The organism is Lachnospiraceae bacterium JLR.KK008 (assembly GCA_037015955.1).
In the GTDB taxonomy this organism is placed as follows: Bacteria; Bacillota; Clostridia; order Lachnospirales; family Lachnospiraceae; genus VSOB01.
The window spans coordinates 1,533,323-1,588,262 of sequence record CP143548.1; the positions used below are offsets into that span (position 1 = coordinate 1,533,323).

The window sequence follows — 54,940 nt, forward strand, 5'->3', positions numbered from 1 at the left end:
CCGCCATTACCGTACATCGCCCTTAAATGCGGAGGTGTAGGAAGAACCTCATTCCCGGTGGGTGATGGAGAAGGCAGGAGAGTTTACCAGTCGAAAACAACCTGGGAGGTCAACCTATTTACCAAAGGTCAGCCCATAACAGTTGGAGAAGGCGTTACTGGAAATTACGCCAACACAGCCGTATCTGATTTGTCTGAGTTCGCAAATTATCTGGACTCGGAAGAAATCGTTGACATCATAGCCGGATACGGCATGGACATAATGCTCATGCCTCCGGTGAGGGATTTGACGAATTTACAGAATGACAGTAAGTACCGCTACCGGGCGATGGCAGAGTTTACAGTCTCATTCGTCCAGGAAGCAGACGGTCCTTATGGAATGGGAGGTATGCCGCTTGTGCCGAACAGCAGCGGAGGCGGCACGAAGGAGATGGCGGAAGCGGAGACTGAAACCATCGAAGAAGTAGAAATCACAGAAGGAGGATATGACGATGAATAATAACCCATTGGACGATATTGTGAAATGCAATGTCGAGATTTCCAATCCGGCATCCAACGATGCCACATTTGACAGTATCCTGCTGGTGGTAAAAGGTCCGGAGGCTTCCGGCGAAAAGACCATGAGCAAGACCACTGCAATATCCCAGGCGGATGAATTGCTGGACTATGGATTTACAACGGAGGATGCGGCATACGTTGCAGCTACCGTTGCTTTTTCCCAGAACCCGGCACCGAGCAGCATTTATATCTGCATCCGCAAGGAGACTTCCGCAGAAAGTGCTGAAACCGTAACCTATGAGGACATCAAGAATACGCTTGCGAGAGCTAAAGGCGAGGTTTCATTCTATGGCATCCACATCACAGAGTTTGGTGATGATGCAGACATCCAGGGAGCGATTTCGTGGACGGAGGCAAATGAGAAGATTTTTAGCTTCGAGTATAGTGACATCACCAAATGCCCGGTAAAGAATTTTTCGTTCTACCGTAGCTTCGGATTGTTTTCCGGAAAAGCAGACGGGTATGATGCGGACGAACAGCCGATTGAGAATGAATATGCTGCCCTGGCATGGATGGCTAAATGCTTTGGGTATGATCCCGGAACGGAAACCTGGAACATGAAGGAACTGGCAACCATCGTTCCGTCTGCTCTCAGTACGGATGAAAAGAAGTCACTGGAGGAAAGCAACATCAATTCTTTCCGCAGGTATGCCGGAAGCAATATCACCTTCGGCGGCAAGATGCTCTCCGGAGAATGGATTGATGTCATCCGCTTCAGAGATTGGCTCAAAGCAGAAATGCAGACCAATGTGTTCAACGCATTGAAGACCAATCGCAAGGTTCCGTTCACTGATGGAGGCATCGGGCTGATTGAAGGGCAGATGGAAGCCACCCTCTCCAAAGGACAGACAGTTGGCGGCATCGCTCCTACGGAGTATGACTCGGATGACAATGAAATCCCTGGCTATACCGTAACGGTTCCGCTGGCATCTGATTTGACGGAAGCGGAGAGGAAGTCTCGTAAGCTGACCGGATGCAGATACACAGCCCGGCTTGCAGGAGCTATCCATATCGTAGAAATTCATGGAAATCTCACGTTTTAAGGAAGGAGGAAATAGAAGATGGCGATGAAGACGTACAATCCCAAGAAAGTTACCTGCTCTCTCGGCAGACACATCGTTGTAGGGTACGCTGAAGACAGCATGATTACCATTGATTTTGCCAGTGACGGCACAAGCTATGTGGTAGGTGCTGACGGCGAAGTCGTAAGAAGCATTGATCCTGCTGAAATCTACACATTGAAGCTGTCAGTCCAGCAGACATCCGCAACCAATGCGTTTTTGCAGAAGATGTTCGACAAGGACCGCAAGGACGGCTCCGGTACGTTCCCGGTGAATATCAATGATATTCTCGGAAAAGAGAAGTTTTCCGGTGAAGTGGCGTGGGTAACGAAGCCTGCTTCGTTCGTGAGAGGCAAGACTCAGAATGATCGTGAGTGGGAGATTGCAGTAAACAAAGGACAGTTCAAATAGGAGGTAAACAGACATGGCACTTAAACAGGTAGAGCCGACAATGGAAACTGTTGGCGAAAATAAGTTTTATATCACACCGTTTGCGGCTTTTAAGGCTGCGAACCTCACCGGGGAGTTAGCTTCAGTGCTGGCTCCCCTTTTGGGTGTACTCGCACCCCTGGTAAATGACGGAAGCCTCATGGATGTGGATGCAGGCAAGGCAGCTGAAGCAATGGCAAACTGCACAGCGATTGACGGCGATAAGCTGGAGAAGCTGATGAAGAAATTGCTCCTCGGCGGTCATATCACAGTTGAATTTACCAATGAAGACGGAGAACCAGAAGGGGAAAGGCTGAATGAGGATTTGGCGAATGAGATTTTCTGCGGTGATGTGCAGGATATGTTCGTCTTATGCTTCCATGTCATCAAGCTGAATTTCAACGGTTTTTTCAAGAAGTTCGCCGCCCTATCTGGGAAGGCAGGGTTGGCAGAGGTCAAGACGCCGAGAGCAGTCTTGTAAAATATGGCAAGTTCGACTACTCACAATTTAGCGAGTTGGAACTCCGCTGCTACATTCTGATTAAGGCTAGGATGGCTTCGATGTACGAACTCCAGGAGGTTTATACCCTGGATGAAGCATTGAAGCTGTACGCCTTGTATGAAATGGAATTGGATGTAGAAAAGGGGAGAGCTGACGAACTGGAAAGGAGGACTTAAAGTTTGACGATACGAGACATAGCGGTGGCATTTGGGTTCGAGGTTGACAGAAACAGCGAGAAGCAGGCGGAAAACAGTATCAAAGGCATCAAAAATCTCGCCACAAAGCTGCTCGGTGTTATCGGAATTGGCTTTTCCATCGCTGGTCTCAGTGAATTGGCAGAAACTGCCGCAGAAGCAGAGGCTTTGAAGTCTCAGTTCACGCAGGTATTCGGTGAAATGGAAACCGATGCCGCAAGCAAGTTGGATGCAATAGCGGACGAAACCGGTGTTGCAGTAAACCGGATGAAGGGCAGCTTCACACAGATAGCCGCCTTCTCTAAGACAACCGGACTGGATCAAGCCCAGTCTCTTGAAATTGCTGACAGAGCAATGAAAGCCGTAACGGACTCGGCGGCGTTTTACGACCGGTCCATCGAAGATGTAACGGAGTCAATGCGGTCCTTCTTGAAAGGAAACTTTGAGCAGGACGCAGCTCTTGGTCTGTCAGCAACGGAAACAACACGAAACGCTGCCGCAAATGAACTGTACGGTAAGTCGTTCAAAGATTTATCTGAAGCAGAGAAACAGTTCACTTTGCTGTCGATGGTAGAGGAAGCAAATAAGGCATCCGGCGCTTTAGGGCAGGCTGCAAGGGAGTCCGACACATGGACGAACCAGTTAGGAAACTTGAAGCAGTCTGTTACGGACCTTAAAGCTGCCGCCGGAAGTGCGTTCCTCAAACCGGCAGTGCAGGTGCTGAAGATATTAAACGGATTGGTGCAAAGGGCAACCGCAGCCATACAAGAAATGACCGGGGAGACTGGATTTCTCACACGTTCTTTCGAGAGGTTCCATGCCCTTGTCAAACGACTGCAACCGGCGATAGACAGAATGAGCCAGACACTATCCAGAGGAATATCAAAGGGCATTGATGTTGCGAAAGGCATTGTGGATAAGCTCGGTGGCTTGGAGAATGTACTGAAGATAGCCGCAATAGCCGCCGGAGCCTTCATTGCCGTAATGAGCGTTGCAAAGATTGTGAGCATGATAAAGGCTGTCGGAGGATTGGCTGGAATAGTCAGCAAGCTGGCAAAGATATTCAGCCTTGCAAATCTGAAGATACTGGCAATCATTGCTGTTGTGGTGATCCTGGCACTGATAATTGAGGACTTCATCAATTTTATGATGGGGAATGACTCGGTTATCGGAACTCTTTTTGAGAAAGCCGGTATCAGCGCAGAAGATGCCCGGCAGATGATTGTCAATGCCTGGAACAAAGTTAAAGAATTTCTGCTCGGCGTATGGGATTTCATCAAGCAGGCAGCCCTAATGTGGGTGGATGCCATCAAAGGATTTTTTGAACGGCATGGTGAGAGCATCCGGCAGAATTTTGAAAGAGCATGGGGAATAATCAAGACGTTCCTCAAAGGAGTGTGGACCTTCATCTCGCAGTTGGCATCTACGCTGTTCGGAGACACAGAGAACAGTATTGATGGTTCCACGACTAGCACGAAAGATAAACTTCTCGAAGTATGGGGAGCGATTTTGGATGCACTGTCGGCTATATGGGATGCACTGTATGAAGTCGGAAGTGCTGTTTTTAATGCCATTGCCACAGTGATAGAAACCGTATTTGGCTGGATACAGACATTTTGGAACAACTGGGGCGAAAGAATTTTGTCATGGTTCAAAGTGTTGTGGGATAGCTTGGGCGGTATTCTGAACGGCTTCCTGGAAATCATCAAAGGAGTGGCGAATTTCATTTCATCGGTATTCACCGGTGATTGGCAAGGAGCCTGGGAAGCTATCAAGCAGGTGTTCGTTGGTATATGGGATGTCATCGTGAATTTCATAACCGCAGTATGGGATACCATAAAAATGCTGTTTGAGATGGCATTGGGAGCAATTAAGGCGATATGGGAAGCTATATGGGGAGCAATCAGCAGTTTCTTCCAGGGAATATGGAATGGAATTGTGTCGTTTGTGACCGGAGTATGGAATACCATCACCAGTACAATATCGAACGCAATCAACACCGCATACAATACGGTGGTTTCTGTATTGCAGGCGATATACAATTTTTTCAGCAACATTTTCAGCAGTATAGCCAATTTCGTAAGCAGCACGTTTTCCAATATACTGAACGGCATCATCACCACAGTCACCAGTATTAAGGATGCCATAGTCAACGGCTTCAATGCTGCCATAGACTTTATCAAAGGTCTGCCAGGGCAAGCGATACAATGGGGCAAGGATTTCATAGGCGGACTGAAGGACGGTATCATGTCTGGAGTACAAGGAATTGTTGATGCGGTAAAAGGCATCGGAGATAAGATAAGGTCATTCCTGCACTTCTCCGTTCCGGACGAAGGACCATTGACAGATTATGAGTCGTGGATGCCGGACTTTATGAGCGGTCTCGCAGAAGGCATCTCCAACAACGAAAATACAGTCCTGGATAAAGTGAAGGGGCTGGCGAGCGGAATAGCAACATTAACGCAGGCAGCGGTAGCACAGCCTGCAACTGCAACAACAAGCACTGTAAACAATAAGACATCCAACGTCACGCAGAATGTGAATATTGATAACACATACAGCGGCGGATCAGCGGATGCACAGAAAGCAGTGTCCAGGACCATGAAGAAGTCTGCAACCGATGCGACAACTCAGATGGCTAGGGCATTGGCATATTCAAGGGGGTAGGCAGACATGGCGAGAAAGAAGTTAAAACCAGTGAGTATATGGGGCATTGAGTTCGATGCTCTGATTGACGAGACGAAAAACCTGTCTGCCACAATCCCGACATATCCGGTTGAAAAAGGATTTCCAGTGTCAGATACGATTATCCTGGAACCAATCAGCGTACAGATGACTCTGTATATCAGCAATACGCCGGTTACATGGCTGTACCGGCATGGAAGTTCCACTGACCGGGTAAATAAGATATGCGATCTGCTGGAGCAGAAATGGCTCAAAAAGCAGCTTGCAAAGATTGTAACTACCGAAGCTATCTACAAGGATATGGGAATTACCAGCATCAGCATTAAGAAGTCGCATGACATCGGGTATGCAAGGGAGGTATCCATATCTGCACAGAAGGTTCGGATAACCAAAAGGAAGACGGTCAAGATACCGTCTTATGTACTGAAAAGTGGAGAGACAAAAGCCAATGCCGGAACTGCTTCGACATCAACATCGTCAAGCAAATCCAGTACCGGTTCCGGAAACGGAGGTTCCGGCGGCGGAGGCGGTTCGTCAAGCAGTAAAGGCAGTGGAAGTTCCGGAAGCTCTAATGCAAAGAAAGGACAGTCTATCCTCTATGGTGCAGCCAGTGGACTCGGATTGATATAGGAGGTGGAGAATTTGCTTTACATCAAAGTGCCGGACATGAATGATAGTATGTCAACGCTGTCGATTGATGGTGTGGAGTATCTGCTCCGCTTCACATATAACGAGAAGTATGATTACTGGAGTTTTGGACTGTATACGGCAGAGGAAGAACCTATTGTCGCAATGACAAGGATTGTTCCGAACTTCCCGATCATGCACTATTACACATACTCAGATATTCCGGATGGCATCTTCGGATGCCTTTCGGATACTGATACAGTTGGGAGGCAGGCGTTCAATAATCAGACGGCAGAGTTTGTTTACATTCCAAATGTAGAATTGGAGGAATGATATGGCGAATGAGAATTTTTTGAGAACGTACACCATGAAGTGCGGAAAGATGAAGTCGAAAGGCTTTATGATAGGGAATATCCATAATGCAACCGAAACTACGTTGCACGTTTCGTTCAGTGTTGAGAAGTGCGATGTGGAAAGCCCCAATACAGCGAAGGTCCAGGTATGGAATTTGTCTGATGAAAATTTGAAGATACTGGATGGCAAGGACTGCATAGTCGAACTGAAGGCAGGATATGGAAACAACAACGCCCTCATTCTTGTCGGCAATGTCACATCGGTAATCACAACTCCGGAAAACGCAGACCAGATGACGGAGATTGAGGTGATGGATGGCAGAGTGGAATTAAGGGATACCACAATCAGCATCTCAATAAATGGTTCCGTAAATTGCAAAGATGTCTATAAGAAAATCGCAAGCAAGATGGGGCTTCCCATCACATTTGCTGGCGATTTGTCATTTAAGAAGATGCCAAACGGCTTCAGCTATACCGGAAAGGCAAAGAACGCATTGCAGAAGATAGCCAAGTATTGCGGACACAGATGGACCATTCAGAACCAAACGATACAGATTACATGGCCTGGACGGGCGATAAGTGCAAGGGGGTTCCTGCTGAACTCCGATACCGGACTGATAAGCATACCGAAGCGAATAACGATTGGCTCCACATCAGATAAAGAGGAGTCACAGACCGGATGGGAAGTTGAGTATTTCCTCAACGGAGCAATCGGTGTCAACGATGTTGTGAAGATACAAAGCTCAACGGCGAATGGCTATTTCCGGGTGTATAAAGTTACCATTGACGGAGACAACATGGAAGGGGATTGGGTATGCACCGCTCAGTTGCTGGAGATTAAGGCACAGCCGAAGCTGGATAAGAAGGCGGACAATGCCAAAAAGTCCAGCACCACTCCGGAAAAAGGCGGAGACATCAAGAAAGGCGATAAGGTCAAAGTGATCCGGACGTTCAAACAAGGCACTAAGACCAAAGGATACCAGTATGCAGGCGGCACGTTTGTATGCTGGTATTCTGTATATGATGTCATCCAGGTTAAGGGTGACAGGGTAGTAATTGGAATTGGTAGCACAGTAACGGCTGCCGTAAACATGAAGGACCTGGCAAAAGCATAGGGAGGTGATTGAGCATGATGCAGGAACTCACGCAGCAGATTGAGGAAACCGCAAGAGCGGTGACAGATGAAATCCACACAGCGATGCCCGGAACCATTGTTGCATTTGATCCCGGAAGCGGAACTGCAACGGTAAAGCCAAGCGGCAAGTATGTGACAGCAGATGGAAAGAGCCTTGACTATCCGCAGATAACGGATGTTCCAGTCACCTTCCCATTCTGCCAGACGGCAGGAGTCGGGATTGCCTTCCCGGTAGGGAAAGGAGATAGCTGTCTGATAGTCATATCGGAAGTTGAGCTTGACGAATGGCGGACCGGTGCCGAGTCTGAAGGCTCGCTTCGGTTTGATTTGACAAGTGCAATGTGCATACCCGGTCTGCTTGAAGGCGGAGGAGACATCATCTCCAAAGCCTGCCAGAATAACGCAGTAATTGTCGGAGCCGGAGACGTTGAAGTCATGGTGTCCGATGCTGGTGCGGTGATTACGTCCGGAGGCACGAAGATGACCGTCTCAGACGATGGTGTAGCCATCAGCGGCGATTTGAAAGTAGATGGCAATATTTCTTCCACTGGAACGATAACGCCTTAAAATGAAGCCATCAGAAGCTAAAAAAGGCATCATCGGTATTTGACCGAAAAAGCCGAAGCAGGAGGTGCTTATGGATATATTGCTTGACAGAAGCGGAGACCTTCTCGTCACTAAGGCAGGAGACATCCTGCTGGAGAACTCAGTCGCACAGAAGATACGGATACGGCTGTTGTGGTTTGAAGGCGAATGGCGGTGGAATACCGATGAAGGTATGCCGTACATGACAAATCTGCTTGTTAAGAACCCGGATACAGACTACTTCGAGAGCATTGTCCGGGAGAAGATTTTTGAAGTAGATGAAGTAGTAGATGTAAGAGATGTGCGGATTGTGTATGATGCCAGGACAAGGGAGGCTGCCATACATTATGTCGCATTGACAGATTACGAGACCATAAAGGAGGAGGTGAAGATAAGATGTCGGACTATGGAGTGACAAATCAAGGCTTCGTTCTGAAACGCATGGATACCATTCTGGAGGAGATACATTCCGATTTGACGGAAGGATTTGGAGTTGATACCCGGCTGTCCGGAACTTCATTCCTGGATACGCTGGTTACGACATTCGCCGGGCAGATTGCAGACTTGTGGGAGACAGCCCAGGACAGTTACTATGCGAAATATCCGGCAACGGCAACTGGAGTCAACCTGGATCATGCAGTCCAGTACGGCGGCATACGCAGGATGCCGAACAAACGGACCTGCTATCCTCTGCATTGTACCGGCGATGACGGTGCATACATTCGTGAGGAGGCGATAGTTGCCACGAATACGATGCCGGAGGTTAGATTGTATTCTGCCGATGAATTTCAGATTACCAGGGATAACTTCAATGCCGTCTGCATCAAGGTTGCGGTTGTTGAGAATGAAGCGGTGTATACGGTGACGATCAACGGCAATCATTACAGCTATTCAAATTCTGATGGCTCTGAAGGAGACATCCTGGAAGGATTGAAAGCGGTGATTACCAACGCTGAGTATGTGGTGGAGTTCAATGCCTCTGATAACATTCTGAAAATTACGGATACGGTGAAGTCGAGAGGAAATGCCCTGGTGCTGTCGGATAACCTCACAACGAGCAGTGTCACAACGATTGCCAATTTCTTTACGCAGGAGTACGGACACATCACGCTTCCTTATGGGATTGTGACAAAGATGGTGAACAATATCACCGGATTTACAGAAGTGACAAATCAACTGGAGCCTACCTATGGCAGATTGCAGGAGTCAGACATTGAATTGCGGCAATCGTACATTGCCAAGTCAGCGCTTCGCTCCAACACGATGATAGACAGCATTGTTGCTGAATTACTGAATAATGTTGCTGATGTGGAGTCCGCATCCGGTTATGAGAATGACACAGACTATACGGATGAAAGGGGGCTGCCGCCGCATAGCGTAGAAATCATCGTTGAAGGCGGAGATAATAACAAGATTGCTGAAGCTATCCTCCGGAGAAAAGCCGGAGGTATTCAGACACATGGAAGTGTTACGGTCAATGTTCCCGGAAAGTATGGCGATACAATACCGGTGCATTTCAACAGACCGGAATATCTGTATACCTGGCTGAAAGTCGTGCTTCATGGAAACAGTGGAAAGTTGCCTACGAACTATGCGGCGCTCACCACAGCCTCGATATGCGAGGATGGAAGCCAGATGGTTGCCGGGAACAATCTGCTCACACAGTTGCTTAACGAAGGCATCTACAATGCAGTTGCCGGAATAACCTATGTCGAAATCAAGACGGCGTATTCGACCGACAAGGCATACATTCCGAAGGAAGGAGATTATAAGGCAGAGAATATCATCGTCACATCAAGGCAGAAGGTGCTGATAGATGAACGGAGAATTGAGGTGACGTTCGATGCAGATAGCTGATATTTGGCTCCGGGATTTGCCGCAGCAGTTCCAAAGCAAACACAATATCGAGGTTTTGATAAAAGCATTTTCTAAGCAGATGCAGGAGCTGGATAAGGTATTCCAGGACCTCAACACCATGACAGATATTGATGATGCTGTCGGGCAGAACCTGGACTATGTAGGAACAATCATACCGCTCACAAGGAAAGAGGCTGGCGAGTTAGCTGGCATTGGAGTTACCGATCCGGTAATCTCTGATGACCGTTACCGCCAGTTTTTGCGTTATCAGAATTTGGTGAATACGAATGAGTGTACCTACTATGACCTCATGGAAGGACTGGCATTGCTATGGGATGTCTCCCCGATTTATTACATCGAGGACCCGGATATGCCGGCAACAATCATTCTGACAATGCCGTTTCTGAAGCCGGGAGGAGAAGTGGTTCGTCTCGGCGAAGTTCCGATGGTAAAGCCTGCCGGTGTCCGGATTGAGTTTGAGTATCTGATACGGTATGCGGTTGAAACGCTTGTGCGTTGGGTGTATTCGGTGTACGGAGTGCCGCTCTGCAATCAGTTACTATGCGGCCAGCATCCACGCCCCGGCTCCCTGGGAGAAATCCTGTTATTGCAGACGGAAGTGGAACTGGAGGAGATAAGGAAAATCTTCGAGCAGACGAAGACCGGAACAATCCGGGTAGGAGGAAAGCTGTACGACTCCACCAAAGGAGAGATAATCACCGATGATGTGGAGATTGAAATAAATGCAGATTACCAGATTGAGGAGCTGATCCTCGCCGGGCAGGTGGTGTCCGGAACGCACCCGATACAGTCCGTCAATGGATTTGTTATGGGAACCACCGTAGAAGCCGCCGGGAGCAGCACCACTGCATCGGCGGATTTGCCGTTATCCGGCACATTCCCTATCCAGTCCGTAGAGGGCGTAATGATAGGCAGTAGTGTAGAAGCTGATAGAATTGTCAGCAATTCCAAAGTAAACGCTCCTCTGACCGGTACGCTTGTCACAAGCGGTACTACGGAGGAGAAAACGCTGTTCGTATCAACGGAGACGGTCAGCGTGGAACCAGTAGTCCATATTGCGGCGGTGAAGCCCAGGAGGTGTGGAACCGGCGTTTGTGGAAATAAATCATAAGGAGGTAGAAAACAGATGTCTTTTTGGTCCACAGATTTTATGAATGACCGAAGGAAGCAATGGCTGGCGGCACTGGTGAAGTTCCAGTTCCGGGTAGGCTCAACCTGGCACGATGCGGTAATCAACACGAAGCGTATCGTTGGAAACCGGGTGGAGATTATCGTCAGCTTCCCTCGGACATCATCCGGCAGTCAGACGATTACGGCAGTCCGTATCATTGATGTGACCGGAAAGCAGTGCGGCTTCCAGGAAACGGAGGTTGTGAGGGCATCCAGCCAGGGAGTTCTGACTAAGTTCGAGTTCCCTATCTACGAGAAAGAAGGTGAAGAAGCATGAATGGCAGAGAGCAGCCGTACATCAGAGGAAACGGAACCGGAACATACGAGCCTACGCAGTGGCTTGACGATGTTCCTGGCATCCAGGAAGGTACGCCGCAGGATGAACAGCACTTCAACAACATGGAGACCGGTATCAATGGCTCCAATCTGTTAGGAGAGTTTCTTGCGGAGGTTGTATCGAAACAGCAGAAACGCCTGGATGACATTGACGGCGAGGTGATTGCAGTCACGCTCACCAATACGCAGGACTATTACGCCAACAATTCCACGAAGACGGTGGCGTTGTCAGTCCGCAGAGATACCCTGGACTACATCGTGGATGCAGAAATCCAGGGAGATACCGTCAATGTCGGAGACATTGTTGTCTATGACAAGCAGGTCAATGGCTTCAAGGTAAAGTTCACCGGAAGTGCAGCTTCGGTGGCTTTGAAACTTTATGTGCATGGAGGTAATGCGGCGTGAGTGTAGGTGTGATTATCAGAAGTGACGAGAGAGTTCGTCAGCAGAATGAGGCATTAAGGGAGTATGGCATCAACCCAGACAGAGCAACAGCGCACCAGCGAGACATGGCAGACTGTATCGCTCAGAAGACCAACGAGGCTTACGATGAAGCCCGAAGAAAAGGAGGAAGCAGACGATGAATGTAATCGAAGTAAATGAAGGAACGAAAATTCCGTATTCTGTCAGCAAGACGAAGATCACGTTCGATGACGAGCTTATGCTGAATGTGCAGAAGTTGGAGCGTGATTTTGATGTCTGCATTGACATCTGCATCGACAAGTATGGCATGGTGACTACCGGACTTGGAGTGAAGTATGCGGCTCAGATTGAAATTCCTGCCAGGGAATATACCGAGCATACCGAGGAGAACCCCGACTATGATCCGGAAGATGAAACGAGCCGGGAGACCATCACCACGAAGGAGCCGGTTCCGTTCAATATGGCAAATGTTACTTTGAAACTGTATGCGATTTAAGGAGGTAAAGATATTATGGCAAATTACGATCAGTTTGCAGCGGCAGTAAAGGAGATTTCCGGGGGAAAGAATGTCGTCCTGCTGGATGACCTCGGCATCCCTTCTGTGTATGTACCCATCAATAAGCTGAAGAACAGCGAACTTGTGTCCGGATTGAGTGAGAACATTCATCCGGCGTTCAGCGTTGCGGTCAACGGCGCACAGGTAGAGAAGGATTGCTTCTACTACTCTAAGTACCAGAATGTAATCATCAACGGAAGGGCGTATTCGCTGGCTCACAGAGACCCGAAGGTGTATGTGAACTGGGACCAGGCAAGGGAGGCTTGCGAGGCAAAGGGAGCCGGCTTCCACCTGGGAACTATGGCAGAATGGGCGGCGATTGCTCTCTGGACCAGGAAGAACGGCACGATGCCGCATGGCAATAACAACTACGGCAGAGATGTCAGCTTCACGCATGAGAAAGGGCAGGAGTCCTCGCATGAAGGGGAAGGAGCTTCCCGGAAAACGGACAGAACATTCACCGGTTCCGGTCCTGCAACATGGGGGCATGATCACACCATTTTCGGCATCCAGGATTTGAATGGAAACGTATGGGAATGGGTAGGCGGTATGCGTTTGAAGGAAGGAGAAATTCAGATTATTCCTTACAACAACGCTGCCCTCGGAGCCGAGTGCGACCAGTCCGTAAGCTCAACTCTCTGGAAGGCAATCAAGAACGATGGCTCCATTGTCACTCCTGGAACCGCTGCAACGCTGAAGTACGATTGGGTATCCAGCAAAATTCAGCTGACTACCGGCATTACGACAGCCGCCGATACCGGACGTTATTGCGAATACAAGGACATGACACTGGCAAGCGGCTTAACGGCTCCGGAGTTGGCGAAGGTGCTGCTGATTTATCCGGACACTCCGAATGGGGATTATGCCGGGGACGGTCATTGGATGAACAACTCCGGAGAGCGTTTGCCGCTCTGTGGGGGCCACTGGGGCCATGGCGCCGGTGCTGGCGTGTTCTACGTGGGTTTGAGCAACCCTCGCTCGTACTCGCACAGCAACGTCGGCTTCCGCTCCGCTTATGTAGAACTGTAAACTGTCGGCTGTATTCTGTGAGGCGAACGGTAGTGAGCCTTTAGACCTATGCGTCCTATGGAGAGTCCAGGGAAAGTCCGAGGACTGTCCGGCGGACGCATTTTTTGGGAGGTAATCATGGCGAAGAAAGATGAAGACAAAAAGGACCCTACGCTGCTGAAAATCCAGGATATGATCGAGTACGCATTTCCGCAGATAGACAAATTTCCGAGACCGGAGAAAAGCTATGAGGGAATGGCAACCCGGCTGAAAGGCATCATGGCACGAATGGCGGAGAACTGCATGGATACGAAGAAGTGCTACTATGCGAAGTCTCTGCTGAAGCAGCTGGACGAACTTGACCGGGAGATTATGCACTGCAAATTTTGGGTGAAGGTGGCGTACCAGACGAAGCTGTTTTCGTTCAAGAATTTTGAAGTCATCAATGACTACCTCGAACAGATAGGCAAGATGACCGGGAGCTGGATGAATACGGTGAGAGAGGCAGAGAAGAAAGAAAATTACGGCAAGAAATAATGTGATTTGTACTTTGGGAATGGACTACTGCGTTTGCCGATCTGTGGGGGCAACTGGAACAATGGCGCCAATGCTGGCGTGTTCAACGTGAATTTGAACAACCCTCGCTCGAACTCGAACAGCAACATCGGCTTCCGCTCCGCTCTACCCTCATATGCCGGATCAGCAGGATTTCTAAGGATGTTCTGCCAGTGCGAGGGGATAAAGGAGTCCATTTCCGCTCCGGACCGTATGGTAGGAGAAAAATAGGCATCGTTCGTGGTTGGGCGGTGCTGCCCTTTGAGGAGACCAACAAATCTTAGGGCAACCTGGGAAGCTGCAAGTAGCTTTGGCGAAAGCTGTGACACTAGAGAGGATGATGCAATGAAGATAAAGAATGTGTTCGACCTCATCTTCTCAATGGAGAACCTATACGGTGCTTTGGAAGATGCTTCCAGGGGAAGGAGATACCAGTCCGATGTACTGGATTTCAACTCCGATGCCTGGGATAATCTGAAAGACCTGCGAGAAGAAGTAATCAGCGGTTCGTACTGGATTGAGAAGTATTACATTTTCTATATTCACGAACCGAAGCTGAGAATGATTATGTCGATTGCCTTCAAGCATCGCATCGTCCAATGGGCTATATACCGGGTGGTAAACCCGGTACTTGTGCCGGGGTACATCGAGGACAGTTACGGATGTATTCCCGGCAGAGGTAGCCTAAGTGCAATGAAGAAGCTGAAATACTGGCTGGAGTTCGTGAGCCGCAAAGAGGGTGAAAGTTGGTTTTATCTGAAGCTCGACATCAGCAAATATTTCTATCGGGTATCGCACCGGATATTGAAGAAGGTGCTGGCGAAGAAGATTAAAGACGAGAGGCTGCTGGAACTTCTGTATGGCATTATTGATTGCAAACATACGCCGTTCGGTCTTCCTCCCGGAAAGAAACCGGAAGAAGTACCGCTGGAGGAAAGACTGTTTGATGTCGGTATGCCTATCGGCAATCTGCTTAGTCAGATGTTTGCTAATATCTACCTGGATATGCTGGATCAGTTCTGTAAAAGAGTTCTCTGCATCCGGTATTACATCCGGTACATGGATGACGTTATCATTCTTAGTTGCGATAAAGTCCAGCTTCGGGAATGGAAGGACCGCATCGGTGAGTTCCTGGATACAGAACTGGAACTGAATTTGAATAATAAGACTTGTATCCGTCCTATCGGACAGGGTATTGAGTTTGTAGGATACAGAGTTTGGGCGGATCGTGTTGTTCTGAGAAAAAGCACCACGCTCCGGATAAAGCGGAGTCTGAGTGGTGTCCGCCGGCTATATGAGAGCGGAAGGATACCGCTGGAGAAGGTTACGGAAATATTCACTTGCTACATAGGTATGCTGAAGCACACCGACAGCCAGGCTCTGATAGATAAATTGTACAAGGACATGGTACTCATTAAAGGAGGCTCTGATGAAAAAGAGGAAAAGGAAGAATTTGTTCCGATGCTCCCACAAGAAGATTGGTATTTGTGCTATGAACTATACGGAGTGTACGGAGATATGTGCATGGCACAGCAAATGTGAACATTGCCTTAGTTGCCACATTCCTGCCGGGCAGTACCCTTGCAGTAAATGTGAGCTTTTGAGGATAGATTTGAGACCGCCCGAATAAGGCGGTTTTCTTTATGCGGAAGGAGGTGAGAAAGAGATGGATAACCCGGTAACACATAGAGAGCATGAGGAGTTCCGGAGACTCATGGAGTCTGAGAATGAGCGGTTGAAGGAGGAAAATGACCGCCAAAACCACCGCATTGCCGTCTTGGAGGGCAGCATCCAGGAAATCAAAAAGCTGACTGCATCGACCGAAAGGCTGGCTGCCAACATGGAGAATATGCTGAAGGTCCAGGAGCAGCAAGGACAGCGCCTGGCACAGATTGAGAGCCGGGATGGTGAGAAATGGCGGAAGGCGATGGCGTACATCGGCACTGCAATACTGGGTGCTGTTCTTGCTATCGTTTTCGCCAAGATTGGATTGTAAGGAGGTAGGCGAAGTGAGGCGAAAGAAGGAAGTACGAACAATGGATGTCATCCTGGTGTTCATTGCCGTCTTCCTGCTCGCCTTCATTGTCACCATGATAATTCTGTACTACACCACCGGGGCAATCCCGGATACCTTATGCACCTGTGTATTTGCGGCGTGTGGAGGGGAGTGCGGAGTCATGGGATGGATCAAGACAACGAAGGAGCGGCAGAGAGACCGGCAGTACGAACTGGAGGACAGAAAACACCAGGAGGACCTGGAAAAGCAGAATGGCAATGGCTCTGAGGAGACCATGCCGGAATAGGAGGAAGATATGAATTTTTTCATCAACAACTGGTATCTGATTGTGGCAGGAGCCGCTGTACTGGCAGGAGCCGGGTACAGTGTGTATGTGTTCGTCAAGAGACCGCACACCGAACAGCTGAAGTCCGTAAAGGAATGGATGTTGTTTGCGGTAACAAAGGCTGAGAAGGAGTTAGGCTCCGGAACCGGAAAGCTGAAGCTGAGGTATGTTTACGATATGTTCATCGCAAAGTTCCCCTGGCTCGGCAAGGTAGTCAGCTTTGAAATGGTGAGCATGATGGTTGACGATGCCCTGGAGGAAATGAGGGCGATGCTGGAGAGCGACAATGCTGTCAAGGAATATGTGAATGGTCCTTCCGAAGCAGAGGAGACCGGAAAGGAGCAGTAATATGGCACTGAAAGGAAAGACGGTCCGGGAGCAGATATGGAACTATCTGAAATCCAAAGGACTGAGTAATCATGGCACAGCAGGACTTATGGGTAATCTGTTTGCGGAGTCCGGGCTGAACCCGAAGAACCTTCAGAACACTTCCGAAAAGAAGCTGAACCATACGGATGATTCCTACACCCAGGCGGTGGATGACGGTTCGTATGATAACTTCGTAAAGGACAGCGCTGGCTATGGATTGGCACAGTGGACCTACTGGTCCAGGAAGGAGAAGCTGCTCAATTTCGTGAGGTCACGAAAATGCTCTGTCGGCGATTTGGAGGCACAGCTTGATTTTCTTGTAGAGGAATTGAGTGAAAGCTATGGCACAGTCCTGGCGAAGCTGAAATCCGCAAGGTCAGTGAAGGCGGCATCCGATGCCGTTCTCACTGGCTTTGAGAAGCCGAAAGACCAGAGCAATGCCGTAAAGGAGAAGCGAGCCGGTTACGGCCAGCAGTATTATGACGAGTTTGTATCAAGCAAAAAAGAAGGAGGTAACAGCAATATGACCGAAGCACAGTTAAGACAGAAAGTAGTTGGAGTTATGCAGGGGTGGATCGGCTGCAAGGAGAGCAACGGCAGCCACAAGAAGATTATCGACATTTACAATGCACATAAGCCGTTGGCGAGAAGCTATGCAGTGAAGTATACCGATGCGTGGTGTGCCACTGGTGCATCCGCTGCGGCAATCGTTGCCGAACTGACGGACATCATTCCTACTGAGTGCGGATGCAATCAGATGATTGAGCTGTTCAAGAAGATGGGGGCGTGGCAGGAGAATGATGCCTACGTTCCGTCTCCTGGAGATTATATCTTCTATGACTGGCAGGACAGCGGTGTCGGAGACAATACCGGAGGTGCGGATCATGTCGGTGTTGTTGAGAAGGTTGCCGGAAGTACCATTACGGTGATTGAGTGCAATATCAACGATGCCTGCGGAAGGAGAAATCTGAAGGTGAACGGCAGATACATCAGAGGCTATGGCGTTCCGAAGTATTCCAAGAAAGCCACTGTACCGAAGGGCGAGGATGTAAACAAGTCCGGCACTCTGAAAGTCGGCGATGTTGTGAACTTCACCGGCAGCAAGCAGTTCACCAGTTCTTATTCCGGAGCAACGAAGAAGTCTGCGAAGCCTTGCCAGGCAAGGGTAACGGCGATCAGTGCAGGAAAGCCGCATCCGTATCACCTGGTTGCACTCAGCGGAGGCAAAGTGTACGGCTGGTGCGATGCCGGCGATATTGAAGGTGCATCCGGCTCCAGCGGTTCGTTCAAGGTAGGCGATAATGTTTCCTTCACCGGAGACAAGCACTATACCAGCAGCTATGCCGGGGCAAGCGGAAAGTCTGCGAAGCCTTGTAAGGCGAAGATTACCGCTGTGAATAAAAACGGCAAGCATCCGTATCATGTGGTGGGCGATACAGTGCATGGATGGGTAAACACTTCTGACATCAGCAAATAGGAGGTGCCGGAGTGAAAAATTACATCGGTGTTAAGATTGTCAAAGCTGAACCGCAAGTGAAAAACGGCAAGCCCGGATACAAGGTTGTGTATCCGGATGGCTATGTGTCGTGGAGTCCGAAAGATGTCTTTGAGGAGGCATACCGGGAGCTTGGCTGCGAAGACTTCATAAATGAAGATATGTAAGAGAGGACCTCTCCGTTGCAATAGTGCTTCGGGGAGGTCTTTTTTGTTGCTCACAAATGGAGCTAGTGTCAACATAAAATTTCGACAAAAATAAGATTGACGTTTTAGTCACAATTTCGGATTTTGTTCAAAAAATCTTTTTCAATACCTAATACCTCTACGAAGGAAAAAGCCGGAAAAAGGCAAATAAGAAGTCCCAGGAGGTAGAGCATTTTTCAGAAAATTTCCGGGGCATTTCTGCTCGAATTTCTCCATATAGAAAACGTCCGTAGGACAATCCAGCGGACAGTCACAAGGACAGTCCTGCTTTTTACGTCTGGAAAGTCCTTTGGAAGTATGCCGGACAAAGCGTTTTTACATACGATGCCTTTGATTTTGGTATCAGTAATTCCGGAGATACTTTGAGAGGTCTTTCTTCCTATTATAATATATGCCGATTTTTCATGCGTCCATGTGACAGTCTATGTGACCGTCCATAGGACAGTCCGCTGGAAAGTCCTTGACCATACCGTCACCGTAAACGTAACCGTAACCTATATATAAACATATATGTGCGTTTGTTGATATGGTGGATAAGTCTGTGGATAAAACTCGAAAATTCCAAAAATATTTTCCGTAAAACTATTGACACCCCAGGAGGTAGTGTTACGATGCGTTCACGCTAAACAAATACCTAAACTAAGCGAAGCAGTAGGCAGCCAGATGGTTGCATCAATCGGGCGGTTGCTGAAAAGTAGCAAGATAGGTAAATGGAAAATTCCAAAAAATATTCAGTAAAACTATTGACAAATTGGAAAATTCCAGTTACGATGCGTATAAGTTAAATATCAGTAGAACAACTGAAAGGAGTAGATGAACATGACAAGGTTGAGAAAAGAAATTCGTAAAGAGATGGATGAACTCTATATGCAGGAGCAGGCAGAGTATGAAATGGGATGTGGATTTGGCACAAATGAAATCGCAGCGGCGTTTGCCCCGGCTTGGGAAAAGCTGTATGAAAAACTTGCAGCAACATACGGTCTGACAGTGCAGGCATACGAGGCAATGCAGTATGAAATTGGAAATAAGCTGGCTGCTGCTGGCGTTCTTCCGTTCAATTAGGAGGCGGCGTGATGGCTCAGAGAAAGTTTTACCAGGACAGATGGAATGAAAAGAAGGTGTGGGAGGTAGTAAGGCTGGTTGGCGGCTTTTACCTCAGACAGTACATAGATGGGAGACAGCAAGGCAGAGGTCTCCGGACCACTAAGAAGTTCATCAAAAGTATCGGCATCCTGGACTTCCAGGAAGTAGCCGGAGTTTAAGGAGGAGAAAAGGACATGGCAGTGAGAAGCATTGAGGAAGCAAGGGTAGAGGCAGTAAAGAGATTGGAAGTTCTGAAGGTGCATGAGAATGTGCTGAGAGAGTTCAAGGAGGAAGAAAAGCTGAATAGGTCGGAACGGCTCGGTATTCTGTACTGGCTGAATGACGAGGAACAGGCGATGGTGAAGGAGTTCGAGGAGAAGCATGAGGCGGTTGTCTATCATGTCATCCACCAGCACACGAACATCGGCGAGATGTATAGCCTTCTGTATGTGAGCCTGGAAGACGGCGAGTGGTGCATTGACCGGGAAGACCTGGCATCCGGGCAGGCATTGGCGTATGTGATTAACAAGACGATGCCGGATTGCTCGGAGTTTGGCAGCATTGGCGTGGAGCCTTGCAATGGTGGCATCGTCAGAACGTGGTAGGGAGGAATGGAAGATGGCGAGATATTACAGTACGCAGCGCCCGGTTATGCCGGGCGGCTTCCCTAGAAAAGCAGATGTTGTGGAGATTAAGAATTTTGATGTGAAGACATTTTGCGAGGAGATTGGAAAGGAAGCCTGGGGATACATAGAGTACCAGGCGGAACTCACGAAAGAGGAAGCGGATGCTTACGAACTGACACTTGGCGGCATGAAGACCTATTATTGCGTCACTTCCTCAGTAGATGACAAGGGAAAGGTGAGGGCAGCAATCACGAATGTTATTGATGCTGTCTGCAAGCCGGAGAATAGCTTCAAGAGTCTGAAGCGGAAGGACATCTACACTGACTGGTTCGAGAGCCGGGAGGAAGCTGAGAAGCTGGTAGAGGAGGCGAAGACGGCATGAAGGCAGGATTGAAAGTGAAGATACCAGACATCGGACCACTGGCAACGGTGGTTCAGCCCGGAAAGAATATGGTGAAGCTGGAGTTGGAAGGAGAGCAGTTTTGGATGCCAGTGGAACTTTTGGAAGTCGAGGAGAAGGAGGTTGCATAGTGGCTGACGAGAATAATGTGATTAGAAAAACTGACAGCATAGGACACACCAAAGAGATTTTGGAAGCTCATGGAGTGTCGCTTCCTCGTGGATGGGAAATTGCTATGGGGATGTTGCTGGAAGGATGCGATTATTTGGAGGTTTGCGGTTTCGGACATAATGCACAATTTAGATTATGCGAGGAGGAATAGAGATGGAGAAGTATTATTTTACATTTGGAAGTTGGGAAAAGTTCCCATATCAGAATACATATTTGGTTGTGGTGGCATCCAGCTATGGGGATGCTGTCAGAGGATTTCGTGAGAAGCATCCGGACGTAAATCCGGACTGCATGAATTGCAGTGATTGCTATTCTGAGAAACAGTGGGAGAGAGTCGGCAAGAACTATGCGAATCAGAGTCCGGCGGAAGTCATCTGGACTGAGACCTGCTTCGGGAAAAAGCCGGAAGGATATGATGATTTGTTCATATTCGTTCCGGAAATGAAGCAGATCGTTCGCATCGCCGAAGGAACCGGAGACAATCTGCTTCCGGAAGACCAGGACCAGGGATATGTTGACTACATCTACTATGAGCAGTACGAACTCAGCCAGGATATGCCGGAGGTTGACGGAGGGCAGATGATGCTGGAAAAGATGGTGCGAGACCAGTACCGGTGCATGGCGGACAGCATCCAGGACGTATTGAGCATGGCGTATGGCAGCTATATGTATGACTGCATGATTTTAGCATAAGAGAGGAGGACGGTACTGTGAGGAGACTGAACGAAGATGAAGTAAAGAGACTTGCTGAAATGATGGAAATGCCGCTCGAAAGAGCTAGAGCGTTTGCTGAAATTCTGTTCAGCGAGAAAGAGAAAGGAAACTCCAGTTTGCGATGTGCTGACTTGGATAGCGTAGATGGTTATTTTCAAGAAAGGGAGAATAACTGGTACTTTTACCACGATTGGCAGGCACTCATTCAGAGCGAGATAGACCAGGCGGATGCCGGGCTGACTGAGAAGGAGTGCGAGGAACTGATGGGAAAGATGATTTTCAAGTTGCCGGATGGATGGTACGCACAGACTGTTTTATAAAAGTGAAAAATCTGAAAAAATTCAGTTTTTCTATTGACACCTCGGACGGAGGTGCTATCGTTCGCCGCACGATATAACAAATCATATCCGGCGAACGACCGGAGGAAGGAGCAGTTTATGGATGTTATGGAGAGACAGAAACTGACAGAGGATCAGATTGAGAAGCTGGCAGTTGAAATCAGAGAGTTCCTGCTGGAACATGGATTGTGGCAGGATGTTGATATTTATTTCAACCACAAGAGATTTGGATGCAAGGACCCGGAGACCGGGAGGTACTTCTACAATGACCGGGAGCATCTGTTCGTAGAGGAGGATATCGAGCCGCAGACGTATTTTGAATATGTCAATCCGGACCACATTCTCAGCATGAGTTTTGAAGGTCCGGTATGTGAGATGCTTTACTACTGCGAACGTCCGGAAACCAGGAAGAAATTTGATGCGATTTTCGAGCGGTACGGTTTGTATTATGAGTTCGGGAACCACTGGAATTTCAGTTGTTATTATATTTGATTGGAGGATGAAGAAATGAGCAATGTAAGTTGTTTGAATTGCGGACATGAATTTCCGCTTAGAAGGACATATTTTGATGAAAATGGACTGTATACAGTGTGTCCGGAATGTGGAGGCTCATTCGACACAGATGAAGAAGTCGAGTTGAATGATAAGCAGTCTAAGAGATGCGATGAAGTATATGATGCAGTGTATGAAATGTGCAAATGCTTTACCGAGAATGAAAATCTTGAATGGGATATGGCTTATATTGGCGAGATTGCTGAATTTGCCGCAAATACTTTGGTATCACATGGAGAAAAGGTTCGCTTCCCGGCGGTTGTTACAAACCAAGATAACAGCCAGTATATTGAGGAATATTACAATCCGGAAGGAGATGAATGATATGGCATTTTGGAAAGCTGTTGATACAAGGTCAAGATGGAAGATGCAGAAGTTTCTGGCAGAGCATTTCAGATATGACACCATGAGTAGCTGGAACCGTTCAACATCGTATGCCTGCAACATGAAGATTTACAATCTGGACGTTCCGGCAGAGGTGAAAGATAAGCTGTATGAGATGTTGGATTGCCATGATGTATATGACCGCATCCAGGAACTGATTGATGATTTCAATGCGGAGCATGATTTCAGATGGCAGGCAGCCTTCAACGGAAGGAGCGGAGGTTATTTGGTACTGTACCAGGGCGGAAGCAAGCCGTCAGAGCATAAATCATTTTGCCGTTTTTGCGGACAGCGGAATTTTACCAGCGTGAAAGAGACTGGAAATGTTTGCGGCAGATGCCGGCAGCCTGGGAGAATTGATTATGCAAAGCCTCCGCTGCAAGTGTTTACGCTTCCTGGGAAATCGACAGATATGGATGAAGATTTTGAAGGATGGAGTATGGATGACCTTCGTGCGAGAGTAAAGCTGGTGCAGGAATTTGATGCCCTGGCAGACAATATCGTCCTTGAAGTAAAGAGCATAGCTGAGAGCTGTTCGGTTCGGGAGGAAGTTTACTACGAGCCGAAGACCAGGAAAGTGTTGGCAGGAGGTGCTGTATGAAAAGGATAGCTGTCGGCAGACACATCAACGGCATTACTATCAATCCGTTAGAGTATCTGCTGGATGACGAAGGGGATCTGATGACCTTCGAATCAGAGGAGAAAGCAAAAGAGTTTCTGGCAGAGAAAGGCTTCTCTGAGGAGGATATGTACTGGATGGTGTTCGAGGAAGTGGACGATGCCAAACAGACAGATGAATACGAAGTCATCGGCGAGTGCGAGGTTGATGAAAATGGAGAGATAGTCAAGCTGGAACGTGAGTATTTCCGGCAAGGGTACATATACAAGAACCCGAACGCATACCACAACGACAAGTCGGCTGTCTGCTATGTTCCGGAACTGTCGGACTCAGCTTATACCGGGCAGGACTTCCTGGATATGTGCAACGGCCAGCCGGAAATTGCAGACCAAGTTTTTGATGCTGTTGACTGGCAGCATCCGGAAAGTTACCTGGATGAACAGGGTGACGATGAATTGTGGCAGTGCAAATGCGGTAAGTTGTACTGGTGCTATGGAGTTGATAAGTGTCCGCATTGTGGGGCAAAGAAGGAGGTTGACTGATGGAAAATGAAGTTTTGAAGTTAGAGTTGGAAGTTGTTGTTACCCAGGAAGATATTGATGACATCATGGCAGGAGCTTTGGAAGGAGGCATCAACTACTGGTGCTGTAAGGCAGAGGTGGTCGGAGATTACCTGGGAGAATATGCAAGTGAGCAGATTTCTAGGGGCGGTCAGCTTCTCCTGCATGATATTGAGGAGGATGAAAGACACACACTGGATAAGGAGAAGTTTCTGAAAGGATTGAAGATGTACTTTGAGAAGCCGCATCCGTATGACATCCTGGAGGAGATCGACAATAAGCTGAGAGTTGACACCTGCAATGCTGATGCAACGGTGTGTGACATGATTATCCAGTACGCACTGTTCGAGGATGTGATATACGGATAAGAGGCTGTACTGAGCCGGAGTAAATTGAAACCTATCAAATATACCCTGGGTGTCCGGACAAAGGCTCCCAGGGGCGTTAAATGAACATAAGGAGGCATGAATGATGAAGATATTGACGTATGTTCTTCATGGAATGTGGAACACGCCGGACACCGATGGAGTTACTGTTATCGGAGTATCTGTTGACGTAGAACCGCTTCTCAGAAAGCTGGATAAAATTGCCGACAGCAAGGCGAAAGAGTATGTAGAAATGTGCGGCTACATCCAGGAGGAGAGAGGCGAAAGGTATTATGAGGCGGTGAATGTGAGCGGCAAGTATGCGAAGTTCTACATCGCCGAACACCAGCTGGAACTGCCGGAGAATACGATGGGAGCCATCAGCCGGGAGATGGAGAAGATCGACCGCACCAATGATGTGAGAGCATACATTGAAATGCTGTATGAGTCAGAAAGTATCGAAGCATGGAAGTATGAGTACATGACTAGAGAGCCAGCGGTGATGCAGGAAATCCTCCAGCTTTTCATCAAGACCGAAGATTGCAATACGCCGTTCAATACCACGATGGATATTGTAGTCGGAAACGTGATGAAGGAGATTACCCTCGATGATAAGAAGCTGGAGTATCTGTGGGAGGAGTTCGGTGATGTACTGATTGATGATGACGAGTGCATCCTGGATGATTTCCTCGGATTTGAGTGTGGAACGCACCGGGAGGCGGTATGGCACTGGTTCGATGAAAGATATTCCGGCGGCGTTGCGAAGCTGATGTTTGGAGGTGATTGATGTGGCTTATACATGGGATGGAATGAAGAAGGTTGAATGGGAAGAAGTCATATTGAAGCATGAGAATGGCGGAGGACTTGCTGGATATTTTTATCTGCATGATGACGGAACTGAAGCGGTCATTGAGGAAGGGTATTCTTGGAGTGATATTGTGAAGCATCACGAGAATGGTGACGAATTTGGAATGGAGTTGGTAACGAAGAACACAAGAATTTCCTATCTTTACAGAGATGCCAGCAACTATAAACAGCACAATGAGGTAGTTGTTTCTGGAACCTTCACCCCGGAGCAGATCGAAGCCATAATCGGATGCCTGGATGCAGGAGAGTATTTTATTCCGGTCCAGGTCGGTCTTCCGGAAGAAAGGTTTGAGAAGATTACAGAAGACGATCACTGCTGGTTTGAATTGAGCAGAGATGGATTTGAAGAAACCGATGCAGAGGCGAACATTGATATGGCGCCCGATGAAGTGGTGGCAAAGTTCCTGGAAGCAAAGGGAAATTGGGATGACAGTAAAGAATTTGGAGGTGAATTAGAATGAAAGGCATAGTAACAGAGCATAGTGAAATCTGCTTCATCTGCGGCAGACAAACAGAGGCAGAGCATCATCTGATATTCGGAACCGCCGGCAGAGAACTTAGCGAGAAAGACGGGCTGAAGGTTCCGATCTGCAATAACTGTCACAATATGGGTGAAGTGACAAGGCGGATACATGGGAACCCGATGGCGGAAAAGATGTCGAAAATCATCGGACAGCTTGCATGGGAGCGGCAGTGGATACTGAAAGATGCCGTCCATGACAAAGACGGCGATGAAGAAGAAACCCAGGCTTTGGAAAGTAGGATTGCCCGGAAAGAATTTAGGAGCAGATACGGCATTTCGTATCTGTAAGGAGGTTTGAAATGAGCATGGTGAAAAATACGCTTGGAGATTTGAACAATCATCTGTTCGCACAGTTGGAAAAACTCGGAGATGATGATTTGAAAGGTGATGAACTGGAGGCAGAAATAAGGCGATCCGAAGCGATGGCAAAAGTCGGAGAGCAGATTATCAAGACCGGAGAACTCCAGCTGAAGGCTATGCAGCATATGGACGAGTACGGTTATGAGAGAAAGAAAGCCGTACCGGAAATGCTGGAAGTTCGGGGGGGGTATCTGACAGATGTGGAAATGGCCAGTGGAAGTAGTTGACTGGATGCGTGAAAACACGCCCGGTCGGACCACCAAAGAATTGACGCTTCTTATCAATCAGCAAGGGTTCGACAAGAAATATGGCATGATATTCACAGAAAGCATTGTCAAAGGTGCAAAGAGCCGGTTTGGTTTTAAGAGTGGTACGCCTACTGGAAATCCGAAAGGATATTCTTCAAAATATCCGGATGGAATGGCTGAGTATGTTGAAAGTATTGCCAAAGGTAAAAGCACCGCAGAATTGGTGGAGGCGGTAAACCGGAAGTATGGGGCTGGAACAATCGGCATCCGGCAGATGAAAGCCTATAAGAGAAATCATGGTATCAATACCGGTCTTACAGGACAGTTTGAGCCGGGGCATATACCAGCCAATAAAGGAAAGAAAATGAGTCCAGAGCAGTATGAGAAATGCAAGGCTACAATGTTCAGAAAGGGGAATGTTCCTGCAAACCATATGGAAGTCGGAGAGTATACACATACGACAGACGGTTATCTTGTCCGGAAAGTAAAAGAGGATGGAATACAGAGGGAGAGATTCGAGTACGTTCACCGGAAAGTATGGGAGGAACACAACGGTCCAATCCCAGAAGGGAAGATGGTTAGCTTCCTGGATGGAGATAAAGATAATTGCAAGATTGAGAACCTTGTGCTGCTGGATAACAGCGAGAATTTAGAAATGAATAGAAGCAATCTGAGGTTTTCGCACGCAGAGTTGACAGAAGCCGGTGTAAATATCGCAAAAATAAAAGTTGCTGCCAGAAGAAGAAAAAGGAACTGAGCAGCGCATGGAATGAGGTGAGAATAGTGAAGAAGACAGTGATGCACATTGATGAATTTGAAGGACAGTGCGGTTACTCATACAAGCACGAACCGTTCTGCAATGGAGGTCATAACTGTCGGCATCCGGAAGCGGCAAAGGAAACTGTAAATGGAGAGGAAGTCGGCTATTGCTACGCATTTCATTGTCCGTTGGCTCCATGTGCAGACGAGGAGGATTTCAAGGATGCCGGCGAGGACCTGGAGCAGTATGAGGAAGATATGTATGTGGTTTTGTATGATGATGAAAACAAGGAGGAGAAAACAGAGTGAGAGAAAAAGCATCAGAGATTGTAATGAAGTGTCTGGAGGAAAAGAAGATGTCGCAGCGGCAACTGGCAACGAGAATGGGAGAAGATGTCAGAGGGCTTAATCAACAGCTTCACCGCCAGAGCGATATGAAAGTGAAAAGATTTGCGGATGTCCTGGAACACGCCGGATACCGTCTGGAAGTAGTTGAAAATGATGGCATCCAGCGAGTGTGCCAGGAGTTTGCAAATCAGATTATTGAGACGAGACAGCCTATCGGATATTTCTATACGTTTGCAGCCGGCATCTATACCGGTATTGATAATGGAACCGGGGATGCCTGGACTGAAGATTTCAATTCTTGCGAGGAGTGCATGAAGTGGCTGAGACATGAACCGGCAACGGATGCCAGCGGCAATCTGCACGAAGTATAGTCTGCTCGAATATTCCAAAAAAAATCTCGAAAAATATCAGTTTTTTTATTGACAACGCAGGAGCCAGTGCTACGATACGTCTACGATAAAAAACTCGAATTTTCCAAATGGAGGTAAAAAGCTATGATGATGTCAGAGTTTATTGAGAGAGTTGGATTTGAGCCGACAGCAGCTGAATATGCAGAGATTGAGCAGGAGTACATGGGATGCGATGTCGATAAAGACAAGTTCTGCAAGGAATGGAAAAAGAACGGTGGCATCCAGCGGCTTTGCAGAATGAGAGCAAGGCGGATTGAAGAACTGGAAGCAGAGGTTGCCATGAAGGACCGCCAGTATGAGGAGATGGATGCCCGGCATAGCCGTCAGTTCAATGAGATGAACAGCAGATTAAAGGCAGAGCTGGAGGCGGCAACGAAAAGGCTGGAAAATATTCAGAATGAAAAGGATTGCCTCTATGGAGAAATCCAGAAGGCAAAAGCAGCACAGAAGGAAGCAGAGGAGAAGCTGGCAAAAATCAGAGAAGCGTTCGCAATTCTCGGAATTGCAAAGGAGGTGTAGGGATGTACGAACTGGATTATGACGGTGATATGAAGTATTACCAGGATCAGCTGGCGAAGAAAGGCATCACGAAGGATATGCTCAACATGGATAATTACGCCGGGCTGACCGCCAGGGAGTTGCAGAGCATTGTTGACAGCGTACAGCTGGTGAAGAAGGAGGGGGTTGTGAATGTTTAGCTGTGAAATTAAAACCGGCGGCGAGGCATTTAGAGACCCGTTTACCGGAGAAGAAGACGATGCGATGGAGGCAGTGGAAATCAGAAGGCTACTGGCTAAAGTGTCGAATGAATTGGAGCATGGAGCGACCAGCGGAACCATAATTGACCTTAATGGAAATAAAGTAGGTAGCTGGAAACGATAGGAGGTGCAAGATGGCGGAGGAAAGAAACTGGAAACTGGGTGATGATGTCAGCAGACATGATATCCTGCTTGACGGTATCACGTTTGATGACATCATTCTTGCGGTGCATTGTAATTGCAAAGAAATCACTCCGGAAGCGGTTAGAAAAGAATTTAAGGATTTTTTAGAGATGCGAATGATAGATACTGATTATCTGCTGGAAAACAACATTGATGAAATTATCGCAGAAGCGAAGAAAGGAAGGGAAGGTCAATGAAGAAAGTGGTAAACCCTTGTGTGTGCAGTACATACTGCGGAGATGCTCAGGCTTATGCAAAAATCGAATACGAAAATGGCAGATTGAGCATCTGCGGAGTTGTTGGTCCAAAGAGAAATGGAGATTGTAAAGGTTCGGCAGGACAGTGCGTTGATGAAATCAGAGCCGGAAGACCGGGAGTAGATTGGAATGAAGAAATGCTTCAGAAGTTCTGTGATATTTGGGACCGATGGCATCTGAATGATATGAGACCATATTGCTCTCATATGAAAGAGCTTGGTTGGGTTGAGCAGTTACAGGAGAAGGTTAAGGTTAGGAAGTGGGATGTTACAAAAGAAGCAAGAGATAAAGCGAGAGATGCTGAGAAAAGAGCAATCGAATGTTTGAAAAATGGCGATGTTTTTATTCCTACTCCAGAAGAAACGATGTATGCCAATATCGGATATGGCGTTACCACATACAATGATGAACTTCCAGCACATCCGGAATTTTACGAATTTAAGGAGAGGGATTGCCTCGGACATCCAAATGAAGAATACAAGACAAGAGGATGGATCAGCTGCACAGAACATGAACTCGGCTTCCTTGGAAAGAAATGTCCGGTATGCGGATATGGTTATGGAACTTCATGGATCAAGGAAGATGTTCCGCAGGAAGTGATTGATTGGCTGTTTGCCTTGCCGGATACGAAGATAAAGCCGGCATGGATTTAAGAACGGAGGATTTGGCAATGAAAAGAGTATTTTTGTTCAAGGATGTCAGCGACAATGGCAGAGATTGCTGTGCGTATATAGCAAACGAACCCATGAGATTTGAGTGCGGACACTATTTTGGAAGTGTAAATCTGGAAGGGAGTTGCTATTCCGGTTCAGATTGGAAACCGTACTGCGACATAAAGACTGTCCTAACAGAAGCTGAATACAGAGCCTTGAAAAAATTCAGCAAGGAGATATCTAAACTCGGATATGGAATTACAGTTGGAGACGAGAGGTATGAAAAAGGAGTCCGGTTATGCAAGGATATCCAGTATGTGTACGATAGGCTCAACTCTGAAGACAACGAAAAGCTGTTTGAGGAAATTCAGAAGGAAGAAGTTGAATGGCTCATGGAAGAATATTCTCTGGACGAGGAGGATATAGAAGCGATTTTCAATGAATACACACTTGAATACAGAGACAGAAGTATCGTTGGATGCGTGTTCAAAGATACGGCAGAACTCGGATATGAGGAGGCATGGGAACTCGGATACATCAAGAACGGAGACACCATTGCAGAAAAGTATTTTGATACAGACAGATTTGGTGAGGATTTGCTGGAAGAAAGCCATTATATCCAGCTTGAAGACGGAAGGGTTGTTTCCCTTAATTATTGAGAAATGATTGTTATGAAAAGGAGGAACTTATGAACGAACAGACGTATCACAGAGGTCAGATTTATTATGTGTATCCGAGAGGATACGATTACACCGGGAGCGAACAGGGCGGAGGCAGACCGGCAATCATTGTAAGTAATGATGTCGGGAATGAGTATTCCAGCGTGGTTGAAGTGGTGTTCCTCACCACAAGAGAGAAGAAACCGTTGCCTACCCATGTGAAGATTATTTCCTCCAGGCAGCCTTCCATCGCATTGTGCGAGCAGATAGAGACCGTTGACAAGGGAAGGATTGGGAACTACATAAACGAAGTCTCCCAGGCGGAGCTGAAGGGAATTGAGAAGGCAATTCTGATAAGCCTGGATATTGCAACGAACATCAGAGGAAGTAAGGCATTGGAAACCTGGCGAAGAATGATGGAGACCTGGGAGGATGAAAGCGCTCCGGAGGAAGCAACAATTTCATCAAGCGAAGATGCAAAAGAAGCTGAAAAAGGCATGGAGGCAGCCGAACTTCCTGCTTCCAAACAGACTGAGGAGAACATCGACCTGGAGGCGGCTCCGGAGTACATCCGGATGAAGACCGAAAGAGATGTCTATAAAGAAATGTATATGAATTTGCTGCAAATGAAAGCGGCGATGTAAAGGAGGAAAAGAGCATGAGAGTAAAATGTGGAATGAAGTGCAGAGCAAATGAAAATGGGTACTGCAAGAGACCGGAAATTGACATCCTGGCATATGGGAAGTGCGGAGATTTCCGGGCGGAGCCGGAGTTCGAGGCTTTCCGGGAGGACAATGTTGTGATTTTCGATAAGACAGGATTGCCGTCCATCATGGTGAAGTTCACCAGGAACCCGGACAAGCCGGTACACCCGATGTTCGTGATCGGCGGAAAGACCTACGATGAAGTGTACATCTCGAAGTACCCGAATGTCATCATCAATGGCAAGGCGTACAGCCTTCCGTTGAAGGAGCCGTCAGTGAACGTCACTCTGGAGGATGCTGAAAAAGCCTGCTTCAGCAAGGGTGAAGGCTGGCATCTTATGACTGCAATGGAGAGAGGCTATATCGCCAACCTTTGCCATGATACCGGCATCTTCCCTCATGGGAATACGGACGGAGGAGTCTACCATGCAGACCCGAAGGAGAAAGGCACTACCTTCAATGGACGTGGCAAGACGCTCACTGGCTCCGGACCGGAAACCTGGACACACGATCATACGGTGTTTGGCATCCATGACCTTTGCGGCAATGTCTGGGAGTGGTTCAGAGGACTCCGGCTCATGGACGGTGTTCTCCAGGTGGCAGAGAATAATGATGCAGCCATGAACATCGACTTGTCAGAGCATAGCCAGAACTGGAAACCGGTGATGTGTGAAGAAAAGCCGATCAGACTCGACTGCACCGAAGGAGAAGTTACCTTCACCACTTGCGAAGAAATTGATGCTGACTATGACGGATGCAAGTGGGGAGATGTCAATTTTGATTGCGAGAAAACGCAGACGATGAAGGACCTGGGATTGTTCCCTGGGGAGCCGGAAGCATACTTCTATGCTGATACAAGCGGAGAGCGTTTGCCGCTCTGTGGGGGCTCCTGGTCCTATGGCGCCTCTGCTGGCGTGTTCTACGTGCATTTGCTCCACCCTCGCTCGTACTCGTACAGCAACATCGGCTTCCGCTCCGCTTTCTACCGGAAACTGGAAACTGAGGACTGAAAACTGCGAGGCGGCTGTTAAGCCGCCATGAAAGGAGATTGACATGAACAGAGTGATACTGATGGGAAGGCTGACAAGAGACCCGGAAATGAGGTATGCACAGAATGAGAACGGAACGGCGGTTGCCAGGTACACCCTGGCGGTGGACCGCCGGTTCAAGAGAGATGGGGAGCAGGATGCAGACTTCATCGGATGCGTGGTATTCGGAAAAGGTGCCGAGTTCGCTGAGAAGTATCTCGCCAAAGGAACTAAGATTGTGATTATCGGGCGTATTCAGACCGGCAGCTACACCGACAGAGAAACCGGGAAAAAGGTATACACAACCGATGTCATTGTAGAGGAGCAGGAGTTCGCTGAAAGTAAGGCTGCCAGTCAAGGCAATGGAGGCGGTTATCAGAACGCCGGAAGCAATAATTCCACATCGGGAGACGGTTTTATGAATATTCCGGACGGAATTGATGAAGAATTGCCGTTCAACTAGGGAGGTGGTGCAATGTCACAAGATGAAAAAATGAAGGAACTACTTTCAGAAAATGAGCAGTTAAAAAAGTGCCTTCAAAGCGTTGGTACTTTTGAAAAGGAAATGCACGATGACTCTTTGCGTGTTGCGAAGGATATTGTGCAGAGAGATCGCAAAGCAGTAGCCAATATCATACTCAATATGAAATTTGGGAATATGAGCAATGTGAGCTTTTGCGAAATATTCAGTTTGAAGCCTGGTGGGTGTGAAAGTCATCAACGATGTACCGACTGCATCCATGATTTCCTCACCAAAACATACAGACCGATAGTGGAAGAAAGTAGTGTAGTGGTAGGTCAGCTTGCTGATTTCATTCTGAAAGATGCCCATTTTTGCCCTATACCAGTCGAAATGAAATGTGAGTGCGGATTTAAGGAAGAAGGATGCAAGGAATGTTTGATAAAAAACGCTCACCTGCTGAATAGACCTAGAGAAGATTAGGAGGTGATCCGGATGTCAGACGGACTTGCTAGGTGCAATAAGTGGATGTTCCAAAAAGTGAAGTGCCGGGCATACATGAAAAAGGTGAACGATGGTCGGTTCATACAGAAGCTGGAGGGTAGCGAAACTGAAAGCGGACTTCCTGCATATTTATATGTCGATACGAACCGGAAGAATGAGTCTGGAACCGATGTGTGGAGCAAAGAGGTAGATGAATTTTGCGGAGAATTGGAGTTTCTGAAAACCTATTATCGGCATACAGAGAAAGAGTTTGTCGGGATTGTTGTCGGAATGAAGATGCTTGCAGTTTCTGCATGGCTGTATGTAGATACCGCTTTCGACCACGAAGGCATTGATATTGGAGAATATGTAGGGAGGCAAGTGAAAGAGAAAATAAAATGTGCATTGGTATATTACGGCTGCAACAAGAGCCGGTATGTACCGATGGACGATTTGGAGATTATGAAGTGGAGGAATTGGAATGAGTGATATTGTATTTATAGGCATAGAGCATATCCATCCGCATCCGGAAAACCCCAGGAAAGACCTTGGGGATTTGACAGAGTTGGTGGAGTCGGTAAAAAAGTTGGGCGTGATGCAGAATTTGACCGTAATTCCCCAGGAAGGAAGCCCTGGAGAGTACACAGCCTTAATCGGGCACAGAAGACACGCTGCGGCGAAGCTGGCAGGAATTGCTGAATTGCCTTGTATCATCAAAGAGGGCATGAGCAAAAAAGAGCAGGTATCCATCATGCTCGAAGAAAATATGCAGAGGAATGACCTCACGATTTATGAGCAGGCACAAGGTTTTCAGATGATGCTCGACCTGGGAGAGACAGAGGAGTCCATTGCCGAAAAGACCGGCTTCAGCAAAACGACCATCCGGCGCCGGCTGAATATTGCGAAGCTGGATCAGAAGGAACTGAGGAAGAAAGAGCAGGATGACAGCTTCCAGCTATCGCTGAAAGATTTGTATGAACTGGAGAAGGTTGAGGATGTCAAGATCAGGAATAAGATTTTGAAGGATGCCAAGGACTCCAGGGAGATTGTCTCGATGGCACAGAGAGCCGCTGCTGAAGCGATACGGAATAAGCGGTTTAAGAAGATTGCTGAGATGGCGAAAAAGGCTGGTATCGAAAAAGCACCGAAGGAAGCTGAGAGTGAGATGTACTCCGGGAAGTGGGATACTGTAAAGGAGATTGACCTGGATAAAGAGCCTCCGAAGAAACTTTCTGTGAAGGATGATGACAAGCTGTATTATCTTCTGTACTTTCGTTCTGTCCGTATCATCAGAAAGCACAAGAATGAGAAGAAGGAACTGACTCCGGAGGAGATTGCCAAGAAGGAGAAAGATAAGAAAAAGAAGCAGATTAAGGCGATTATCAAGGAGACAGATGCCAGCCGCAAAGAGTTCATTCAGAATATTATCGCAGGCAAGATTGATGCTGTGAAGAATGAGGATGAGATAAGGGAAAAGATATGGCGGTTCCTTCTTGAAAAGTATGCGTATCTGTCATTCAACAGTATGATCGGTTTCTTTACAGAGAAAGAGTATTACAGCTGCACAGAGGCGGAGAAGGCTGAAGCCGAGAAAAAACTGAAAGGACTGAGCTACACGCACTCGATGCTCCTGGCACTCCATAATGCGGCAAAGGATACGGAGCTTGTCGATTATAAAGGTTGTTACAAGAAAGATGCCGGAGAAACACTGAAGCACTGCTATGATGTGCTGAAGGCGTATGGTTGGACTTTTGCCAGCGAAGATGCCGAAAAGGTACTGGACGGAACGCACGAACTGTATGAGAAGGAGGCAGAGAATGGATAAGGCACTGATTGTAAAAGAAAAGTGGCTGAACCTCATTCTGGATGGTGATGAAAGCGGACCGAAGCTGTGGGAAATTCGGGGCAGCGGAACGTGGATAAGAGGCAGAGTCGGACTCATACAGTCCGGCTCCGGGCTTATAATGGGAAGTACAGAAATAGTCGGAAGCTCCCTTCTTCTTAGAGAAGATTTTGAAATGTTTCGCCACTTGCATAAAATTGATGGAGCGTTTGATGACTTGCCCTATAAAGAGCCTCATATTTGGTATCTGAAAGGTTCACAGAGATTTTCTGCTCCCATACCATACCAGCATCCGCAAGGAGCGGTAATTTGGGTGAATTTAGAGAAAGGAGTGATTTTGAATGGGAGAAACTGATTACAGCAAGAGAGTTGATGAACTGAAGGAGGCTGCAAAGCCCCTGGTAGATTATCTGTATAAGTATGGCACACCGCATGATGTCATCATTGTGAGGATGGACTCGGTAGAGCATCTTTCCGGAGAAGCAGGATCGCCGATTGAAGTGAGAGATTAGGAGGTGCGGCATGGGAAAGATTAAAGGCTTTATTCTGAACCGCAAGCAGTATAACCGCATCCGGAAGATGGACCACTGCCAAATGACATTATGGGCGGAGTCGGTATACAAATCTGGATTTAAGGATGGGCAGGAGGCAACACCTGGACTCTCCAGCCAAGAGATAAGACACGCTTTGCTACCAATAAAGGGAATTGGCGAAAAGAAAATTGATGTTATCGTGAAAGCGTTGGAAGACGAATTACAAGCAAAGAGTGATGCCCTGGATATGCGGATGATAGGGAAGCGGCAAGCAGATTGACCGCTTCCGGCTGGCAAGCCTCATTCTGAAAAGTGGATGCCATCACCGCCGCTCTCGAAAAAGCTATGGAGCAGAAAATAAAGACAAGTGGCAAAAATCCTATTGATGGCTAGGATAAAAACCGATATAATGGTATGGAGAAAGGCGTTCCTATCGAAATGTAAATTACAAAAGCGGAATTTCGTGACGAAACCGCCACATGGGGGATGCCATGCTGATCCTGTGATTTGACAGAGAAAGACAACAATATGGCGATCAATAAATTTATGCAGGCGGTGCTCAGCGCCCTGTCTTATCCGGAGATAGACATCAAAAAAAGTTATCCGATCGAGCGGGAGCTGAAGCGGATCACCGCCAGACGTGGCAGGAAGCCAGAGCTTTACCGTCTGTGGGAACATACAGTGCCCTGTGGCGACCATGAGATCCCGGTGCGCATTTTCACACCGCCGGGAGAGGAGAGACATCCGATCCTCATTTTCTTCCACGGCGGCGGCTGGGTGACGGGGAGCATTGACAGTTATGACGGTGTATGCAGCGATATGGCGGCGATGACGGAGCGGGTCGTCGTCTCGGTCGATTACCGGCTGGCGCCGGAGCACCCGTTTCCCGCAGCGCCGGAGGATTGTTATGCGGTTGTGCGAGAGATCTTTATGGATGCGGGCCTGATGGACACGAAGCAGGACGAAATCACGCTGATCGGAGACAGCGCGGGCGGCAATCTGGCGGCGGCTGTCTCGTTGATGGCCCGTGACCGGGGAGAATTCCTGCCTCCCCGCCAGATCCTCATCTATCCGGCGACAGGGAATGACCATTCGGAGCATTCCCCTTACCCGTCTGTCGTGGAGAACGGCAGCGGTTATCTGCTCACTTCCAAACGGGTACGGGACTATATGGAGCTATACCGCGCCTCAGAAGAGGATCTCGATAACCCTTATTTCGCGCCGCTGATGGCGAAAGATTTTTCAAATCAGCCGGATACGCTTATCGTGACGGCGCAGTATTGTCCGCTGCGGGATGAGGGAGAGGCCTATGGTGAGAAACTGCGGGAGGCAGGAAACCGGGTGGAGATCGTGCGGATCGCCGATGCACTGCACGGTTATTTCGCGCTTCCCGCCAGATTTGAACCTGTTCGAAGGACATATGAAGTGATGAATCATTTTTTAAAGGATGGAACCGGACCATGAAAAATACCCGCCCCCCGAGATGGAGCCGTCTCGATAACGCCGCAAAGATATTTCCATCTAACAGCAGCAAAGCGGATTCGAAAGTCTTTCGTTTTTCGTGTGAGTTAAACGAGAGGGTCGATCCTGTAATATTGCAGTCAGCCCTTGACAGGACGATCGAACAGTTCCCGTTTTACCGTTCGGTCATGAAACAGGGGTTATTCTGGTATTATTTTGAGGACAGTGATCTGGAAGTGGTCGTGAGTGCGGAAGATAAACCTCCCTGTCTGCCTCTTTACAGCGCTGAACGCAGAAGTCTGCTTTTTCGTGTGTATTATTATGACAGGCGGATCAGTCTGGAGATCTATCATGCGCTGACGGACGGTACCGGCGCCCTGCAGTTTCTGTGTACGCTCGTCTATTATTATTTGCTTGCGTGTCATCCTGCCGATTTCTGGGAGGCTGTGCCGGAGCTCAATTATGGCGCTTCCCAGTCACAGAAATGGGATGACAGTTTTCAGAAATACTATCAGAAACCGGAAGATATGCCTGCCGTTCCGCGGATCTCCTGGAAGCGCAAGGCTTATCATCTGCGCGGAGAGCGTATGCCTGCCAGACGTCTGGCTGTGATCGAGGGAAGAATGTCCCTGAAGGCTCTGCTTGCCTGTTCCAGAGAAAGAGGCGTGACACTGACGGAACTGCAGGTGGCCCTGCTCATCTGTTCGATCCATGAGGGAATGCGTCTGCGCGATTGCAGCCGTCCGGTTGTGATCACGGTACCGGTCAATCTGCGGGGATTTTTTCCGTCGGAGTCTGTCCGCAATTTCTTTGCCACGGTCAATATCTCGTATGATTTCAGTCGTCAGGCGGACAGTCTGGAAGCAGTTCTTTGTCATGTGAAACAGAGTCTGCGCGAGAATCTCACGCGGGAAAAACTGCGCAGACGGATGAATATGCTCTGCGCTCTCGAGCATAACATTCCCATGCGAATCGTGCCGCTGCCGGCCAAAGACCCGGTGCTGCGGATCGCCAATTATGTCTCTAACCGGCAGGTGACTGCCTCTTTCTCCAATGTGGGGCGGGTGACGATGCCGGCGGAGATGGAGCGTTATATCCGTCAGTTTGGTGTCTTCAGTTCACCGAACAAGCTGCAGGCCAGCGCCTGTTCGTTTCTGGATCATTATGTCGTCAGTTTTGCAGGACCTTTTTATCATCATGATGTGGAGAGAGTCTTCTTCCGCCGGATGGTCCAACTGGGGATCGATGTGGAGATCACGACAAATCTGACCCGCACGGAGTGAGAAGTGCGGCAGGGAAAGGAGTGTACCGGATGCGGTACTGCGAGAAATGTAATGTGAAGCTGACGGGAGAAATCACGATCTGCCCGCTCTGCCGGGGGCCTTTGACCGGGGAGGCGGACCGGGAAGGCAACGCATATCCGGATATTCCGCTGACAAGAAATCCCTATTGGTTTCTTGTCCGTCTGCTTGCACTGGCGACGGTGGCAGCCGGTTCGGTCTCGCTTGCGGTCAATGTGATTTTTCCCGAGAGGGGATGGTGGTCGCTTGTGGTAATCGCCGGACTGCTCAGTGGCTGGCTGACGGTAGGGATTGCCTTTAAGAAGCGCAGGAGACCGCTGAAAGCCCTTCTCTGGCAGGAGTGCATCGTGTCGGCCATCGTATTTGGCTGGGATTACGGGACCGGCTATGTGGGCTGGTCCATCGACTATGTATTGCCGGTCTTATATACCTGTATGACATTTGCCATGTTTGTGATCGCGCGCCTGACACATCTGCGGGTGCAGGATTATCTGCTCTATCTTTTGCTGAACAGTCTGATCGGCCTGATACCGGCGGCGCTGCTCCTGGCAGGCGTTACCCGTATGATCTACCCTTCGGTGATCTGTACGGTCGTCAGCGTAATCTCTCTCTCAGCCCTGATCCTCTTTGTGGGAACGGCGCTGAAAGATGAGTTTATACGGAGGATGCACCTGTAGTGGTCGGGCATGCGTATCATATCTGCCTGAAACGGATAAAACTGTGTACAAAATTATGGAATTACCTGTATTTTTCAGCGATGAATGGAAAACAGAAAGGAAGCGAAGAGATGAAGGAAGCATATGAAAAGTTGCAGCTCTGTTATGAGAGCGTAAGAAAAAAAATTGAGTGTAAGCCGGAGGTAGCGCTCGTACTCGGCTCGGGGCTGGGAGATTACGCGGATTCCATCAAAGTGGAAGCGGAGCTTTCCTATGGAGACATCGAGGGGTTCCCGGTCTCTACTGTGCCGGGGCATGACGGAAAATTTATTTTTGGCTATGTGGGAGAAGTGCCGGTCGTCTGTATGAAAGGGCGCGTTCATTACTATGAGGGCTATCCGATTTCCGATGTCGTACTGCCTGTGAGACTGATGAGACAGATGGGTGCGGAAATCCTCTTTTTGACGAATGCGTCCGGGGGCGTGAACCCGGACTTCCAGGCGGGTGATCTGATGATGCTCACCGATCATATTGCCTGCTTCGTACCCAATCCGCTGATGGGTGCGAATGCAGATGCGCTTGGCGTGCGTTTTCCCGATATGTCCGAGATCTATGACCGGTCCTTGCAGGCAGTAATCAGAAACTGCGCTGTACAGGAAGGGATCCAGCTCAGAGAAGGGGTCTATCTGCAGCTTACCGGTCCGTCTTATGAGTCGCCGGCGGAAGTGCGGATGCTGCATACGCTGGGGGCTGATGCCGTGGGCATGAGCACTGCGGTGGAGGCGGTTGCCGCCAATCATATGGGGATGAAGATCTGCGGTATTTCCTGTGTCTGCAATCTGGCAGCCGGACTTTCGCCGCAGCCGCTCAGCCATCAGGAAGTGCAGGAGGCCGCGGCTAAGGCGTCGCCGCTTTTCAAGAAGCTGGTGACAGCGTCAATCCTGAAGTTCGGACAGAGGTGACAGGACGAAACAGGGACAGATCAGACAGATACGAAGCAGGAGTGTGTCATATGGAACAGATGGAGAAAGAAAGATTAATCAGAGCGGCGCTCGAGGCGAGAAAGCACGCTTATACGCCCTATTCTCATTTTCAGGTAGGAGCCGCGCTTCTGACAAAGGGCGGAACGCTGTATCAGGGGTGTAACATCGAGAATGCGGCTTACACACCGACGATCTGTGCGGAGCGCAATGCCTTTTTCAAAGCGGTGTATGAGGGAGAGAGAGAGTTTGCGGCGATCGCCATCGCGGGAAGCCCGGAAGGGGACTGCGTTTCTTATGCGGCGCCCTGTGGAGTGTGCAGACAGGTGATGATGGAGTTTTGTGATCCGCAGGAGTTTCGGATTCTCATCGCCAAATCTGTGGAGGAATATGTCGAATATTCCCTGGAGGACATGCTGCCGATGGGATTTGGACCGGAAAATCTCCAGCGGGGCTGAGGAAAGCAGGACGGATGACAGGAGGCCGGAAAGGTATGATGAAAATTACATATTTGTATCACAGTGGATTTGCCGTGGAGCTTGCAGAGCATGTACTCGTCTTTGATTATTTTCAGGGAGAACTTCCACAGTGGGATGGCAGCAAGACCATCCTTTTCTTTGCTTCCCACAAACACGAGGATCATTTTTCTCTAAAAATATTTGACTTATTTGGTCAATATGATAAACTGCACTATTTTCTCGGGTCGGACATCAAATTGAACCGTAAGTATCTCGAGCGAAAGGGTATCGATCCGGCGGTCAGTGAGAGGATCACGTGTACGGGGAAAAATACGACGACCAGGTGGGAAACGATTACAGTGGAGACACTGCGCTCGACCGACGAGGGTGTGGCCTGGCTTGTCACAGTGGAAGGGAAGACTATTTATCATGCGGGCGATCTGAACTGGTGGCACTGGGAAGGGGAGGACGACAGCTGGAACAGGCAGATGGCGGTGGATTATAAAAAAGAGATCTCGCGGATCGAAGGCCGTCATTTCGATGTGGCTTTCGTGCCGCTTGATCCCCGGCTGGAAGAGAGCTATGCGCTGGGGATGCTGACGTTTCTCGAGCATACGGACACGGATGTGGTATTTCCGATGCATATGTGGGACCGTTATGAGATAATTTCCAGACTGAAAGCAGACAGCAAAGGGAAACAATATCGGGAGCGGATCATGGATGTCCGGCAGCCAGGACAGGAATTTATTGTATGAAATACGGATTGACTCTACTGGTCATCGTAGCGGCTGTGATCTTTTTGTTCGTGAGAGGATTGTGGGACGAAAAAAAGAAACGGGTGGACGATGCCCGGAAACTTCGGGCAGCTTACGGTCGCAGGCCGGAAAAAAAGAGGCGGTCCGTAAAAAGAGAGGTGGCTGTTATGCAGGGCCGCTTTACGATTGATGAGATCACCTGGAGAGAGCTGGATATGGACGCGGTGTTTGCGAGGATGGATTACACGCTTTCCAGTGCCGGTGAAAACTATCTGTATAAAGCGCTGCATCATCCGGCGCGCTGTGAGAAAGAGGCAGTTCGCTGGGAAGCTGTCGCCGGATATTTTGCAGCTCATCATCAGGAAAGGGTGCAGGTTCAGTTGCTTCTGGCAGAGATCGGCAGGGAGACGGGCCCCTCTCTTTCCGCCTGGCTCTCCATGATGAAAGAAGAGCAGGGGAAGAGTGTGGCGGCAGAATATGCGGTCAATATGATTTACGTGTTCGCAGGTCTGGCCGCGTTACGGGATACGGCTGCCGGCATCTTTTTGTTTGCGGCCGTGGCCGTTTTTCAGATTGTCACCTATTTTCACAGACGGGCTCAGGTTCTCCCCTGTCTGAGCGGCGTTGCGGAGATGATGCGTGCTTTGCGGGGAGCAGAGAAGCTGCGCCGGATACTGCCGTCTGCTCTGTGGGAAGAGGCAGAACAGACAGCTGGCATTTCTCTCGTTGACGGTATCCGGAAACTGCGCCCGCTGAAGCGTCATTGCTTTTGGGTGCTACAGTGTAAAAGTGCGGGCAGTCATCCGCTTTCGCTGCCGGGCGACTATGCGCGGATGTTGTTTCACTTCGACCTGATCCAGTTCCGGAAGTTAAAACATAAAATGCTGTCACTCGAACCGGAGCTATTGGCAATTTATGATACGATCGGATATGTGGACAGCGCCATCAGTATTGCGATGTATCGGGCGTCTCTGCGCGAGTGGTCACTTCCTGTCCTGCGGACGGCCGCGGAGCAGATGCCCGCAGGACAGAGCGGGTTGTCTATGGAAGAAGGGTATCATCCTTTGATCGAAGATGCGGTTGCAGGCAGCATTGAGGTGTGTGGCAGTCAGGGTGTGCTTATCACCGGCTCCAATGCCTCCGGGAAGTCTACATTTTTAAAGATGACGGCGCTTAACCTGCTTCTCGCGCAGACGATCCATACTGCGCTGGCAAAGCGGTTTTCAGCGCCATTTTCCCGTATCTACACGGCTATGCGGGCGGAGGATGACATTGGACGGGGAGAGAGCAGTTATATGGCGGAGATCCTTTCTCTGAAGCGGGTCCTCGATGCCGGCAGGCAGAAGGAACCGTTTCCTGTCTTTTGTTTTATTGATGAGATTCTTCGCGGTACAAACACCGTAGAGCGGATCGCGGCGTCCGCGCATATTCTGCGGTCGTTCAGACCGCCCCTTGTCTATTGTTTTGCGGCGACGCATGACAGAGAGTTGATGGTATTGACACGGAAGCAGTATGATGCTTATTATTTTGATGAGGAAGTGAGAGACGGTCAGCTCTTTTTTCCTTACAGGCTGCGGCGGGGCATTGCCGGGACGGGCAATGCCATCCGGCTTCTGGCAGAGGCAGGATATGACAGAGAGATCACAGAGGGGGCGGCAGCGCAGGTGGAAGACTTTTTGAAGGAAGGGGTTTGGCGATGAAGGTAACGATATACACGGACGGTTCTGCGAGAGGAAATCCGGAAGGGCCCGGCGGCTATGGGACGATCATTCACTATGTGGACGGCAGAGGGACGCTTCACGAGCGGGAGTACAGCGGTGGGTACAGGAAAACAACGAACAACCGTATGGAGCTGATGGCAGTTATCGCAGGACTGGAGGCGTTGACAAAGCCCTGTGAGGCAGAGATCATATCCGATTCCCGGTACGTGACCGATGCCTTTAACAAAAAGTGGATTGACAGTTGGCAGAAAAAAGGCTGGAAAGGTTCTGCCGGGCCAGTAAAAAACATTGATCTCTGGCAGAGACTGCTGGCGGCAAAAAAAATGCACCAGGTGACATTCACATGGGTGAAAGGCCATAACGGTCATCCGGAAAATGAACGGTGCGACATGCTGGCCACATCGGCTGCGGACGGAGAAGACCTGGCGGAAGATGTGGAAGGAAAGGGCATGGCATGAGACAGATCAGGACACAGTACTGTAATTTTGTAAGGGGGGGGTAATACGATGTATCGGGTAGCAATCTGCGACGATGAGGAGAAGGAGCTGGATATTACGGAATCACTGCTTGCGGAATATCTGGAATCGCTTCACAGCAGAGCCTTTATACCAGGACAGGACGTATTCAAACAACCGGATATTTTTGTCGATCGCTTCACTTCGGCAGAAGAACTCTGTATTCAGATCAGCATGGGCAGATACCGGCCGGATCTTTTGTTTTTTGATATTTACATGGAGGGAAAGTCCGGCATGGAAGCGGCGCTGGAGCTGCGCCGGGAGGGATTCTGTGGACCGATCATCTTTCTGACGACTTCCAAAGACCATGCGCTGGAAGCCTTTGGAGCGGGCGCATCCATGTATCTCGTAAAACCACTGGAGAAACAGGCCTTTTTCTCTGCACTTGACAAAGCGCTGGAAGAGGTGGAACGGGAGCGCAGGAGATGTCTGATTCTGCGGATAGACGGAAAGCTGGAGCGGATCGTGATGGATGACATTGTCTATTGTGAAGCGGAAGGCAATTATCAGGGCCTGCACCTGCAGGATGAAACGGTCCAGTCGGTGCGGATGACGATGACAGAGCTGTATGGGCTGCTTACAGTACAGGAAGGATTCGTGCGGGCAGGTTCCTCCTATATCATCAATCTTATCTATGTCGACAGCCTGAATTCCAGAGAGATTGTCTTCTCCACCGGGCGCAGACTTCATCTTCCGAGAGGGGTGTACAGTGACCTGAAGGAGCAATATTTTCGATTCTATTGTGGCAGGCAGGATACGATATAAGTGTTTTTTTGTACCGTTTTTCTGCTTCCCATCCTCTAACTGCAGTTTGTCACCTGAAAACTGCAGTTTATCACAAAATTTTCCAAAAAATAAAAAATTAAGCTATGATTGTGGCAGATGATTGAATAGAAGGTGAATACAAATGGTGCTGGGGATCACACCGATACTTTCCGTACTGCGCAATTTCATAGAAATAGCCGGATTTATTATATTGTTTCTGATATTGGATAAACCACGTTTACCATGGAGAAAGACAATATTTTTTTATGGCATATTTTTGATCTGCCACACTGCTGTCGGAGCGGTATGGGTCCAGTTACATCCGCGAAGTTATGGCAGACTGTGTATAATTTCCCTGATCGTTCAGTCGGCGCCGTTTTGCTTCTGGATGAGCCGGTACGGCATTTTCCAGGTGCTCTATAATATTTCTCTGCAAATATCTGTTCTTTTGCTGCAGATATTTATCAGTGTCCGTTTCGCCCTGCTCTTCTTTGATGGCAGCCCCTGGGCAGATCTTGTTTTGCGCGTAATGTCTCTTGGTTTTGTGATTACGGTCTATCTCTGTTATTTTCGCAGATTCTATCAGGAGATGGCTGATCATCTGCGGACATTCTGGAAGGGAATCTGTGCGGCGTCTCTGTGCGGAGATCTGCTGATCATCTATTTTGGTATGTATCCGGTCCATGTGATGGTCAGAGAACCGAAAGAACAGACGGTGACGATTGCCGCCGTCCTGCTCTTTTTTGCCACGCATCTGGCGATTCTGCGGACACTGCTTGTTTCCCAGAGAGAGATGGACAGTCGGGATGAGCTGGAGATACAGATGCGCAGCAATGAACTGCTCAGGCGGGAGATTACCGTGACAAAAGAATCAATGGAAGATATATTGAGTCTATATGACGATATTTGCCGGCACTGCCAGACGCTCGACAGTTTTGCAAAAGAAGGCAATATGGAAGGGATTCTGAGCTATCTGCATGAATATGAAAAAGAGGAAGAACGGAAACGCCCGGACTGGTTTTGCAGCAACTGTGTTGTGGACAGCATTCTCACGGCCTATGAGAGAAAGGCCAGAAAGAAAGGGATTTCCGTGCAGATTGATGCAGCGGTAAAACGTAATATTGGTATCCGCGACGTTGATCTGACAGCGATCCTTGGTAATCTGCTGGAAAACGCCATTCAGGGAGCGATGGCGGCGGAAGCTGTGGAACGTGTCATCAGCCTGTCCGTGAAAGAGAGAGCGTCAAAGTTTGTGATTGTCATTTCGAATACAAGTACAAACAGTATTTTATTTAAGGACGGGCTGCCGCAGGCACAGAGAAAGACAGGCATCGGTATCAGCAGTATTTTGAAAAGTGCGGCACGTTACGGAGGGGAAACCGACTTCTGTCTGCAGGATGGTATGTTTATCTGCCGGATGTTACTGAAATTGCCGACTGAACCGGTCAATCCGACATAAGTGGATTTTTTATGAAAGGAGAGTGTTCAATATGGTGCTTGGCGGCACGCCGCTGCTATCCTTATTGAGAAATTTTATTGAAATCACAGGGTATTGTCTTTTATTTCTGACTCTGGATAAACCGTGCCTGCCCTGTAAAAAAACCTGTCTGTATTATAGTGTATTTATTCTGCTCTATACGGCCTTGGGTTTTGTATGGTGCCTTTCCCATGCGGAGAGTTACGCTGTTCTGTGTACGATCACCTTTTACATACAATCATTTTTCTTTCTTCTGCGCATGAGCAGTGATAACATTTATCAGGTAATTTATCATATTTCTTATCAGGTGTTTATTCTGTTGTTTCAACTCTATATTTGTGTCAAATGCGCACAACTGTTTTTTGACGGAAACGCGTGGGTGGATGTTGCCCTGCGCCTGGTCTTTCTTGCAATCAGTGTCTGCATCAATCTATGTTTCTTCCGGCGGATATACCGGGACATCGTGGAGACGATCCAATGTAACTGGAAGGGGCTTTGCCTGATTGCTCTGGCAGGGAACCTGCTGGTCATCTATTTTGGGGTATATCCGGCTCATGTGATGGTGCGCAGTGTGAAAGATCAGATTGTTTTTGTCTGTTTCTGCCTCCTTTTGAGTTTTACGCATTTGGTGATGCTGAAGATGTTATTCTCAATCCGCAAGGAATTGATGACCAGCAGGGAGCTGGAACTCAGTATTCGCAGGAGTGAGCTGCTGGAGAGTGAGCTGGCTGTCATACAGGAATCAGTGGAGGAGATCAGGCGTCTGCGTCATGATGTCAGACACCATAATCTGATGATTGCCGAATATGCCAGAAATGGGGAACAGGAGGAGCTTGGCCAATACCTGGACGAATATATCAGGGAGGCAAAACGATGCAGGCAGGCTGTCTTCGACAGAGAAGAACAAAATCTGTTCGGGCATCCGTCACAGAAGAGAAAGGATCATTAAACATGGAGAAGACAACACTTATTCTCATTGCCATCATCATGATGACAGGTGTGCTGGCCATTCCTTATATCCGGAATCATTTATTGCGGATTCGGGAGGCGGAAAGTGATATGGACGGCTGTGCGGCAGTGCTGCCGGGGGCTGTCAGCGGGACGATAAGGGAATCGGAAACTGTCAGAAAGACATCTGCTACTGCACAGGTACTTGAGAGAGTATTACGAAGAGCGGAAGAGAAAGTGGCGGCGGCAGTCGGGGTGGCGGTACAGGAGACAGAGCGGGCAAAAAAGCAGTGCACCGATATTGTAACCGGAGCCAAAAAACTTTATGAGACGGCGATGGAATCAGGATTCTATTCCGTAGATCTGGTAGAAAATGCCAAAACAGAGTGCGATCAGGCTGTCATGGCTGAAAAGCAGACGGAAGAGATCCTGATGCTGATGCGGGAATTGTTCGAGATCAGTATGGAGACGAATAAACTGGCGATGAATATTTCGATTGAGGCCGCCAGAGCGGGAGAACGGGGAAAGCGGATCGGGCAGTCAGCGTACGAGATCCGTATGCTTGTGGAACGTTCCAAACGGACGGCAGGGAAGATGTCGAAAGAGATGCGGGAGATCAGAAAAAGTGTGACCGGGATTGCGGCCAGTTCCGAGCGGTTTCTCTCTTTGATGGATCACAAGGTTCTCGTCGATCATGACAGTTTTATTTTCACTGCGGAACGGTATATGGAGGATGCAAGACTGTACCGACAGGGCGCGGTTGGCAGTAATGACTCCGTAAAAAAGGTAGAGGAGGAATTGAGGGAGCTGGGCAAGGCCGTAGACTCAGTCTCTGTCTGGCTGCAGACGATAGGAGAGAACGGTAACAGAGGGAGAGGGGATCTTACCGGGTCCGACGGTCCGGTCCTTGTCGGTATGGCCGATCTGGAGGAGTCCAGCCGGCGGCTCAGTGAGATGGTCGCCGCCTTTCGTGTAAAAAACTGAAAAGCCGGCGCAGCAGTAATTGCTTTTTGCCGGAGAATTGGTTATAATAGCTGTGTAGTTATGGAAAGCTATGAGAAAAGGCGGGAGTGACATGGAAAATTTAAATGCTTTTTTGGGATATTTTTTATCGTATCTGATCGTATTTCTTGTCTTTGTGGCGCTTGTAGTGATTGCCTGCATTGTCGGTGTCAGGTGGCGGAAAGCGAAGGAAGCCAGGGAAATTTCCGGGGCGGCCGAGAGCGGAGGGACTGCAGCGGACTGACAGCAAAATGACGGACTGGACGGCATTTGAACAATGTCGTCCATTTTGACGCACAGGGGGCGCACAGGGAGGACTGGTGAAGATGGAAGCGGCAAAAGAGAGAGAAACGGATTACAATGCACTGTTCAGACCTTACCATGAGACGTGGGTCATAAAAAAGGACGGGAGCAGAGAAGCGTTTCATGTGCAGAAGGTGATTGATGCGGTAGGAAAATCGGCATACCGTGCGCTGACAAAGTTTACAGACGAAGAAAAGCGACATATATGTCAGCATGTGATCGATAAAGTGGAAGAACTGGGGACGCGCGAGGTGCCGATCCCGGTCATGCACAATATCGTGGAGAGTGCGCTGGAAGAGGTCAAGCCCATCGTCGCCAAAAGTTATCGGGATTACCGCAATTATAAACAGGATTTTGTACGGATGCTGGACGATGTCTATAAAAAGAGTCAGTCTATCATGTACGTGGGCGATAAGGAAAATGCCAACACCGATTCGGCGCTCGTATCGACGAAACGGAGTCTGATCTTTAATCAGCTCAACAAGGAGCTGTACCAGAAATTTTTTATGACAACCGAGGAGATTCAGGCGTGCAGGGACGGTTATATATATGTGCATGATATGTCTGCCAGAAGGGATACGATGAATTGCTGTCTGTTTGATGTACAGAATGTATTGTCCGGCGGTTTTGAGATGGGTAATATCTGGTATAACGAGCCGAAGACGCTCGATGTGGCGTTCGACGTTATCGGAGATATTGTCCTGAGCGCCGCCAGTCAGCAGTATGGCGGATTTACCGTGCCAAGCGTGGATCTGATCCTGGAGCCATATGCGGAAAAATCATACAGGAGAAATATAGAAAAATATACCAGCCTTGGCGTTGCCAAAGACAGGGCAGAGGCGGAGGCGTATTCTGACGTAGCCAGAGAATTTGAACAGGGATTTCAGGGCTGGGAATACAAATTCAATACGGTGGCCAGCAGCCGGGGCGATTATCCATTCATTACGGTAACGGCAGGCACAGGCAGAGGACGATTTGCGAGACTGGCTACGATCTCCATGCTTAATGTGAGAAGAGCGGGACAGGGCAAAGCCGGGTGTAAAAAACCGGTGTTGTTTCCAAAGATCGTATTTTTATATGATGAAAATCTCCATGGACCGGGAATGGAATTGGAGGATGTGTTTGAAGCCGGTGTGCTTTGTTCTTCCAAGACGATGTATCCGGATTGGCTCTCTTTGACGGGAAAAGGGTATGTGGCCAGTATGTACAGGCAATATGGGAAGATCATCTCTCCGATGGGCTGTCGTGCGTTCCTCTCTCCCTGGTACGAGAGAGGCGGGATGCACCCGGCGGACGACGCGGATGTGCCCGTATTTGTCGGCCGCTTTAATATCGGCGCCGTCTCTTTGCATCTGCCGATGATACTGGCAAAGGCGAGACACGAGAGCCGGGACTTTTATGAGGTGCTCGATTATTATCTCAATCTGATCCGCCAGCTTCATATCCGGACCTATGCGTATCTTGGTGAGATGCGCGCATCCACGAATCCGCTGGCGTACTGTGAGGGCGGTTTCCTCGGTGGTCATCTGAAGCTGTCGGATAAGATCAAACCATTGTTAAAGACAGCCACAGCATCCTTCGGTATTACTGCGCTCAATGAGCTGCAGGAGCTGTACAACGGCAGATCGCTTGCACAGGACGGGGAATTTGCGCTGGAAGTGCTGGAATATATCAATCGGAAAGTGGCGGAATTTAAAGAGGAGGATGGCAATCTGTATGCCATCTATGGAACGCCGGCAGAAAACCTCTGCGGCCTGCAGGTGAGACAGTTCCGGGAGAAATACGGAATCGTTGAGGGTGTCTCAGACCGGGAATATGTGAGCAACAGTTTTCACTGTCATGTGACGGAGGACATCACGCCCATTGAAAAGCAGGATAAGGAATACCGGTTCTGGGAGTTGTCAAACGGCGGTAAGATACAGTATGTAAAATATCCGATCGACTATAATATCGAGGCCATACGGACATTGATCCGACGTGCCATGGAGATGGGATTTTATGAGGGAGTCAATCTTTCGCTGGCTTATTGCGATGACTGTGGTCATCAGGAACTGGAGATGGATGTCTGCCCGCAGTGTGGCAGCCGCAATCTGACTAAGATCGACCGTATGAACGGATACCTGTCTTATTCCCGGGTCCACGGAGATACGCGGCTGAATGACGCCAAGATGGCGGAGATTGCGGACAGAGTCAGTATGTAAGACGGTACCCCTGTCCACTGAGGGTATCATGGAAAAAGCAGGAGAACGGTGATGAGGTATCATAATATTACGAAAGATGATATGCGGAACGGGGACGGGCTGCGTGTCGTTCTCTGGGTGGCAGGCTGCAGTCATTGTTGTAAAGAATGCCATAATCCGCTCACATGGGACCCGAATGGAGGACTGTTTTTCGACGATGCTGCCAAAGAGGAGATTTTTGAGCAGCTCCGAAAACCATATATATCGGGAATTACCTTTTCCGGCGGTGATCCGCTGCATCCGTCCAACCGGTCGGATGTGCGCTCGCTCGTGCGGGAGATCAGAGAAACCTGTCCGGACAAGACGGTGTGGCTCTACACCGGTGACGTCTGGGAACATGTATGCAGCGATTCAATGATGAAAGATATTGACGTACTTGTAGACGGAGAATTTCATATCGCGGAGAGAGACCCGAAACTTCTGTGGAAGGGGAGCGGTAACCAGAGGGTCATCGATGTTCAGAAAAGTCTGAGGCAGCCGGAAGGGAGCAGTCCTGTTCTGCACTGCGGAGACTTTGAGTAAATATAAGTAAAGACAGAAACAGGGAGAGAGCAAAGGAGGAAATCATGAAAAGAATTGCAAAATTCCACAGAGTGAGCGAAGAGCAGTTTGCAGCGGACTTCAAAGAGGCGATGCCGGGCTTTACGGACAGTGAGATACATGACATTTATTGCAGGATAGAGCTTCCGAAAAGAGCGACGGTCGGGAGTGCAGGCTACGACTTTTATTCCCCGTTTACCTTTAATCTGCGTCCGGGCGAGGGGATTCGTGTCCCTACCGGAATCCGTGCGGAGATGGAGGACGGCTGGGTGCTTCAGGTGTACCCGAAGAGCGGGCTTGGTTTTAAATACCGCCTGCAGCTCAACAATACGATCGGTATTATCGACAGCGATTATTTCCATGCGGACAATGAAGGGCATATCATTGCAGAGCTTACGAACGATTCCAGAGCGGGCAGAGAGCTGCGGATTGAGCATGGCATGGGTATCATTCAGGGTGTATTTATGGAGTATGGGATCACGTCGGACGATGAGACAAATAAAATCCGTCACGGCGGCTTCGGCAGTACGGAAGAGAAGAGATAACGTTTTTCGCATAAAAACTTCTTTCGGAGGACACATTAAGTGTAAGTTGTCCGAAAGGAGTTTTTTTATTTGGAAGAGCAAACGCGAAACAAACTGTCAGGAAAACTCGTCTCTGATATGGATTATATGAAAGAGACGTTGTCCATCGGTACCAATTTTGATATGGTATACAGAGTCATACACATCGGCGGAAAGGAGGCCGCTTTTTATTTTATTGACGGCTTCTGTAAGGATGAGCTGATGGAAAAGATGCTGCAATATCTGATCGGAATTACGGCTCAGGATATGGCGGCGGATGTCCATGAACTCCTGAAAAAACATATGCCTTATGTGGAGGTGGATGTCAGTGATACCTGGGAGGACATCATTCATAACCTGATGTCCGGCGTACTCATACTGATGATCGATGGGTATGAGAAAGCCGTACTGATTGACGCCCGCACGTATCCGGCCAGAAGTGTGTCAGAGCCGGAGAAGGACAAGGCGCTGCGGGGCTCCAAGGACGGTTTTGTGGAAACCGTTGTATTTAACACGGCGCTCATCCGCAGGCGGATCCGCAGTACGGACCTGCGCATGGAGATGATGAACGCCGGAGAGAGTTCGCAGACGGATATTGTTCTCTGCTATATGGATTCCCGGGTGGACCATGCGTTTCTGGAGAAGATCAAAGACGGAATCCGCAGCATTCAGGTCGATGCCCTGACGATGAATCAGGAGAGTCTGGCAGAATGCCTGTATAAGCGCAGATGGTACAATCCCTTCCCCAAATTTAAGTTTACGGAGCGGCCGGACACGGCCTCGGCACATGTGCTGGAGGGAAATATCGTGATTCTTGTTGACAATTCTCCTTCGGCGATGATTACGCCGACGACTGTCTTTGATGTCATCGATGAGGCTGACGATTATTATTTTCCACCGATCACAGGCACATATCTGCGGTTTTCACGGTTTCTGATTGCATTTCTCACGTATCTGCTCACGCCGACGTTTCTGCTCCTGATGCAGAATCCGCAGTGGATTCCGGAGTCCTTTGATTTTATCCGCATCCAGGACGAGATGAATCTTCCTCTGGTCTGGCAGTTTCTCGTGTTGGAGCTGGCCATCGATGGTCTGCGGCTGGCGGCGGTCAACACGCCGAATATGCTGAGTACGCCTCTGAGCGTGATGGCAGCGCTTGTGCTTGGAGAGTTTTCTGTCAACAGCGGATGGTTTAACTCTGAAGTCATGCTTTACATGGCATTTGTGGCCATATCCAACTATACCCAGTCCAGCTATGAGCTCGGATATGCGCTGAAATTCATGAGGATCCTCAATCTGATTGCCACCAGCCTGTTCGGTCTCTGGGGATATCTCGGAGCGGTTTTGTTATGCTTTGTCAGCATTGCCTGCAACAGAACGGTGGCCAATACAAGTTATCTCTATCCTCTCATTCCCTTCAATGGCAGAGAGCTGGCGAGAAGGGTGCTGCGTCTGCGGCTTCCGGGCGCAAAGCAGTGAGGCATAATATTGTACGTTTGCCTTATTGCCCACCTCTCTATTGAAAACCATTCTTTTGTCTGATAAAATACAAACGGATAGGCATAAAAAGAACGGTTGAGAGAGAAGGTAGATAAGATGGAAAGTTATTGGTATCGGTGTCCTGTGTGCGGTATGACCCATCAGGTGCCGGCATACTGGGTTTCTTTTTCCCCGGACCCGGTCTACGAATTCCCCCATATGGACCCGCAGACAAAGACACTCTGTCCGTGTACGGAGATGGAATTACAGGGAGATGACAGTCAATGACATTATACGACGGGATTGCGGGCGGGTCCTATCAGGTGGAAGGTGTGTTCGTGGAGGAAGCGGTGACGCGCAGATTACAGGCGCTGGGCATCAATGACGGGACCTGGGTGAGAATCTTGAACCGCAAGAAAAAAGGGGCGATGATCATACAGGTGAGAGGTACGAGACTTGCCCTTGGCAGACATATTTCCTCCTTTATCGAGGTGAAGGAGGAGTCAGAACAATGAGCAGGAAACAACAGATCAGAGTGGCGTTTGTAGGCAATCCCAACTGTGGGAAGACGACTTTGTTTAATGCGGTCACAGGGTCGAGGCTGAAAGTGGCCAACTGGCCCGGCGTGACCGTGGAGAAAAAGGAAGGCTATGCGGAATATGAAGACTGCGGCCTGACGATCGTCGATACGCCGGGGATCTATTCCCTGACGTGTTATACAATCGAAGAGAAAGTCACAAGGCAGTGCATCATGGAAGATGACATTGATGCCATCGTCAATGTGGTGGATGCTTCCTCCCTGGAACGCAATTTATATCTGACGTTGCAGCTTCTGGAGCTGGGCAAGCCGGTCGTACTGGCACTGAATATGATGGACATCGTCGAAGAGCGGGGGATGGAGATCGACCTGCACAGACTGCCGGAGATGCTGGGCGGTATTCCGGTTGTATCCGTATCGGCGGCCAGAAGGACGGGCCTTGGTATTTTGCTTCATGCGGTCGTGCACCACTATGAGGAGGGGCCGGCGGGCAATGTGCTGACCTACGGGGAGGAGATCGAGACAAGGATCGCCAAACTGGAAGTGATGATGCAGGCCCGGTTCCCGGCCCATTCCTCGGTCCGCTGGCATGCGATCAAGCTGCTGGAGAACGATGAGGACGTTAAGAGCGAGCATCCGATGTCCGTGATCAACGTCGTCGACAGGAGCTATGAAAAGGACATCATCCAGAGAAAATATACATACATAGAGACAATCGTCCGGGAAGTGCTGTTCCACAAAGAGAAAAAGGCGGCGTTTACCGACAGGATTGACCGTGTGCTGACCCACCCGTTCTGGGGCGTGCCGGTGTTTCTGCTCATTATGTGTATTGTCTTTCTGATGACGTTTCTGGTGGGAGACTTCCTGAAGGCCGGGTTTGAGGCCGTGTTGTCGGTATTATCCGGACAGACTGCGCACCTGCTGGCTTCCGTCCGCTGTGCACCGTGGCTGATTTCCCTTGTCGTTGACGGTATTATTGCCGGGGTAGGCGGTATTCTCACGTTTATTCCCAATATTGTCATCTTGTTTCTGGCGCTCGCGATTCTGGAGGACAGTGGCTATATGTCCCGTGTGGCCTATGTGATGGATGGCATTATGGGCAGGGCAGGGCTGTCAGGGAAAGCATTTCTGCCGATGGTACTCGGGTTCGGGTGTACGGTGCCGGCGATTATGGCCACACGGGCATTGGAGACGGAGCGTGACCGGCGCAAGACAATGCTGATCACACCGTTTATGTCCTGTTCTGCCAGACTGCCGGTCTATGTGCTGTTTTCCGATATGTTTTTTCCCGGACATCCTTCGGCGGCGGCTTTTTCCATGTATGTGATCGGTATGGTGGTAGCGTTGGCGGCAGCGCTGGTCATGCACGGTATAGACCGGGGAGAGGAAAATGCCTCTCTGCTGATCGAACTGCCGGAATATAAACGTCCAAATGGGAGGACGATTGGCATCTATGTGTGGACGAAATTAAAAGACTATCTGGAGAAGGCGGGGACGACGATCTTTATCGCTTCCATCCTCATCTGGTTTGTGCTCAATTTTGGCGTGAGCGGGATGGTGGAAAATCCCGGCGACAGCTTTGGGGCGATGATCGGCAGAGGGCTTGTGCCGGTTCTGGCGCCGGCCGGGCTGGGTATGTGGCAGATCGCGGTGGCGCTGATCTCCGGGATCTCGGCCAAAGAAGTGGTCGTTTCCAGTTTTGCGGTGCTCTTTGGCGTTGTCAATGCCAATTCGGAGGCGGGAATGCAGGCGATCGTCTCCGGTATCAACGCCCAGTATCCGGGGTTTGGACCGGTCAACGCCTATGCGCTGATGGTGTTCTGCCTGCTCTATGTTCCCTGTGCGGCAACGATTGCCACGGTGAAAAAAGAGAGCGGCTCCTGG

Annotated in this window: 79 protein-coding genes (2 of these 79 cut by a window edge); all 79 read left to right on the top strand. The window is 48.9% G+C overall.

Going from position 1 to position 54,940, the window contains the following annotated elements:
* Positions 1 to 498 carry the 3' portion of a hypothetical protein gene (locus tag V1224_07740; protein WWR17306.1) on the top strand. 96 nt of this gene lie to the left of the window's left edge, so the window shows 498 of its 594 coding nt (coding positions 97-594); its start codon lies beyond the left edge, outside the window; it ends in the stop codon at positions 496 to 498.
* Positions 491 to 1,600, top strand: a complete 1,110-nt coding sequence (locus V1224_07745; GenBank protein WWR17307.1) for a DUF3383 family protein — start codon at positions 491 to 493, stop codon at positions 1,598 to 1,600. Before V1224_07740 ends, V1224_07745 begins: the two co-directional genes overlap by 8 nt.
* Before the next feature lie 18 nt (positions 1,601 to 1,618).
* The gene (locus V1224_07750) at positions 1,619 to 2,029 is read left to right on the top strand and encodes a phage protein (protein ID WWR17308.1); all 411 of its coding nucleotides are present in this window, start codon (positions 1,619 to 1,621) and stop codon (positions 2,027 to 2,029) included.
* A gap of 13 nt (positions 2,030 to 2,042) precedes the next feature.
* Entirely contained in the window at positions 2,043 to 2,528 is a 486-nt protein-coding gene (locus V1224_07755) for a hypothetical protein (protein WWR17309.1), read from the top strand.
* Between the two features lie 200 nt (positions 2,529 to 2,728).
* A complete protein-coding gene (locus V1224_07760; GenBank protein ID WWR17310.1) occupies positions 2,729 to 5,410 on the top strand; it encodes a hypothetical protein in 2,682 nt (893 codons plus the stop codon).
* 6 nt (positions 5,411 to 5,416) lie between these two features.
* A complete protein-coding gene (locus tag V1224_07765) occupies positions 5,417 to 6,058 on the top strand; it encodes a hypothetical protein (GenBank protein WWR17311.1) in 642 nt (213 codons plus the stop codon).
* A gap of 3 nt (positions 6,059 to 6,061) precedes the next feature.
* The gene (locus tag V1224_07770; protein WWR17312.1) at positions 6,062 to 6,388 is read left to right on the top strand and encodes a hypothetical protein; all 327 of its coding nucleotides are present in this window, start codon (positions 6,062 to 6,064) and stop codon (positions 6,386 to 6,388) included.
* Position 6,389: 1 nt separating this feature from the next.
* Complete coding sequence (locus tag V1224_07775) at positions 6,390 to 7,523, top strand: hypothetical protein (GenBank protein WWR17313.1); 1,134 nt, start codon at positions 6,390 to 6,392, stop codon at positions 7,521 to 7,523.
* Positions 7,524 to 7,537: 14 nt separating this feature from the next.
* Positions 7,538 to 8,110, top strand: coding sequence for a Gp138 family membrane-puncturing spike protein (locus V1224_07780; GenBank protein ID WWR17314.1), 573 nt, complete (start codon positions 7,538 to 7,540; stop codon positions 8,108 to 8,110).
* A gap of 70 nt (positions 8,111 to 8,180) precedes the next feature.
* Positions 8,181 to 8,543 carry a hypothetical protein gene (locus V1224_07785; protein WWR17315.1) on the top strand — a complete coding sequence of 121 codons (363 nt, stop codon included), beginning with the start codon at positions 8,181 to 8,183 and terminating at the stop codon, positions 8,541 to 8,543.
* The gene (locus V1224_07790) at positions 8,525 to 9,985 is read left to right on the top strand and encodes a hypothetical protein (GenBank protein ID WWR17316.1); all 1,461 of its coding nucleotides are present in this window, start codon (positions 8,525 to 8,527) and stop codon (positions 9,983 to 9,985) included. Before V1224_07785 ends, V1224_07790 begins: the two co-directional genes overlap by 19 nt.
* Entirely contained in the window at positions 9,972 to 11,117 is a 1,146-nt protein-coding gene (locus V1224_07795) for a DUF2612 domain-containing protein (GenBank protein ID WWR17317.1), read from the top strand. Before V1224_07790 ends, V1224_07795 begins: the two co-directional genes overlap by 14 nt.
* Before the next feature lie 39 nt (positions 11,118 to 11,156).
* Complete coding sequence (locus V1224_07800) at positions 11,157 to 11,453, top strand: hypothetical protein (GenBank protein ID WWR17318.1); 297 nt, start codon at positions 11,157 to 11,159, stop codon at positions 11,451 to 11,453.
* Positions 11,450 to 11,917 carry a hypothetical protein gene (locus tag V1224_07805; protein ID WWR17319.1) on the top strand — a complete coding sequence of 156 codons (468 nt, stop codon included), beginning with the start codon at positions 11,450 to 11,452 and terminating at the stop codon, positions 11,915 to 11,917. The genes V1224_07800 and V1224_07805 overlap by 4 nt, the downstream gene beginning before the upstream one ends.
* Positions 11,914 to 12,096: a hypothetical protein gene (locus tag V1224_07810; GenBank protein ID WWR17320.1), complete on the top strand. Its 183-nt coding sequence runs from the start codon at positions 11,914 to 11,916 to the stop codon at positions 12,094 to 12,096. The genes V1224_07805 and V1224_07810 overlap by 4 nt, the downstream gene beginning before the upstream one ends.
* A complete protein-coding gene (locus tag V1224_07815) occupies positions 12,093 to 12,431 on the top strand; it encodes a hypothetical protein (GenBank protein ID WWR17321.1) in 339 nt (112 codons plus the stop codon). Before V1224_07810 ends, V1224_07815 begins: the two co-directional genes overlap by 4 nt.
* Positions 12,432 to 12,446: 15 nt before the next feature.
* Positions 12,447 to 13,520, top strand: coding sequence for an SUMF1/EgtB/PvdO family nonheme iron enzyme (locus tag V1224_07820; protein WWR17322.1), 1,074 nt, complete (start codon positions 12,447 to 12,449; stop codon positions 13,518 to 13,520).
* A 117-nt stretch (positions 13,521 to 13,637) separates the two neighbouring features.
* Entirely contained in the window at positions 13,638 to 14,036 is a 399-nt protein-coding gene (locus V1224_07825; protein ID WWR17323.1) for a hypothetical protein, read from the top strand.
* A 363-nt stretch (positions 14,037 to 14,399) separates the two neighbouring features.
* On the top strand, positions 14,400 to 15,596 hold the full coding sequence (locus V1224_07830; GenBank protein WWR17324.1) for a reverse transcriptase/maturase family protein: 1,197 nt from the start codon (positions 14,400 to 14,402) through the stop codon (positions 15,594 to 15,596).
* Positions 15,597 to 15,720: 124 nt separating this feature from the next.
* Positions 15,721 to 16,050, top strand: a complete 330-nt coding sequence (locus V1224_07835) for a hypothetical protein (protein WWR17325.1) — start codon at positions 15,721 to 15,723, stop codon at positions 16,048 to 16,050.
* A gap of 13 nt (positions 16,051 to 16,063) precedes the next feature.
* Positions 16,064 to 16,357, top strand: a complete 294-nt coding sequence (locus V1224_07840; protein WWR17326.1) for a hypothetical protein — start codon at positions 16,064 to 16,066, stop codon at positions 16,355 to 16,357.
* A 9-nt stretch (positions 16,358 to 16,366) separates the two neighbouring features.
* Positions 16,367 to 16,744, top strand: coding sequence for a hypothetical protein (locus V1224_07845; protein WWR17327.1), 378 nt, complete (start codon positions 16,367 to 16,369; stop codon positions 16,742 to 16,744).
* 1 nt (position 16,745) lies between these two features.
* On the top strand, positions 16,746 to 18,242 hold the full coding sequence (locus V1224_07850; protein ID WWR17328.1) for a phage tail tip lysozyme: 1,497 nt from the start codon (positions 16,746 to 16,748) through the stop codon (positions 18,240 to 18,242).
* Between the two features lie 11 nt (positions 18,243 to 18,253).
* Complete coding sequence (locus V1224_07855; protein ID WWR17329.1) at positions 18,254 to 18,427, top strand: hypothetical protein; 174 nt, start codon at positions 18,254 to 18,256, stop codon at positions 18,425 to 18,427.
* Positions 18,428 to 19,285: 858 nt separating this feature from the next.
* Positions 19,286 to 19,528 carry a hypothetical protein gene (locus V1224_07860; GenBank protein ID WWR17330.1) on the top strand — a complete coding sequence of 81 codons (243 nt, stop codon included), beginning with the start codon at positions 19,286 to 19,288 and terminating at the stop codon, positions 19,526 to 19,528.
* Positions 19,529 to 19,539: 11 nt separating this feature from the next.
* Positions 19,540 to 19,728 carry a hypothetical protein gene (locus tag V1224_07865; protein ID WWR17331.1) on the top strand — a complete coding sequence of 63 codons (189 nt, stop codon included), beginning with the start codon at positions 19,540 to 19,542 and terminating at the stop codon, positions 19,726 to 19,728.
* Between the two features lie 15 nt (positions 19,729 to 19,743).
* Complete coding sequence (locus V1224_07870; GenBank protein WWR17332.1) at positions 19,744 to 20,154, top strand: hypothetical protein; 411 nt, start codon at positions 19,744 to 19,746, stop codon at positions 20,152 to 20,154.
* Between the two features lie 13 nt (positions 20,155 to 20,167).
* Positions 20,168 to 20,557 carry a hypothetical protein gene (locus V1224_07875; GenBank protein WWR17333.1) on the top strand — a complete coding sequence of 130 codons (390 nt, stop codon included), beginning with the start codon at positions 20,168 to 20,170 and terminating at the stop codon, positions 20,555 to 20,557.
* A complete protein-coding gene (locus V1224_07880) occupies positions 20,554 to 20,706 on the top strand; it encodes a hypothetical protein (GenBank protein WWR17334.1) in 153 nt (50 codons plus the stop codon). Before V1224_07875 ends, V1224_07880 begins: the two co-directional genes overlap by 4 nt.
* Positions 20,706 to 20,897, top strand: coding sequence for a hypothetical protein (locus V1224_07885; protein WWR17335.1), 192 nt, complete (start codon positions 20,706 to 20,708; stop codon positions 20,895 to 20,897). Before V1224_07880 ends, V1224_07885 begins: the two co-directional genes overlap by 1 nt.
* 2 nt (positions 20,898 to 20,899) lie before the next feature.
* Positions 20,900 to 21,439: a hypothetical protein gene (locus V1224_07890; GenBank protein WWR17336.1), complete on the top strand. Its 540-nt coding sequence runs from the start codon at positions 20,900 to 20,902 to the stop codon at positions 21,437 to 21,439.
* 17 nt (positions 21,440 to 21,456) lie between these two features.
* Positions 21,457 to 21,780 (top strand): hypothetical protein, encoded by a 324-nt coding sequence (locus tag V1224_07895; GenBank protein ID WWR17337.1) that lies wholly within the window; start codon positions 21,457 to 21,459, stop codon positions 21,778 to 21,780.
* Positions 21,781 to 21,897: 117 nt separating this feature from the next.
* Entirely contained in the window at positions 21,898 to 22,290 is a 393-nt protein-coding gene (locus V1224_07900; GenBank protein ID WWR17338.1) for a hypothetical protein, read from the top strand.
* Complete coding sequence (locus tag V1224_07905; protein WWR17339.1) at positions 22,291 to 22,674, top strand: hypothetical protein; 384 nt, start codon at positions 22,291 to 22,293, stop codon at positions 22,672 to 22,674.
* Position 22,675: 1 nt separating this feature from the next.
* A complete protein-coding gene (locus V1224_07910; GenBank protein WWR17340.1) occupies positions 22,676 to 23,335 on the top strand; it encodes a hypothetical protein in 660 nt (219 codons plus the stop codon).
* Complete coding sequence (locus tag V1224_07915) at positions 23,332 to 23,895, top strand: hypothetical protein (GenBank protein ID WWR17341.1); 564 nt, start codon at positions 23,332 to 23,334, stop codon at positions 23,893 to 23,895. The genes V1224_07910 and V1224_07915 overlap by 4 nt, the downstream gene beginning before the upstream one ends.
* On the top strand, positions 23,895 to 24,281 hold the full coding sequence (locus tag V1224_07920) for a hypothetical protein (protein WWR17342.1): 387 nt from the start codon (positions 23,895 to 23,897) through the stop codon (positions 24,279 to 24,281). Before V1224_07915 ends, V1224_07920 begins: the two co-directional genes overlap by 1 nt.
* Positions 24,282 to 24,381: 100 nt before the next feature.
* Positions 24,382 to 25,065, top strand: coding sequence for a hypothetical protein (locus V1224_07925; GenBank protein ID WWR17343.1), 684 nt, complete (start codon positions 24,382 to 24,384; stop codon positions 25,063 to 25,065).
* A 1-nt stretch (position 25,066) separates the two neighbouring features.
* The gene (locus tag V1224_07930) at positions 25,067 to 25,606 is read left to right on the top strand and encodes a hypothetical protein (GenBank protein WWR17344.1); all 540 of its coding nucleotides are present in this window, start codon (positions 25,067 to 25,069) and stop codon (positions 25,604 to 25,606) included.
* Positions 25,603 to 25,956, top strand: a complete 354-nt coding sequence (locus tag V1224_07935; protein ID WWR17345.1) for a hypothetical protein — start codon at positions 25,603 to 25,605, stop codon at positions 25,954 to 25,956. The genes V1224_07930 and V1224_07935 overlap by 4 nt, the downstream gene beginning before the upstream one ends.
* A gap of 11 nt (positions 25,957 to 25,967) precedes the next feature.
* Positions 25,968 to 26,255, top strand: coding sequence for a hypothetical protein (locus V1224_07940; protein ID WWR17346.1), 288 nt, complete (start codon positions 25,968 to 25,970; stop codon positions 26,253 to 26,255).
* Positions 26,227 to 27,033 carry an HNH endonuclease signature motif containing protein gene (locus V1224_07945; GenBank protein ID WWR17347.1) on the top strand — a complete coding sequence of 269 codons (807 nt, stop codon included), beginning with the start codon at positions 26,227 to 26,229 and terminating at the stop codon, positions 27,031 to 27,033. Before V1224_07940 ends, V1224_07945 begins: the two co-directional genes overlap by 29 nt.
* Before the next feature lie 17 nt (positions 27,034 to 27,050).
* Positions 27,051 to 27,344: a hypothetical protein gene (locus tag V1224_07950; protein ID WWR17348.1), complete on the top strand. Its 294-nt coding sequence runs from the start codon at positions 27,051 to 27,053 to the stop codon at positions 27,342 to 27,344.
* Complete coding sequence (locus V1224_07955; GenBank protein ID WWR17349.1) at positions 27,341 to 27,754, top strand: hypothetical protein; 414 nt, start codon at positions 27,341 to 27,343, stop codon at positions 27,752 to 27,754. Before V1224_07950 ends, V1224_07955 begins: the two co-directional genes overlap by 4 nt.
* A 123-nt stretch (positions 27,755 to 27,877) precedes the next feature.
* Entirely contained in the window at positions 27,878 to 28,312 is a 435-nt protein-coding gene (locus V1224_07960; protein ID WWR17350.1) for a hypothetical protein, read from the top strand.
* A gap of 2 nt (positions 28,313 to 28,314) precedes the next feature.
* The gene (locus tag V1224_07965; GenBank protein ID WWR17351.1) at positions 28,315 to 28,491 is read left to right on the top strand and encodes a hypothetical protein; all 177 of its coding nucleotides are present in this window, start codon (positions 28,315 to 28,317) and stop codon (positions 28,489 to 28,491) included.
* A complete protein-coding gene (locus V1224_07970) occupies positions 28,484 to 28,675 on the top strand; it encodes a hypothetical protein (protein ID WWR17352.1) in 192 nt (63 codons plus the stop codon). Before V1224_07965 ends, V1224_07970 begins: the two co-directional genes overlap by 8 nt.
* Before the next feature lie 10 nt (positions 28,676 to 28,685).
* Positions 28,686 to 28,931 (top strand): hypothetical protein, encoded by a 246-nt coding sequence (locus V1224_07975; GenBank protein ID WWR17353.1) that lies wholly within the window; start codon positions 28,686 to 28,688, stop codon positions 28,929 to 28,931.
* Positions 28,928 to 29,644: a hypothetical protein gene (locus tag V1224_07980; GenBank protein ID WWR17354.1), complete on the top strand. Its 717-nt coding sequence runs from the start codon at positions 28,928 to 28,930 to the stop codon at positions 29,642 to 29,644. Before V1224_07975 ends, V1224_07980 begins: the two co-directional genes overlap by 4 nt.
* Positions 29,645 to 29,661: 17 nt before the next feature.
* Positions 29,662 to 30,303, top strand: a complete 642-nt coding sequence (locus V1224_07985) for a hypothetical protein (protein ID WWR17355.1) — start codon at positions 29,662 to 29,664, stop codon at positions 30,301 to 30,303.
* Between the two features lie 29 nt (positions 30,304 to 30,332).
* A complete protein-coding gene (locus V1224_07990) occupies positions 30,333 to 30,947 on the top strand; it encodes a type II toxin-antitoxin system PemK/MazF family toxin (GenBank protein ID WWR17356.1) in 615 nt (204 codons plus the stop codon).
* Positions 30,948 to 30,961: 14 nt separating this feature from the next.
* The gene (locus V1224_07995; protein WWR17357.1) at positions 30,962 to 32,017 is read left to right on the top strand and encodes a hypothetical protein; all 1,056 of its coding nucleotides are present in this window, start codon (positions 30,962 to 30,964) and stop codon (positions 32,015 to 32,017) included.
* Positions 32,018 to 32,060: 43 nt separating this feature from the next.
* Entirely contained in the window at positions 32,061 to 32,498 is a 438-nt protein-coding gene (locus V1224_08000; protein WWR17358.1) for a single-stranded DNA-binding protein, read from the top strand.
* A 12-nt stretch (positions 32,499 to 32,510) separates the two neighbouring features.
* Positions 32,511 to 32,978 carry a hypothetical protein gene (locus V1224_08005; protein ID WWR17359.1) on the top strand — a complete coding sequence of 156 codons (468 nt, stop codon included), beginning with the start codon at positions 32,511 to 32,513 and terminating at the stop codon, positions 32,976 to 32,978.
* Positions 32,979 to 32,990: 12 nt separating this feature from the next.
* Complete coding sequence (locus tag V1224_08010) at positions 32,991 to 33,467, top strand: hypothetical protein (protein ID WWR17360.1); 477 nt, start codon at positions 32,991 to 32,993, stop codon at positions 33,465 to 33,467.
* Positions 33,460 to 34,803, top strand: a complete 1,344-nt coding sequence (locus tag V1224_08015) for a ParB/RepB/Spo0J family partition protein (GenBank protein ID WWR17361.1) — start codon at positions 33,460 to 33,462, stop codon at positions 34,801 to 34,803. Before V1224_08010 ends, V1224_08015 begins: the two co-directional genes overlap by 8 nt.
* Entirely contained in the window at positions 34,796 to 35,176 is a 381-nt protein-coding gene (locus V1224_08020) for a hypothetical protein (protein WWR17362.1), read from the top strand. The genes V1224_08015 and V1224_08020 overlap by 8 nt, the downstream gene beginning before the upstream one ends.
* The gene (locus V1224_08025) at positions 35,163 to 35,333 is read left to right on the top strand and encodes a hypothetical protein (protein ID WWR17363.1); all 171 of its coding nucleotides are present in this window, start codon (positions 35,163 to 35,165) and stop codon (positions 35,331 to 35,333) included. Before V1224_08020 ends, V1224_08025 begins: the two co-directional genes overlap by 14 nt.
* 10 nt (positions 35,334 to 35,343) lie before the next feature.
* Positions 35,344 to 35,634: a hypothetical protein gene (locus V1224_08030; protein WWR17364.1), complete on the top strand. Its 291-nt coding sequence runs from the start codon at positions 35,344 to 35,346 to the stop codon at positions 35,632 to 35,634.
* A gap of 248 nt (positions 35,635 to 35,882) precedes the next feature.
* Positions 35,883 to 36,818 carry an alpha/beta hydrolase gene (locus V1224_08035; GenBank protein ID WWR17440.1) on the top strand — a complete coding sequence of 312 codons (936 nt, stop codon included), beginning with the start codon at positions 35,883 to 35,885 and terminating at the stop codon, positions 36,816 to 36,818.
* Entirely contained in the window at positions 36,815 to 38,098 is a 1,284-nt protein-coding gene (locus V1224_08040) for a hypothetical protein (GenBank protein WWR17365.1), read from the top strand. The genes V1224_08035 and V1224_08040 overlap by 4 nt, the downstream gene beginning before the upstream one ends.
* A 29-nt stretch (positions 38,099 to 38,127) precedes the next feature.
* Positions 38,128 to 38,793 (top strand): DUF6320 domain-containing protein, encoded by a 666-nt coding sequence (locus tag V1224_08045; GenBank protein WWR17366.1) that lies wholly within the window; start codon positions 38,128 to 38,130, stop codon positions 38,791 to 38,793.
* 110 nt (positions 38,794 to 38,903) lie between these two features.
* The gene (locus V1224_08050; GenBank protein WWR17441.1) at positions 38,904 to 39,734 is read left to right on the top strand and encodes a purine-nucleoside phosphorylase; all 831 of its coding nucleotides are present in this window, start codon (positions 38,904 to 38,906) and stop codon (positions 39,732 to 39,734) included.
* Between the two features lie 59 nt (positions 39,735 to 39,793).
* Positions 39,794 to 40,210 carry a cytidine deaminase gene (cdd, locus tag V1224_08055; GenBank protein WWR17442.1) on the top strand — a complete coding sequence of 139 codons (417 nt, stop codon included), beginning with the start codon at positions 39,794 to 39,796 and terminating at the stop codon, positions 40,208 to 40,210.
* 35 nt (positions 40,211 to 40,245) lie between these two features.
* The gene (locus V1224_08060) at positions 40,246 to 40,965 is read left to right on the top strand and encodes an MBL fold metallo-hydrolase (protein WWR17367.1); all 720 of its coding nucleotides are present in this window, start codon (positions 40,246 to 40,248) and stop codon (positions 40,963 to 40,965) included.
* On the top strand, positions 40,962 to 42,665 hold the full coding sequence (locus V1224_08065) for a hypothetical protein (protein WWR17368.1): 1,704 nt from the start codon (positions 40,962 to 40,964) through the stop codon (positions 42,663 to 42,665). The genes V1224_08060 and V1224_08065 overlap by 4 nt, the downstream gene beginning before the upstream one ends.
* Positions 42,662 to 43,144 carry a ribonuclease HI gene (gene rnhA / locus V1224_08070; protein ID WWR17369.1) on the top strand — a complete coding sequence of 161 codons (483 nt, stop codon included), beginning with the start codon at positions 42,662 to 42,664 and terminating at the stop codon, positions 43,142 to 43,144. Before V1224_08065 ends, rnhA begins: the two co-directional genes overlap by 4 nt.
* Before the next feature lie 48 nt (positions 43,145 to 43,192).
* Positions 43,193 to 43,966, top strand: coding sequence for a LytTR family DNA-binding domain-containing protein (locus V1224_08075; protein ID WWR17370.1), 774 nt, complete (start codon positions 43,193 to 43,195; stop codon positions 43,964 to 43,966).
* Between the two features lie 142 nt (positions 43,967 to 44,108).
* Entirely contained in the window at positions 44,109 to 45,425 is a 1,317-nt protein-coding gene (locus V1224_08080; GenBank protein WWR17371.1) for an ATP-binding protein, read from the top strand.
* Between the two features lie 31 nt (positions 45,426 to 45,456).
* The gene (locus V1224_08085) at positions 45,457 to 46,392 is read left to right on the top strand and encodes a hypothetical protein (protein WWR17372.1); all 936 of its coding nucleotides are present in this window, start codon (positions 45,457 to 45,459) and stop codon (positions 46,390 to 46,392) included.
* Positions 46,393 to 46,394: 2 nt separating this feature from the next.
* Complete coding sequence (locus V1224_08090) at positions 46,395 to 47,375, top strand: methyl-accepting chemotaxis protein (GenBank protein ID WWR17373.1); 981 nt, start codon at positions 46,395 to 46,397, stop codon at positions 47,373 to 47,375.
* Between the two features lie 91 nt (positions 47,376 to 47,466).
* A complete protein-coding gene (locus V1224_08095) occupies positions 47,467 to 47,637 on the top strand; it encodes a hypothetical protein (protein WWR17374.1) in 171 nt (56 codons plus the stop codon).
* 82 nt (positions 47,638 to 47,719) lie between these two features.
* Positions 47,720 to 49,897 carry an anaerobic ribonucleoside-triphosphate reductase gene (nrdD, locus tag V1224_08100; GenBank protein WWR17375.1) on the top strand — a complete coding sequence of 726 codons (2,178 nt, stop codon included), beginning with the start codon at positions 47,720 to 47,722 and terminating at the stop codon, positions 49,895 to 49,897.
* Between the two features lie 51 nt (positions 49,898 to 49,948).
* Positions 49,949 to 50,458 (top strand): anaerobic ribonucleoside-triphosphate reductase activating protein, encoded by a 510-nt coding sequence (gene nrdG, locus V1224_08105; protein WWR17376.1) that lies wholly within the window; start codon positions 49,949 to 49,951, stop codon positions 50,456 to 50,458.
* A gap of 44 nt (positions 50,459 to 50,502) precedes the next feature.
* Positions 50,503 to 51,021: a deoxyuridine 5'-triphosphate nucleotidohydrolase gene (locus tag V1224_08110; protein ID WWR17377.1), complete on the top strand. Its 519-nt coding sequence runs from the start codon at positions 50,503 to 50,505 to the stop codon at positions 51,019 to 51,021.
* 117 nt (positions 51,022 to 51,138) lie between these two features.
* Complete coding sequence (locus tag V1224_08115) at positions 51,139 to 52,518, top strand: spore germination protein (protein WWR17443.1); 1,380 nt, start codon at positions 51,139 to 51,141, stop codon at positions 52,516 to 52,518.
* 96 nt (positions 52,519 to 52,614) lie between these two features.
* Entirely contained in the window at positions 52,615 to 52,806 is a 192-nt protein-coding gene (locus tag V1224_08120) for a hypothetical protein (protein ID WWR17378.1), read from the top strand.
* Positions 52,803 to 53,033: a FeoA domain-containing protein gene (locus V1224_08125; GenBank protein ID WWR17379.1), complete on the top strand. Its 231-nt coding sequence runs from the start codon at positions 52,803 to 52,805 to the stop codon at positions 53,031 to 53,033. Before V1224_08120 ends, V1224_08125 begins: the two co-directional genes overlap by 4 nt.
* Positions 53,030 to 54,940 carry the 5' portion of a ferrous iron transport protein B gene (gene feoB / locus V1224_08130; protein WWR17380.1) on the top strand. 96 nt of this gene lie beyond the right edge of the window, so only the first 1,911 of its 2,007 coding nucleotides appear in the window; its start codon is at positions 53,030 to 53,032; its stop codon lies off the right edge, out of view. Before V1224_08125 ends, feoB begins: the two co-directional genes overlap by 4 nt.

Coding starts and splice junctions, on each gene's coding strand:
- V1224_07980 (WWR17354.1), top strand. CDS start 28,928: ATGAAGAAAGTGGTAAACCCTTGTGTGTGCAGTACATACTGCGGAGAT.
- V1224_07995 (WWR17357.1), top strand. CDS start 30,962: ATGAGAGTAAAATGTGGAATGAAGTGCAGAGCAAATGAAAATGGGTAC.
- V1224_07875 (WWR17333.1), top strand. CDS start 20,168: ATGGCGAGATATTACAGTACGCAGCGCCCGGTTATGCCGGGCGGCTTC.
- V1224_07830 (WWR17324.1), top strand. CDS start 14,400: ATGAAGATAAAGAATGTGTTCGACCTCATCTTCTCAATGGAGAACCTA.
- V1224_08060 (WWR17367.1), top strand. CDS start 40,246: ATGATGAAAATTACATATTTGTATCACAGTGGATTTGCCGTGGAGCTT.
- V1224_08045 (WWR17366.1), top strand. CDS start 38,128: ATGCGGTACTGCGAGAAATGTAATGTGAAGCTGACGGGAGAAATCACG.
- V1224_07835 (WWR17325.1), top strand. CDS start 15,721: ATGGATAACCCGGTAACACATAGAGAGCATGAGGAGTTCCGGAGACTC.
- V1224_08090 (WWR17373.1), top strand. CDS start 46,395: ATGGAGAAGACAACACTTATTCTCATTGCCATCATCATGATGACAGGT.
- V1224_08080 (WWR17371.1), top strand. CDS start 44,109: ATGGTGCTGGGGATCACACCGATACTTTCCGTACTGCGCAATTTCATA.
- V1224_07745 (WWR17307.1), top strand. CDS start 491: ATGAATAATAACCCATTGGACGATATTGTGAAATGCAATGTCGAGATT.
- V1224_07940 (WWR17346.1), top strand. CDS start 25,968: ATGAGCATGGTGAAAAATACGCTTGGAGATTTGAACAATCATCTGTTC.
- V1224_07780 (WWR17314.1), top strand. CDS start 7,538: ATGATGCAGGAACTCACGCAGCAGATTGAGGAAACCGCAAGAGCGGTG.
- V1224_08020 (WWR17362.1), top strand. CDS start 34,796: ATGGATAAGGCACTGATTGTAAAAGAAAAGTGGCTGAACCTCATTCTG.
- V1224_08040 (WWR17365.1), top strand. CDS start 36,815: ATGAAAAATACCCGCCCCCCGAGATGGAGCCGTCTCGATAACGCCGCA.
- V1224_07850 (WWR17328.1), top strand. CDS start 16,746: ATGGCACTGAAAGGAAAGACGGTCCGGGAGCAGATATGGAACTATCTG.
- V1224_08095 (WWR17374.1), top strand. CDS start 47,467: ATGGAAAATTTAAATGCTTTTTTGGGATATTTTTTATCGTATCTGATC.
- V1224_07790 (WWR17316.1), top strand. CDS start 8,525: ATGTCGGACTATGGAGTGACAAATCAAGGCTTCGTTCTGAAACGCATG.
- V1224_07765 (WWR17311.1), top strand. CDS start 5,417: ATGGCGAGAAAGAAGTTAAAACCAGTGAGTATATGGGGCATTGAGTTC.
- V1224_07910 (WWR17340.1), top strand. CDS start 22,676: ATGGCATTTTGGAAAGCTGTTGATACAAGGTCAAGATGGAAGATGCAG.
- V1224_08050 (WWR17441.1), top strand. CDS start 38,904: ATGAAGGAAGCATATGAAAAGTTGCAGCTCTGTTATGAGAGCGTAAGA.
- V1224_08085 (WWR17372.1), top strand. CDS start 45,457: ATGGTGCTTGGCGGCACGCCGCTGCTATCCTTATTGAGAAATTTTATT.
- V1224_07920 (WWR17342.1), top strand. CDS start 23,895: ATGGAAAATGAAGTTTTGAAGTTAGAGTTGGAAGTTGTTGTTACCCAG.
- V1224_07890 (WWR17336.1), top strand. CDS start 20,900: ATGGAGAAGTATTATTTTACATTTGGAAGTTGGGAAAAGTTCCCATAT.
- V1224_08015 (WWR17361.1), top strand. CDS start 33,460: ATGAGTGATATTGTATTTATAGGCATAGAGCATATCCATCCGCATCCG.
- V1224_07795 (WWR17317.1), top strand. CDS start 9,972: ATGCAGATAGCTGATATTTGGCTCCGGGATTTGCCGCAGCAGTTCCAA.
- V1224_08115 (WWR17443.1), top strand. CDS start 51,139: ATGGATTATATGAAAGAGACGTTGTCCATCGGTACCAATTTTGATATG.
- V1224_07985 (WWR17355.1), top strand. CDS start 29,662: ATGAAAAGAGTATTTTTGTTCAAGGATGTCAGCGACAATGGCAGAGAT.
- V1224_08000 (WWR17358.1), top strand. CDS start 32,061: ATGAACAGAGTGATACTGATGGGAAGGCTGACAAGAGACCCGGAAATG.
- V1224_07815 (WWR17321.1), top strand. CDS start 12,093: ATGAATGTAATCGAAGTAAATGAAGGAACGAAAATTCCGTATTCTGTC.
- rnhA (WWR17369.1), top strand. CDS start 42,662: ATGAAGGTAACGATATACACGGACGGTTCTGCGAGAGGAAATCCGGAA.
- V1224_08065 (WWR17368.1), top strand. CDS start 40,962: ATGAAATACGGATTGACTCTACTGGTCATCGTAGCGGCTGTGATCTTT.
- V1224_08110 (WWR17377.1), top strand. CDS start 50,503: ATGAAAAGAATTGCAAAATTCCACAGAGTGAGCGAAGAGCAGTTTGCA.
- V1224_07975 (WWR17353.1), top strand. CDS start 28,686: ATGGCGGAGGAAAGAAACTGGAAACTGGGTGATGATGTCAGCAGACAT.
- V1224_07870 (WWR17332.1), top strand. CDS start 19,744: ATGGCAGTGAGAAGCATTGAGGAAGCAAGGGTAGAGGCAGTAAAGAGA.
- V1224_08010 (WWR17360.1), top strand. CDS start 32,991: ATGTCAGACGGACTTGCTAGGTGCAATAAGTGGATGTTCCAAAAAGTG.
- V1224_08125 (WWR17379.1), top strand. CDS start 52,803: ATGACATTATACGACGGGATTGCGGGCGGGTCCTATCAGGTGGAAGGT.
- V1224_07945 (WWR17347.1), top strand. CDS start 26,227: ATGTGGAAATGGCCAGTGGAAGTAGTTGACTGGATGCGTGAAAACACG.
- V1224_07970 (WWR17352.1), top strand. CDS start 28,484: ATGTTTAGCTGTGAAATTAAAACCGGCGGCGAGGCATTTAGAGACCCG.
- V1224_08075 (WWR17370.1), top strand. CDS start 43,193: ATGTATCGGGTAGCAATCTGCGACGATGAGGAGAAGGAGCTGGATATT.
- V1224_07935 (WWR17345.1), top strand. CDS start 25,603: ATGAAAGGCATAGTAACAGAGCATAGTGAAATCTGCTTCATCTGCGGC.
- V1224_07865 (WWR17331.1), top strand. CDS start 19,540: ATGGCTCAGAGAAAGTTTTACCAGGACAGATGGAATGAAAAGAAGGTG.
- V1224_07805 (WWR17319.1), top strand. CDS start 11,450: ATGAATGGCAGAGAGCAGCCGTACATCAGAGGAAACGGAACCGGAACA.
- V1224_07900 (WWR17338.1), top strand. CDS start 21,898: ATGGATGTTATGGAGAGACAGAAACTGACAGAGGATCAGATTGAGAAG.
- V1224_08030 (WWR17364.1), top strand. CDS start 35,344: ATGGGAAAGATTAAAGGCTTTATTCTGAACCGCAAGCAGTATAACCGC.
- V1224_08035 (WWR17440.1), top strand. CDS start 35,883: ATGGCGATCAATAAATTTATGCAGGCGGTGCTCAGCGCCCTGTCTTAT.
- V1224_07860 (WWR17330.1), top strand. CDS start 19,286: ATGACAAGGTTGAGAAAAGAAATTCGTAAAGAGATGGATGAACTCTAT.
- V1224_07845 (WWR17327.1), top strand. CDS start 16,367: ATGAATTTTTTCATCAACAACTGGTATCTGATTGTGGCAGGAGCCGCT.
- V1224_07755 (WWR17309.1), top strand. CDS start 2,043: ATGGCACTTAAACAGGTAGAGCCGACAATGGAAACTGTTGGCGAAAAT.
- V1224_07960 (WWR17350.1), top strand. CDS start 27,878: ATGATGATGTCAGAGTTTATTGAGAGAGTTGGATTTGAGCCGACAGCA.
- nrdD (WWR17375.1), top strand. CDS start 47,720: ATGGAAGCGGCAAAAGAGAGAGAAACGGATTACAATGCACTGTTCAGA.
- V1224_07880 (WWR17334.1), top strand. CDS start 20,554: ATGAAGGCAGGATTGAAAGTGAAGATACCAGACATCGGACCACTGGCA.
- V1224_07785 (WWR17315.1), top strand. CDS start 8,181: ATGGATATATTGCTTGACAGAAGCGGAGACCTTCTCGTCACTAAGGCA.
- V1224_07775 (WWR17313.1), top strand. CDS start 6,390: ATGGCGAATGAGAATTTTTTGAGAACGTACACCATGAAGTGCGGAAAG.
- V1224_07800 (WWR17318.1), top strand. CDS start 11,157: ATGAATGACCGAAGGAAGCAATGGCTGGCGGCACTGGTGAAGTTCCAG.
- V1224_07820 (WWR17322.1), top strand. CDS start 12,447: ATGGCAAATTACGATCAGTTTGCAGCGGCAGTAAAGGAGATTTCCGGG.
- nrdG (WWR17376.1), top strand. CDS start 49,949: ATGAGGTATCATAATATTACGAAAGATGATATGCGGAACGGGGACGGG.
- V1224_07915 (WWR17341.1), top strand. CDS start 23,332: ATGAAAAGGATAGCTGTCGGCAGACACATCAACGGCATTACTATCAAT.
- V1224_08005 (WWR17359.1), top strand. CDS start 32,511: ATGTCACAAGATGAAAAAATGAAGGAACTACTTTCAGAAAATGAGCAG.
- V1224_07750 (WWR17308.1), top strand. CDS start 1,619: ATGGCGATGAAGACGTACAATCCCAAGAAAGTTACCTGCTCTCTCGGC.
- V1224_08025 (WWR17363.1), top strand. CDS start 35,163: ATGGGAGAAACTGATTACAGCAAGAGAGTTGATGAACTGAAGGAGGCT.
- V1224_07965 (WWR17351.1), top strand. CDS start 28,315: ATGTACGAACTGGATTATGACGGTGATATGAAGTATTACCAGGATCAG.
- V1224_07925 (WWR17343.1), top strand. CDS start 24,382: ATGATGAAGATATTGACGTATGTTCTTCATGGAATGTGGAACACGCCG.
- V1224_07990 (WWR17356.1), top strand. CDS start 30,333: ATGAACGAACAGACGTATCACAGAGGTCAGATTTATTATGTGTATCCG.
- V1224_07825 (WWR17323.1), top strand. CDS start 13,638: ATGGCGAAGAAAGATGAAGACAAAAAGGACCCTACGCTGCTGAAAATC.
- cdd (WWR17442.1), top strand. CDS start 39,794: ATGGAGAAAGAAAGATTAATCAGAGCGGCGCTCGAGGCGAGAAAGCAC.